Origin of the sequence: Planktothricoides sp. SR001 (genome assembly GCF_001276715.1) — a bacterium.
GTDB lineage: Bacteria > Cyanobacteriota > Cyanobacteriia > Cyanobacteriales > Laspinemataceae > Planktothricoides > Planktothricoides raciborskii.
This window is the reverse complement of record NZ_LIUQ01000010.1, coordinates 1-57,671: the sequence shown is the minus strand read 5'-3', so window position 1 is coordinate 57,671 and position 57,671 is coordinate 1. Positions and strand designations below refer to the sequence as shown.

63 protein-coding genes and 1 pseudogene (1 of these 64 running past the window's edge) are annotated in these 57,671 nt (G+C 43.8%); 36 read left to right on the top strand and 28 right to left on the bottom strand.

Going from position 1 to position 57,671, the window contains the following annotated elements:
• Positions 1-28, bottom strand: partial view of a type II toxin-antitoxin system VapB family antitoxin gene (locus AM228_RS08270; protein ID WP_017303248.1) — the 5' end (the start) only. It extends 185 nt beyond the left edge of the window; 28 of the gene's 213 nt are visible here — the first part of the coding sequence; its start codon is at positions 26-28; its stop codon lies beyond the left edge, outside the window.
• A 52-nt stretch (positions 29-80) separates the two neighbouring features.
• The gene (locus tag AM228_RS32130; RefSeq protein ID WP_156331629.1) at positions 81-305 is read right to left on the bottom strand and encodes a hypothetical protein; all 225 of its coding nucleotides are present in this window, start codon (positions 303-305) and stop codon (positions 81-83) included.
• Between AM228_RS32130 and AM228_RS37120 the strand changes: the two genes are divergently transcribed.
• From AM228_RS37120 to AM228_RS08215, 14 genes are all read left to right on the top strand, one after another.
• Complete coding sequence (locus AM228_RS37120; protein WP_375339731.1) at positions 223-396, top strand: hypothetical protein; 174 nt, start codon at positions 223-225, stop codon at positions 394-396. The genes AM228_RS32130 and AM228_RS37120 overlap by 83 nt on opposite strands.
• 86 nt (positions 397-482) lie before the next feature.
• On the top strand, positions 483-674 hold the full coding sequence (locus tag AM228_RS08265; protein WP_054465657.1) for a hypothetical protein: 192 nt from the start codon (positions 483-485) through the stop codon (positions 672-674).
• Positions 667-1,008, top strand: coding sequence for a type II toxin-antitoxin system PemK/MazF family toxin (locus AM228_RS08260; RefSeq protein WP_054465656.1), 342 nt, complete (start codon positions 667-669; stop codon positions 1,006-1,008). Before AM228_RS08265 ends, AM228_RS08260 begins: the two co-directional genes overlap by 8 nt.
• Before the next feature lie 98 nt (positions 1,009-1,106).
• Positions 1,107-1,298 carry a hypothetical protein gene (locus AM228_RS08255; protein WP_231636705.1) on the top strand — a complete coding sequence of 64 codons (192 nt, stop codon included), beginning with the start codon at positions 1,107-1,109 and terminating at the stop codon, positions 1,296-1,298.
• Between the two features lie 222 nt (positions 1,299-1,520).
• The gene (locus tag AM228_RS08250; protein ID WP_231636704.1) at positions 1,521-1,817 is read left to right on the top strand and encodes a chromate transporter; all 297 of its coding nucleotides are present in this window, start codon (positions 1,521-1,523) and stop codon (positions 1,815-1,817) included.
• A gap of 110 nt (positions 1,818-1,927) precedes the next feature.
• Positions 1,928-2,167: a hypothetical protein gene (locus AM228_RS35030; RefSeq protein ID WP_231636703.1), complete on the top strand. Its 240-nt coding sequence runs from the start codon at positions 1,928-1,930 to the stop codon at positions 2,165-2,167.
• Between the two features lie 141 nt (positions 2,168-2,308).
• Entirely contained in the window at positions 2,309-3,139 is an 831-nt protein-coding gene (locus AM228_RS08245; RefSeq protein WP_054465654.1) for a tetratricopeptide repeat protein, read from the top strand.
• 95 nt (positions 3,140-3,234) lie between these two features.
• Positions 3,235-3,474, top strand: a complete 240-nt coding sequence (locus AM228_RS08240; RefSeq protein WP_054465653.1) for a hypothetical protein — start codon at positions 3,235-3,237, stop codon at positions 3,472-3,474.
• Positions 3,475-3,568: 94 nt separating this feature from the next.
• Complete coding sequence (locus AM228_RS30780) at positions 3,569-4,021, top strand: DUF2281 domain-containing protein (RefSeq protein WP_054465652.1); 453 nt, start codon at positions 3,569-3,571, stop codon at positions 4,019-4,021.
• Positions 4,022-4,101: 80 nt separating this feature from the next.
• Positions 4,102-4,410: a type II toxin-antitoxin system VapC family toxin gene (locus AM228_RS08230; protein WP_369817695.1), complete on the top strand. Its 309-nt coding sequence runs from the start codon at positions 4,102-4,104 to the stop codon at positions 4,408-4,410.
• A gap of 151 nt (positions 4,411-4,561) precedes the next feature.
• Positions 4,562-7,222: an AAA family ATPase gene (locus tag AM228_RS08225; RefSeq protein WP_054465651.1), complete on the top strand. Its 2,661-nt coding sequence runs from the start codon at positions 4,562-4,564 to the stop codon at positions 7,220-7,222.
• A 275-nt stretch (positions 7,223-7,497) separates the two neighbouring features.
• The gene (locus tag AM228_RS08220; protein WP_313890572.1) at positions 7,498-8,208 is read left to right on the top strand and encodes a hypothetical protein; all 711 of its coding nucleotides are present in this window, start codon (positions 7,498-7,500) and stop codon (positions 8,206-8,208) included.
• A gap of 64 nt (positions 8,209-8,272) precedes the next feature.
• Positions 8,273-8,575 carry a hypothetical protein gene (locus tag AM228_RS36695; protein WP_313890571.1) on the top strand — a complete coding sequence of 101 codons (303 nt, stop codon included), beginning with the start codon at positions 8,273-8,275 and terminating at the stop codon, positions 8,573-8,575.
• A 155-nt stretch (positions 8,576-8,730) separates the two neighbouring features.
• Complete coding sequence (locus AM228_RS08215; RefSeq protein ID WP_054465650.1) at positions 8,731-9,951, top strand: DNA cytosine methyltransferase; 1,221 nt, start codon at positions 8,731-8,733, stop codon at positions 9,949-9,951.
• Between the two features lie 22 nt (positions 9,952-9,973).
• On the opposite strand, the gene AM228_RS08210 is transcribed toward AM228_RS08215, so the two are convergent.
• Positions 9,974-10,516, bottom strand: coding sequence for a hypothetical protein (locus AM228_RS08210; protein WP_054465649.1), 543 nt, complete (start codon positions 10,514-10,516; stop codon positions 9,974-9,976).
• 235 nt (positions 10,517-10,751) lie between these two features.
• Complete coding sequence (locus AM228_RS32125) at positions 10,752-10,910, bottom strand: hypothetical protein (RefSeq protein ID WP_156331628.1); 159 nt, start codon at positions 10,908-10,910, stop codon at positions 10,752-10,754.
• Between the two features lie 142 nt (positions 10,911-11,052).
• On the opposite strand from AM228_RS32125, the gene AM228_RS08205 reads away from it, so the two are divergent.
• Positions 11,053-13,251, top strand: a complete 2,199-nt coding sequence (locus AM228_RS08205; RefSeq protein WP_054465648.1) for a DEAD/DEAH box helicase — start codon at positions 11,053-11,055, stop codon at positions 13,249-13,251.
• A gap of 117 nt (positions 13,252-13,368) precedes the next feature.
• Positions 13,369-13,713, top strand: coding sequence for a hypothetical protein (locus AM228_RS08200; protein WP_054465647.1), 345 nt, complete (start codon positions 13,369-13,371; stop codon positions 13,711-13,713).
• Positions 13,714-14,097: 384 nt separating this feature from the next.
• Here AM228_RS08200 and yhdJ read toward each other — a convergent pair whose 3' ends face one another.
• The 3 genes from yhdJ to AM228_RS08185 form a co-directional block, all read right to left on the bottom strand.
• Positions 14,098-14,886 (bottom strand): adenine-specific DNA-methyltransferase, encoded by a 789-nt coding sequence (gene yhdJ / locus AM228_RS08195; protein ID WP_054465646.1) that lies wholly within the window; start codon positions 14,884-14,886, stop codon positions 14,098-14,100.
• 125 nt (positions 14,887-15,011) lie between these two features.
• The gene (locus tag AM228_RS08190; protein ID WP_054465645.1) at positions 15,012-15,203 is read right to left on the bottom strand and encodes a chlorophyll a/b-binding protein; all 192 of its coding nucleotides are present in this window, start codon (positions 15,201-15,203) and stop codon (positions 15,012-15,014) included.
• A gap of 28 nt (positions 15,204-15,231) precedes the next feature.
• Positions 15,232-16,275 (bottom strand): succinate dehydrogenase/fumarate reductase iron-sulfur subunit, encoded by a 1,044-nt coding sequence (locus tag AM228_RS08185; RefSeq protein ID WP_054465644.1) that lies wholly within the window; start codon positions 16,273-16,275, stop codon positions 15,232-15,234.
• A 379-nt stretch (positions 16,276-16,654) separates the two neighbouring features.
• Between AM228_RS08185 and AM228_RS08180 the strand changes: the two genes are divergently transcribed.
• Positions 16,655-17,233 carry an RDD family protein gene (locus AM228_RS08180; protein ID WP_054465643.1) on the top strand — a complete coding sequence of 193 codons (579 nt, stop codon included), beginning with the start codon at positions 16,655-16,657 and terminating at the stop codon, positions 17,231-17,233.
• 272 nt (positions 17,234-17,505) lie between these two features.
• Here the strand turns inward: AM228_RS08180 and AM228_RS08170 are convergent, their stop codons facing one another.
• From AM228_RS08170 to AM228_RS08160, 3 genes are all read right to left on the bottom strand, one after another.
• Positions 17,506-17,865 (bottom strand): carbon dioxide-concentrating mechanism protein CcmK, encoded by a 360-nt coding sequence (locus AM228_RS08170; protein ID WP_054465641.1) that lies wholly within the window; start codon positions 17,863-17,865, stop codon positions 17,506-17,508.
• A gap of 172 nt (positions 17,866-18,037) precedes the next feature.
• Positions 18,038-18,343, bottom strand: a complete 306-nt coding sequence (locus tag AM228_RS08165; protein ID WP_054465640.1) for a carbon dioxide-concentrating mechanism protein CcmK — start codon at positions 18,341-18,343, stop codon at positions 18,038-18,040.
• A gap of 271 nt (positions 18,344-18,614) precedes the next feature.
• A complete protein-coding gene (locus AM228_RS08160; RefSeq protein WP_054465639.1) occupies positions 18,615-18,935 on the bottom strand; it encodes an RNA-binding protein in 321 nt (106 codons plus the stop codon).
• Between the two features lie 789 nt (positions 18,936-19,724).
• Here AM228_RS08160 and AM228_RS35025 point away from each other — a divergent pair.
• From AM228_RS35025 to AM228_RS08130, 8 genes and pseudogenes are all read left to right on the top strand, one after another.
• Positions 19,725-20,747 (top strand): annotated as a pseudogene (locus tag AM228_RS35025) (ABC transporter ATP-binding protein); the annotation flags it as partial.
• Between the two features lie 780 nt (positions 20,748-21,527).
• A complete protein-coding gene (locus AM228_RS08150) occupies positions 21,528-22,385 on the top strand; it encodes an ABC transporter permease (RefSeq protein WP_054465638.1) in 858 nt (285 codons plus the stop codon).
• Positions 22,386-22,420: 35 nt separating this feature from the next.
• Positions 22,421-24,280 (top strand): Gldg family protein, encoded by a 1,860-nt coding sequence (locus AM228_RS08145; RefSeq protein ID WP_054465637.1) that lies wholly within the window; start codon positions 22,421-22,423, stop codon positions 24,278-24,280.
• A gap of 180 nt (positions 24,281-24,460) precedes the next feature.
• Positions 24,461-24,595, top strand: a complete 135-nt coding sequence (locus tag AM228_RS36080) for a hypothetical protein (RefSeq protein WP_255353167.1) — start codon at positions 24,461-24,463, stop codon at positions 24,593-24,595.
• Between the two features lie 342 nt (positions 24,596-24,937).
• Positions 24,938-25,282, top strand: coding sequence for a recombinase family protein (locus AM228_RS34100; protein WP_197285246.1), 345 nt, complete (start codon positions 24,938-24,940; stop codon positions 25,280-25,282).
• Positions 25,283-25,787: 505 nt separating this feature from the next.
• A complete protein-coding gene (locus AM228_RS35020; RefSeq protein WP_231636701.1) occupies positions 25,788-26,255 on the top strand; it encodes a hypothetical protein in 468 nt (155 codons plus the stop codon).
• Positions 26,256-26,387: 132 nt separating this feature from the next.
• Positions 26,388-26,537: a hypothetical protein gene (locus AM228_RS35015; protein ID WP_231636700.1), complete on the top strand. Its 150-nt coding sequence runs from the start codon at positions 26,388-26,390 to the stop codon at positions 26,535-26,537.
• A 269-nt stretch (positions 26,538-26,806) separates the two neighbouring features.
• Positions 26,807-28,807 carry a bifunctional serine/threonine-protein kinase/formylglycine-generating enzyme family protein gene (locus tag AM228_RS08130; protein WP_231636699.1) on the top strand — a complete coding sequence of 667 codons (2,001 nt, stop codon included), beginning with the start codon at positions 26,807-26,809 and terminating at the stop codon, positions 28,805-28,807.
• A 7-nt stretch (positions 28,808-28,814) separates the two neighbouring features.
• Here the strand turns inward: AM228_RS08130 and AM228_RS08125 are convergent, their stop codons facing one another.
• Entirely contained in the window at positions 28,815-29,240 is a 426-nt protein-coding gene (locus tag AM228_RS08125; protein ID WP_054465635.1) for a hypothetical protein, read from the bottom strand.
• On the opposite strand from AM228_RS08125, the gene AM228_RS08120 reads away from it, so the two are divergent.
• The 7 genes from AM228_RS08120 (at position 29,227) to AM228_RS08095 (ending at position 35,219) form a co-directional block, all read left to right on the top strand.
• Positions 29,227-29,472, top strand: coding sequence for a UPF0175 family protein (locus AM228_RS08120; RefSeq protein ID WP_054465634.1), 246 nt, complete (start codon positions 29,227-29,229; stop codon positions 29,470-29,472). The two genes, AM228_RS08125 and AM228_RS08120, sit on opposite strands and share 14 nt — an antisense overlap.
• Positions 29,469-29,969: a DUF3368 domain-containing protein gene (locus tag AM228_RS08115; RefSeq protein ID WP_054465633.1), complete on the top strand. Its 501-nt coding sequence runs from the start codon at positions 29,469-29,471 to the stop codon at positions 29,967-29,969. Before AM228_RS08120 ends, AM228_RS08115 begins: the two co-directional genes overlap by 4 nt.
• Positions 29,970-30,761: 792 nt before the next feature.
• The gene (locus AM228_RS08110; RefSeq protein WP_054465632.1) at positions 30,762-32,654 is read left to right on the top strand and encodes a bifunctional serine/threonine-protein kinase/formylglycine-generating enzyme family protein; all 1,893 of its coding nucleotides are present in this window, start codon (positions 30,762-30,764) and stop codon (positions 32,652-32,654) included.
• A gap of 532 nt (positions 32,655-33,186) precedes the next feature.
• Positions 33,187-33,489, top strand: coding sequence for a hypothetical protein (locus tag AM228_RS08105; protein ID WP_190877048.1), 303 nt, complete (start codon positions 33,187-33,189; stop codon positions 33,487-33,489).
• Between the two features lie 251 nt (positions 33,490-33,740).
• A complete protein-coding gene (locus tag AM228_RS32115) occupies positions 33,741-33,914 on the top strand; it encodes a hypothetical protein (protein ID WP_156331627.1) in 174 nt (57 codons plus the stop codon).
• Positions 33,915-33,917: 3 nt separating this feature from the next.
• Positions 33,918-34,211, top strand: coding sequence for a histidine kinase dimerization/phospho-acceptor domain-containing protein (locus AM228_RS08100; RefSeq protein ID WP_054465631.1), 294 nt, complete (start codon positions 33,918-33,920; stop codon positions 34,209-34,211).
• A gap of 27 nt (positions 34,212-34,238) precedes the next feature.
• Positions 34,239-35,219 (top strand): D-glycerate dehydrogenase, encoded by a 981-nt coding sequence (locus AM228_RS08095; protein ID WP_054465630.1) that lies wholly within the window; start codon positions 34,239-34,241, stop codon positions 35,217-35,219.
• A gap of 253 nt (positions 35,220-35,472) precedes the next feature.
• Here the strand turns inward: AM228_RS08095 and AM228_RS08090 are convergent, their stop codons facing one another.
• The 16 genes from AM228_RS08090 to AM228_RS32105 all read right to left on the bottom strand — a co-directional run bounded on the left by AM228_RS08090 (position 35,473) and on the right by AM228_RS32105 (position 50,385).
• Positions 35,473-36,237: a proteasome-type protease gene (locus tag AM228_RS08090; RefSeq protein WP_054465629.1), complete on the bottom strand. Its 765-nt coding sequence runs from the start codon at positions 36,235-36,237 to the stop codon at positions 35,473-35,475.
• A 342-nt stretch (positions 36,238-36,579) separates the two neighbouring features.
• Entirely contained in the window at positions 36,580-37,617 is a 1,038-nt protein-coding gene (locus tag AM228_RS08085; protein WP_054465628.1) for a threo-3-hydroxy-L-aspartate ammonia-lyase, read from the bottom strand.
• A gap of 211 nt (positions 37,618-37,828) precedes the next feature.
• Positions 37,829-38,179 (bottom strand): hypothetical protein, encoded by a 351-nt coding sequence (locus AM228_RS08080; protein ID WP_156331626.1) that lies wholly within the window; start codon positions 38,177-38,179, stop codon positions 37,829-37,831.
• An 830-nt stretch (positions 38,180-39,009) separates the two neighbouring features.
• Entirely contained in the window at positions 39,010-39,267 is a 258-nt protein-coding gene (locus AM228_RS08075) for a PleD family two-component system response regulator (protein ID WP_054465626.1), read from the bottom strand.
• A gap of 260 nt (positions 39,268-39,527) precedes the next feature.
• Positions 39,528-39,776, bottom strand: a complete 249-nt coding sequence (locus tag AM228_RS08070) for an ATP-binding protein (protein ID WP_054465625.1) — start codon at positions 39,774-39,776, stop codon at positions 39,528-39,530.
• Positions 39,767-39,889, bottom strand: coding sequence for a hypothetical protein (locus AM228_RS36075; RefSeq protein ID WP_255353166.1), 123 nt, complete (start codon positions 39,887-39,889; stop codon positions 39,767-39,769). The genes AM228_RS08070 and AM228_RS36075 overlap by 10 nt, the downstream gene beginning before the upstream one ends.
• An 89-nt stretch (positions 39,890-39,978) precedes the next feature.
• Positions 39,979-40,137, bottom strand: coding sequence for a histidine kinase dimerization/phospho-acceptor domain-containing protein (locus AM228_RS36690; RefSeq protein WP_369817694.1), 159 nt, complete (start codon positions 40,135-40,137; stop codon positions 39,979-39,981).
• 12 nt (positions 40,138-40,149) lie between these two features.
• Positions 40,150-40,302 carry a hypothetical protein gene (locus AM228_RS32110; protein WP_156331625.1) on the bottom strand — a complete coding sequence of 51 codons (153 nt, stop codon included), beginning with the start codon at positions 40,300-40,302 and terminating at the stop codon, positions 40,150-40,152.
• 68 nt (positions 40,303-40,370) lie between these two features.
• The gene (locus AM228_RS08065) at positions 40,371-41,783 is read right to left on the bottom strand and encodes an FAD/NAD(P)-binding protein (RefSeq protein ID WP_072160716.1); all 1,413 of its coding nucleotides are present in this window, start codon (positions 41,781-41,783) and stop codon (positions 40,371-40,373) included.
• A 238-nt stretch (positions 41,784-42,021) separates the two neighbouring features.
• Complete coding sequence (locus tag AM228_RS08060; RefSeq protein WP_054465624.1) at positions 42,022-43,899, bottom strand: family 2A encapsulin nanocompartment cargo protein cysteine desulfurase; 1,878 nt, start codon at positions 43,897-43,899, stop codon at positions 42,022-42,024.
• Positions 43,899-44,822 carry a family 2A encapsulin nanocompartment shell protein gene (locus AM228_RS08055; protein WP_054465623.1) on the bottom strand — a complete coding sequence of 308 codons (924 nt, stop codon included), beginning with the start codon at positions 44,820-44,822 and terminating at the stop codon, positions 43,899-43,901. Before AM228_RS08055 ends, AM228_RS08060 begins: the two co-directional genes overlap by 1 nt.
• A 378-nt stretch (positions 44,823-45,200) precedes the next feature.
• Complete coding sequence (gene epsC / locus AM228_RS08050; RefSeq protein ID WP_054465622.1) at positions 45,201-46,160, bottom strand: serine O-acetyltransferase EpsC; 960 nt, start codon at positions 46,158-46,160, stop codon at positions 45,201-45,203.
• A gap of 51 nt (positions 46,161-46,211) precedes the next feature.
• Positions 46,212-47,189 (bottom strand): cysteine synthase A, encoded by a 978-nt coding sequence (cysK, locus tag AM228_RS08045; RefSeq protein ID WP_054465621.1) that lies wholly within the window; start codon positions 47,187-47,189, stop codon positions 46,212-46,214.
• A gap of 530 nt (positions 47,190-47,719) precedes the next feature.
• On the bottom strand, positions 47,720-48,322 hold the full coding sequence (locus AM228_RS08040; RefSeq protein ID WP_054465620.1) for a Crp/Fnr family transcriptional regulator: 603 nt from the start codon (positions 48,320-48,322) through the stop codon (positions 47,720-47,722).
• A gap of 578 nt (positions 48,323-48,900) precedes the next feature.
• Positions 48,901-49,851, bottom strand: coding sequence for a sulfurtransferase (locus tag AM228_RS08035; RefSeq protein ID WP_054465619.1), 951 nt, complete (start codon positions 49,849-49,851; stop codon positions 48,901-48,903).
• Positions 49,852-50,193: 342 nt separating this feature from the next.
• Complete coding sequence (locus tag AM228_RS32105; RefSeq protein WP_156331624.1) at positions 50,194-50,385, bottom strand: hypothetical protein; 192 nt, start codon at positions 50,383-50,385, stop codon at positions 50,194-50,196.
• Between the two features lie 351 nt (positions 50,386-50,736).
• On the opposite strand from AM228_RS32105, the gene AM228_RS08030 reads away from it, so the two are divergent.
• The gene (locus AM228_RS08030; RefSeq protein ID WP_054465618.1) at positions 50,737-54,360 is read left to right on the top strand and encodes a response regulator; all 3,624 of its coding nucleotides are present in this window, start codon (positions 50,737-50,739) and stop codon (positions 54,358-54,360) included.
• A 360-nt stretch (positions 54,361-54,720) separates the two neighbouring features.
• Here AM228_RS08030 and AM228_RS08025 read toward each other — a convergent pair whose 3' ends face one another.
• The gene (locus AM228_RS08025; protein WP_054465617.1) at positions 54,721-56,169 is read right to left on the bottom strand and encodes a carotenoid oxygenase family protein; all 1,449 of its coding nucleotides are present in this window, start codon (positions 56,167-56,169) and stop codon (positions 54,721-54,723) included.
• Positions 56,170-56,339: 170 nt separating this feature from the next.
• Between AM228_RS08025 and AM228_RS08020 the strand changes: the two genes are divergently transcribed.
• The 3 genes from AM228_RS08020 (at position 56,340) to AM228_RS08015 (ending at position 57,538) form a co-directional block, all read left to right on the top strand.
• The gene (locus tag AM228_RS08020) at positions 56,340-56,843 is read left to right on the top strand and encodes a hypothetical protein (protein ID WP_054465616.1); all 504 of its coding nucleotides are present in this window, start codon (positions 56,340-56,342) and stop codon (positions 56,841-56,843) included.
• A gap of 35 nt (positions 56,844-56,878) precedes the next feature.
• Positions 56,879-57,091 (top strand): hypothetical protein, encoded by a 213-nt coding sequence (locus tag AM228_RS32100; RefSeq protein ID WP_156331623.1) that lies wholly within the window; start codon positions 56,879-56,881, stop codon positions 57,089-57,091.
• 252 nt (positions 57,092-57,343) lie between these two features.
• On the top strand, positions 57,344-57,538 hold the full coding sequence (locus AM228_RS08015) for a hypothetical protein (RefSeq protein WP_054465615.1): 195 nt from the start codon (positions 57,344-57,346) through the stop codon (positions 57,536-57,538).
• Positions 57,539-57,671: the final 133 nt, after the last annotated feature.

Below are 57,671 nucleotides of genomic sequence, written 5' to 3'. Positions count from 1 at the left end.
CTTCATTGAGTTCGATGGACTTTTTCATCGCTAGTGGTTGATTTTATGTTCAGATTTATTGTCGTACAGATTTACTTATATTAACATTTTTCTGACTCAATGTCCCCCTGATTTGGGAAATCACTTGTCCCGAGGAAGACCCCGCCGAAATGCGATCGCCACCTCAAAACCCTAAAACGCGCCCCACCTCCTCCCCCACGGTGCCATCCTCTTCGGGGGCGAATTTCCACCCCTACCAAACCCACCCCAGAAGCGATCGCCTTTTGCCAAAAACTGACCGGGGTAATCGCTGTAGCCTTCCTCACGGACGCACCCCTAGAAGCCCCGTTAAAAGGCTTTCCGCCGAATCAACCTAATCTGATATCGGCGATCGAAACCTGGTTAGAGGAGATTTAAGTAACTGGGGTTCTCCCTGAAACTTAGGATAAAATTGGAATTGACCTTAAAACCTGATTTTGGGTAACGAAGCGGACTGAACTGTTATGAATACCCTAGCTCAAGAAATTCTCAAAAACTTTGATGATTTGCCGACTACAGAACAACAGGCGATCGCAGCAGAAATACTCAAGCGCGTTATCAATTTTGACGTTCCCCCTTTGACCGATGAGGATTTAGTCCTCAATGCAGAAGAACTGTTTTTAGCCTTAGATGAGCAAGAGGCAGATCATGGGTAGTCCTAACCGGGGAGAAGTCTGGCTTGTGGATTTAGGTTACACCGCCAAGGTTAGGCCCTGTCTTGTGGTGAGTATTCCTGCCCTCATGCAGGATAGAGCATTAACAACATTGATTCCGCACACCACCAGTCCTAGAGGTTCACGTTTTGAAGTTGAGATGAAAACCCGGTTTCTCAAGCCCGGAGTTTTCGACGTACAAAACCTGATTACCATTCCTCATGCAAAACTTCTGAAAAAATTAGGTGAATTAGATCCAGAGCAGTTGTCACAAATTGAAACAATTTTACGCTTATGGTTAGGCTTAGAAAGCACGGATACTGAACCCAAAACATAGCCTCTCTCGCAGAGGAAAACCCCCCGGAACCCGCCACCCCGCCGGAAATGCGATCGCCACCTCAAAACCCTAAAACGCGCCCCACCTCCTCCCCCACCGTGCCATCCTCTTCGGGGGCGAATTTCCACCCCGACCCAACCCACCCCAGAAGCGATCGCGAAGCGTTGACCCAGGAGAATCGCCTTTTGCCAAAAACTGGGGTAACTAGCCTAGAAGCCTCGTTAAAAGGTTTTCCGCCGAATCAATCTAATCTATTATCTGCCATTGAAACTTGGTTAGAGGAGATTTGAGGATTCAAGAAACCGAGTTTCTGCCAGAGTTTCTGCTACAAATCAGAGATTTTGCTAGAAACCCGGTTTCTGAACCCCACGCCAAGTCCCAAACTTGAAATAAAATTAGAATTGACCTTAAAACCTGATTTTTGGTAATGAATACTCTAGCTGAAAAACTTCTCAAAAAGATGATTTGCCGACTACAGAACAACAGGCGATCGCCCTTGAAATAAGAATCAAATGAACCTCTCTAAACTCTTAGAACTCGCACAAGTATTTCTCAAACTCGGCATTATTGGATTTGGCGGCCCAGCGGCACATATTGCCATGATGGAAGATGAAGTAGTTCATCGACGGCAATGGTTAACCCAAGAACAATTTCTGGATCTGGTAGGTGCCACCAACTTAATTCCTGGATCAAATTCGACAGAAATGGCGATTCATGTTGGCTATATATATGCCGGTGGTTTAGGATTAATTGTCGCCGGAACTTGTTTTGTGTTCCCGGCTGTATTAATCATGGCAGTTTTGGCATAGGGATATGTCAAATTTGGCGCCTTACCCGCAGTTTATCAGTTTTTATATGGCATCAAATCGGCAGTTTTAGCGGTGATTTTTACCGCATTGTGGCGCTTGGGGAAAAAGCAGTGAAGTATCGGGAACTGTTGATCATTGCGATCGCCAATGGCGGTACGGGAGGAACTACTGTTGCCACCACCCAAACAAATTTAGGTTTAGCGACTACTGAAAATAGCGATTTCACTTACTACCCAGGTTGGATGCCTTATAATCAATCATCGCCTGTGAAAATATTTAAATATAGAAGATTAATTAATATCACTGGGTTAGTTACTAAAACATTATCGGCAACCAATAATAATCAGTAATAATATTTTAACGTTACCATCTAGTTGCTATCCACAAAATAACATCATGGCATATAGGGTATTATAATAACAAATATCAGCTTTTAGCAGTTTATAATCTTCCCAATGGAAAAATATATATTTCTGCTCTAATTTTAAGTTATGCCGTACCTTCGATTATTGCTTGGGTTCAACTTAATTTTACTTATTTTACAGCAGGTTGAACCGCTTCTTGCAGTTTGTTTAGGCGATCGCTATCATAGAAGTCTAGAAGTGCAAACAGGAGGTAAAGGGATGAAACGGATATGGGAGAATGTGGCAATTTTCAGCCTCACCACGGCTTTTATGGGGATGCCCGCAGTGGTTTTAGCCCAATCTACGCCACAAATTATTGCCCAAATTATTGCTCAAAGAAACGAGGCAGATTTTGTCAACCGAGGTTTACAACGATATCGTCAAGGAGATGTACGCGGGGCAATTGAAGATTTTAGCCAAGCCCTACAGTTGAATCCTAATTATGTGCAAGGGTATCAAGCGAGGGCTAATCTGTTGTCAGCCCAAGGAAATCAGCAAGCCGCGATCGCCGATTATAGCCAAGCGTTACGCCTCGATGCTGGCTTTGTTCCCGCTTATATTGGTCGGGCAAGTGCTCAGTCAGCCCAAGGAAATCACGAAGCGGCGATCGATGATTACAGCCGTGCTTTGAAACTGAATAATAACTATGTCCAAGCTTATATTGGTCGCAGCGCAGCTTATGCCGCATTAAAAGATTTTAATCGGGCTTTGAATGATTTAAATCAAGCTTTAGGCCGTGACCCTAGTAATGGTGCGGCTTATTATAATCGAGGCAGTGTTTTCGCATTACAGGGCGATCGCGCCAATGCGATGCGAGATTTCCAACAAGCGGCGGAAATCTTTAGGCAACAGCAAAATCCTGAACTTTATCAACGAGCAATGACTCGAATACAATTGCTACAAATGCAAAGAAATTAACGGATAATTAACCGAAGTGGAGACGCGATATTATAATCTGGCGTCTCTACAGATAATAGAAAATCAAAAATTATTTGTCAATAGGTGTTAAATAAATGGTCGTCCAAATTGTTTTGTTGATTGCAGCTTTATTGGTTTCTTGGTTAGTCTTTACTTTACTGATCAATATTGTCAAAACTACGGTAAAAACGGCGATTCTGATTGCGGCGATCGTGCTGGTGTTGCAGTTAGGTTTTGGCATCGGGCCACAAGTTTTGGTGGATCAGATTAAGGGATTGCCCCAAGTTGTTTGGGTTTTTATCCAAGAGCAACTGGGTAATAATCAAAGCCAGTGAAATGCAGCAATTATTATGTTTATGAGGATTTCCTGTTATTCCTGCATTAATCACTTAATGTAAAAAAATAATCCCTAGCTTAGAGGTGAAAAATATGTTACTAATCGAGATAAATGAAGCGCTAAATCAGTTAAATCACTTGGTAGCAGTGGTTAGTAAAGATGAAGAAGAAGTGGTGATGACACATGATAATCAGCCTCTGCTAAAACTGGTGCGGATACTACCAAATAGTTTACATAATTCTGTCGGTTATTTTCAGTTTGATAATGCTAAAGGTATCGTTTTGCTACCCGTTTTTTTTATTGAGAATAACGGTGATAACTTTATGAATCCGCTAACTCACTTATTCGCTCAGGCGATCGCTGGCGAAGAAGTGTTGATAATTTTACCAGAAACTTTAGTTTTAAATAATGAATTTGCTGTAATCAAAATAGTGTCTATGTTACCCAAGGAGCCTCGTCGGTCTAAAGCGGGTAGTGCCAAAGGTATGGTGACATTATCTGATGATTTTGATGAACAGATCGCAGATTTTCAGGAGTATATGTAATGAGATTTTTATTAGATACTCATACCTTTATTTGGTTTGTTATTGATAACCCAAAACTTAGTCACAGGTAAAAAAAATTAATTGAAGATGATCAAAACGAAAAGCTACTCAGTATAGCTATTATCTGGGAAATGGGGATTAAGCATAGTACCGGAAAACTGAGTTTTAATCTGCCATTTGAGATATTTATATTATGGCAAATAAGTATCAACGATTTTGAAATTTTGGATATTCAACTACGCCATAGTTTTGTGGTAGCTACTCTCCCTTTTCATCATCGTGACCCGTTCGATCGCATACTGATTGCCCAGGCAATGGTTGAGGAAATCCCTATTCTGAGTGCTGATTCTGCTTTTGATGCTTATTCTAACGATTATGGTAAAATATAAATTAATGTGCGATTCTACATAATAGTGACTGTTGACTATGTTAGGGTCTATTAGGCATTCAAAATTTATCGGATATCCACGAAATTTGAACGTGATCCGTAACGCAACGTATTGATTATTTACATCTCACCTAGAAACAATATATAGAATAATGACTGTTGCCAGAGTTACATCAGGATTAAACTTAAAAGCAGGCGATCGCTTCTTAGTGCTTTACGGAACCAACACTAGCGACACATTCTGCAATGCAAAGCTTTTGTTACAAGATATTGAGCAAGTTATCCATCAATATCTTAAAAGCCAAAATTATCAGCGTATCCTATTTTATTCTGGGGTAAAAAAGCTTTATTTTCTCGATGCGGAATCCCGCGATCGCACTCGCATCCCATCTTCCCCCAATCAAAAATCTACCCCTACCGAAAACCCAGAAAAAACCATGCAAGTCACCCCAGGACCCCTGGGCAAAAAACGCCGTCTTTTAGGCAAAAAAAATGAAGGTAGGGGCGTTGCATTTGGGCAAACCATCTCTGATTCAAAACCAATAATTGACGCCCCGAATGCAGCGCCGCCCTCCCCAGGAAATACCGTAACCCATAACTCCCCCCTTTTTAAGGGGAGTACGGGGGGAGCATCACGCCTCCAAGATACCCAAATTATCTCCTATTTGGAAAGCGTTATTCAAGACACAAAACAACCTTCAGCGATTATCTTTTCTAATGCGGAAGACTTAGCCCACTTTGACAACCGTCGCGAACTATTTGGTCGCTTCGTTGAATGGTCTCGTTTACCCCCCAATAATCGCAATATTTGTATCTTAATTTTTCATCACGAAACCCGCAGCAAATTACAGTATTTTTGTCAACAAATAGGCTTGACATTTTTGGCAAATTATGCTGAAAATAGAAACCAAACCGGCAGCCAGGTATTTAATATTGTCCGGTTGGCTGCCCCCAATGCCACCGAAATTCGGGCATTACAAGATTATTTTCGCCTCAAATACCGCAAGGCAGTTAACTGGGGCGATCGCGCCCAATTACCTATTTGGATTGCGGCGGAAAATCGCCCGTTAAATTATTGGTACGATCGCTTCTCGGACTGTGAAGAAATTTCCCTAGAAACTGCTAAAAAACACCATTGGTTAAGTGCGGATGTGAGCGATCGCCCTGCCTTAGAACGGTTAGAAGCAATGGTGGGTTTGCCTGGAGTTAAATCAGCCATTCAACGCAGAATGCGATCGCTACAAATTCAGCAACAACGCCGCCAACAAGGGCAAATCTCCGAACCCTTACGCTTGCATCTAATTTTTAAAGGTAATCCCGGAACGGGGAAAACCACCGTTGCCCGATTAATTGGGGAAATTTATCGCGATTTAGGATTATTACAACGGGGTCATGTGATAGAAATTGGGGGACGAGATTTAGTCGCAGGATATGTGGGACAAACCAATATTCAAACCAATGAAATCATCGATCGCGCAATGGATGGAGTATTATTTATTGATGAAGCTTATGCCCTCTCCCAAGGGGGAAACAATGACTTTGGGCAAGAAGCCATTGATACCCTGGTCAAACGCATGGAAGATGACCGCGATCGCCTTGCGGTAATTGTAGCGGGATATCCGCAAGAAATGGATGAATTTTTGAACTCTAATCCTGGTTTAAGGCGACGGTTAGCCACAGAAATTATCTTTGAAGATTACACCCCCCAGGAGTTGTTAGAAATTTTCCGCCAACGGGTCAACCGGGTGCAAGTTTCTCTCGCTTCAGAGTTAGAAAATGCTCTGAATAATCTATTTACCCAACTTTACCTTGATCGCGATCGCAGTTTTGGCAATGCGGGCTTAGTAGAAAATCTCTTTCATCAAATAGATGAACGGCGGTCTGTCCGAGTCATCAGCCAAAACCTTGACCCCTTAACTGAACCATTTAAACCCATAGATTTACCGGAAAATTATCAACAAATCGCCAGCCAAGGACAAAAAAATCAAGATAGCATTGAGGAATTATTACAAGAACTTGACCGACTCACCGGATTATACTCTGTTAAAGCAGTAATTCGGGAAATTGTCGAAACCGAATTAGCCAATCAAAGGCTAAGAGAAGCAGGTTTAACCGTTGATGATGAACCGGAAACTAGACACTTATTATTTACCGGCAATCCGGGGACGGGAAAAACTACCGTTGCCCGATTATTGGGGCGAATTTTTAAAGCTTTGGGCATCTTACGCAAAGGACAATTTGTGGAAGTCACTCGCGCTGATTTAGTCGCAGGTTATGTGGGACAAACTGCCCAAAAAACCACAGAGGCGATCGCAAAAGCTTTAGATGGAGTGTTATTTATTGATGAAGCTTATGCCCTTTCTCGCTGTGATTCTGGCAATGATTTTGGTCGAGAAGCCATTGATACTTTAGTACCAATGATGGAAAATCAGCGCGATCGCCTCGTCGTCATTCTCGCAGGATACTCTCGCGAAATGGCGCAATTTTTAAAAGCCAATTCTGGTCTAGAATCTCGTTTGGCTGATCAAATCAAATTCCCTGATTATAATGGCGAAGAACTGCATCAAATCTTTCTCGGTTTCTGCGAAAATGCCCAGCGCATTTGTCCCCCAGAAGTCTCCCAAGCCCTGCAAAAAATATTTATGGAAATGTATCAAAATCGAGGCCATAATTTTGGCAATGGTCGAGATGTCCGCAACTTCTATGAAAAAATGGTAAAACGGCAAAAAAGCCGAATGTTGCGAGAACATCTCACCGGCGAAGCTATGATGACTTTTGGCTTAGAAGATATTCCAGTTGGTAGGGTGCGTTAACGCAGCGAAGCGGAGTGTAACGAACCAAAGCCCAGAGACAATTTATACAATTTAACAACTATTTTATAAAATAGCAATGCTGCAAGGACACGGCAATGCCGTGTCCCTACGGTGGCTTTGTATAATTTTTTTAAAATTTTACAAAAAACCGAAAAAATTTGTGATTTTGTAATTATATTTTAATCAAAAAATTAAATAAAAATACTATTGTATTTACCCGAAACAGATTCAATATATTATAAAATATATCAAAGACAATTTTCGATTTAATATTTATGAATAATTCTCTGGCAACGGCGGAATATGATAGTCCTTGGAAAGAAGCGTTGGACTTATACTTTGAACAATTCATTGCCTTCTTTTTTCCTCAAGCTTACGCAGACATTGATTGGGACAAAGGCTATGAATTTCTGGACAAAGAATTTCAACAAATAGTCCGTGATGCGGAACTAGGAAAACGTCTGGCAGATCAACTGGTAAAAGTTTGGCTGCGAGACGGCAAAGAAACCTTAATCTTGGTGCATATTGAAATCCAAAGTCAATATGAATCGGACTTTGCCGAAAGAATGTTCATCTACAATTATCGGATTTTTGACCGCTATCGGCTGCCGGTTGCTACCTTAGTCATCTTAGCAGACGAGCGCCCTTCTTGGCGACCCAATACCTATCAGTATAAAATCTGGGATAGTCAAATGGGCTTACAGTTTCCGGTAGTGAAATTGTTAGATTATGAATCGCAGTGGTCAATGCTAGAGTCGAGTACCAATCCCTTTGCGGTGATGGTGATGGCACATTTAAAAACTCAAGCGACTCACCGAAATCCAGAAGGGCGTTTACAATGGAAACTGACGGTAGCAAAAAGCCTTTATCAAAGAGGTTATAGCCGTCAAGATATCCTAGAACTATTTCGCCTAATTAACTGGATGATGACTAAAGAAACCGGGTTTTTTAATAGATGCTCATGCCGAAACAGACTAGCTGGATAAAAACCCGGTTTCTGTGGAGCAATCTTTCACCTTAGAAATGACAAATTATGAGGAGGATACGAAAATGCCTTACATTACTCCCCTGGAACGCTTTGCGATCGCAAAAGGACGCCAAGAAGGATTGGCCGAAGGACGGCAAGAAGGAATTCTAGAAAAGGGTCGAGAATCTGTAATAGAAATTCTGGAAACTCGATTTGATTCGGTGCCAGAGTCTTTGGTAGAGACGATTAATCAAATCAACAATGAGGGAGTGCTAAAAATTCTGCATAAGCGGGCAATTACGATCGCCTCTTTAGGAGAATTTCAAGAGTTTATGCATCAGCAGCTATCTGAATTAGCCGCAGAAAATCCTGAACAAACTAATTAATTGTGCGCTAGAAACCCGGTAACTCCTACGAAACCGGGTTTCTTTTTTTAGGCATATCGAATAAATATAGATAATCTTATGACATAAATTGAAAAAAAATCGCCGGAAAGCTAAAATAAAATGTAATCACGAATTAACCTATATCGCTGAAACTAATGGCAATTAACCAGACTTGTCGCTACCGAATCATTGACCTATTTTCCGGGGCAGGAGGCTTTACCCTGGGGTTCACTCACAACCCTAATTTAAGGGATAAGTTTCAACCTGTTTGGGCAAATGACAATAATAAAAGTGCCGTTGCTACCTATAACGCTAACTTTGGCAACCATTGTGTCTTAGGTGATATCGTTGATATCTTGAATCATTCAAAAATGCAGATTCCCAAAGCCGATGTAGTGATCTGTGGCCCTCCTTGCCAAGGATTTAGCTTGCTCAATAAAAAGCGCAAAACTGACGAAAGAAAAGAACTATGGCGACCATTTATGGAAGTGGTCGAGCGGGCAAATGCTGACACATTTCTCATGGAAAATGTGCCGGAATTATTGGGGTCTTGGGAACACGAACAAATAATGCGTGAGGCAAATGATAGGGGATTTAAACTTGCTTGGCAAAAATTATGTGCCGCAGATTTTGGAGTGCCGCAGTTGCGATATAGAGCTTTTATTATTGGTTGTCGTTTTACAGATCCAGCGCATTTTTTTCCGCCACTAAAAACTCACTATAATCCAGCAGAAAGAGTTTTATTTTCCCTGTTTGATTGCGATAATGGCTATGTGAGTAAACCGAAATATTGGCAAACGGTCAGGGATGCGATCGCTGATTTACCTGCCCCAGAAAGCACAGAAATTAACAAATTTCCCCCACCATTAAATTTGCACTTTGGCCGAAACCCAACTCCCTTGAGTTTAGCCCGTTACCAAGCCATTCCTAAAGAAGGAATGAACCGCTTTGACTTACAACGTCTTGCCCCAGAATTAACCCCAGAATGTTGGTTGAGAAAAAAATCCGGTGGGACTGATTTATTTGGTCGTTTGTGGTGGGATAAACCGAGCGTCACTATCAGAACTGAATTCTTTAAACCTGAAAAAGGACGTTACTTACATCCAGAACAACATCGACCGATCACCCATCGTGAAGCAGCGAGATTACAATCATTTCCAGACCACTTTGTATTTTGCGGTAGCAAAATAGAAATTGCCAAACAAATTGGCAATGCAGTCCCGCCTTTATTAGCGGCAAAAATTGCCGATTGTGTGTATAGTTTATTGGTGGGGATAAATGCTCCGTTAGAAAATAATCGTTTTCCAGAGGAGTTGAAGGTCAAGGAATTTAGCGCGATCGCCCACGCTGGGAAAAAAGAAACCCGGTTTCTTTAAGAAACCGGGTTTCTGGTATGAATTAAGTCTGATTTGCGCGATCGCCATTCCGGTCTGGGTTATCTTTTAATGGGTTATCTTTTAATGGGTTATCTTTTAATGGGTTATCTTTTAATAAATCTGACGGTAACGGCACCGTAATTTGCAGATTAATGCCGATTGTTATTTGATTGTTCTCATCAATTCTCATATTAGTGATATTAACCACGGTATTTTCTGGAGCCGAAGCACTCACAGAAAACGGAGGGGACAATTCGCTGCGATATCCCGCTTGTTCCAGCCAGTCGGTGACACTTCTCCAACTTTCCAACTTGGAATCAGATTTATCCAGCAGGCTTTTCACATACTTATAGAGGGTAGCGCAGAGGTCAGTTTGCACCCCCTTCGCATCCTTATCCAACTTTTCCGCAATTTCCGCCGGACTATGACCACAAAGCAACCCCCGCAGATGTAATTTCTCTACGGGGGTCAAACGCTTACCCTTGACTGATGCCAGGTCTGCGTATAGCGTTTCCAGATCCCAGTGCTTCGCTGCCTCAGCAAATGGCTCCTGCTTGGATCCCATCGGTAGCTGCCCTCCTAAAATTCCTGATGTAATCCTAACACAATTCCTGATTGGTTTTAGGAAAATTTAGTAACTAATTAGTATAAACTATGTAAAGTTGCCTTTTAACACTAATATGTGACAGACACTATGGGGCTAACAGTCTGGTTGGCACTGAAATGACTCCTAATCATGGGCTGATGTGGGCGACGTAAGCTTACCTTTTGGGTTGATCTTCAAAGGCGATCAAACCCACTCAGATCGCGATCGCACAAAAATCAGTCATAAAGGAGTGAGTATTATTCCCATCAGAAAAAGCTTTGTAGATATAAAATATCTGGAAAACAAACAAGCAAGCAGACCAGAAAACAATCCCACTGTCATTTGTCATGTTCGTATCAGGCACCGAATCCACAAACTTTCTACCTCACCTTGATAAAAACCTTTAAATTAGCTGATTTGCAGTTTTATTCAAATTGATTGGTAAGAAGGTTTAATTGGATATCCCTCCCTCAGATTATGAGAAATTCTCTAGAGTACAACAGGAATAAACTATTATGCCAGTTAATGACAAAAAATCAAAAAAGTTTATCAACACTGAACCGATTCGAGAAAGTGCTAAAAATTGCGAGGAAAAGGTTTGGGATGCAGTAAAAACTGCTTTTGCCGATCGCGAATGTATTGGATACTGGCGCTATCCTCTGTTCGCGAAAGTGGGGGAAGTGCGTAAAGAGCCAGATATTCTCATTGGCGACCAAGAAATTGGGGTGATTATTATTGAAATCGCTTGCGTGAGTATCGATCAAATTGTGGCGGTTAATGGCGAACAGTGGGAATTGACCAACAGGGATTCGATCGCGGGAAGTTCAGCGGAACGAGGAAATCGTCAGTTACAAGCCTTGTTAGGATACTGCGATCGCGAATCGGTATTATTTCGCAAAGTTACTGGACTAGCGATCGTTGCCTTGCCGTTGATTACTCAAGAACAGTGGCAGCAGAAAGGGTTCGATCAATTACCAGGATGTCCGCCGATTCTCTTCCAAAATCAGTTAGGAAAATCCACCCTTCTCGAACGTATTAAACAGGCAACTCCCTTGGTTGCCGGAGAAGACCTCGATGAGGAAAAGTGGCAAACTCTTAAAGCCGTTATTGGTGGTACTCCAGTGCTGCGTAAGCCTCCTCGACCAATCGTTTCTAGCAACGGCAAAACGCGATCGAGTATTGTGGCAACCTTGCAAGAACGGCTCTATGAATTAGATTTGCAACAAGAAGAAATCGGCAAACAAATTCCCCCAGGGGTGCAACGAATTCGTGGCATTGCTGGATCGGGAAAAACTGTACTTTTGTGTCAAAAAGCTGCTCATATGCACTTGAAACATCCCGATTGGGATATTGCCCTAGTCTTTTTCACTCGTGCGCTATACGACCAAATCGAAGACTTAGTAAATCGATGGTTGCGCCGTTTTAGCAATGGCGATGTTTCTTACGATGCCACGGTACAAAAAAAACTAAAAGTGCTTCATGCTTGGGGTGCTAGAGACCGTGCCGGTCTTTATCGAACAATTTGTCAAGCAAATGGAATCACACCCCTTGGGGTTAGAGACAGCAATCGCGGCAATCCTAATGAAAAACTCGCAGATATTTGTGGACAATTGTTGAACGATCAAGAAATTCAACCCATGTTTGATGCCATCCTCATTGATGAAGGGCAAGATTTAGTCACTGAAGAGGATCTGAAATATCAAGAAGATGGGGAATATAAGCAGGCGATTTACTGGATGGCTTACCAGGCTTTGCGCCCCATCGATCCGGAAAAGCCTGACGAGGAACAAAGACGTTTAATTTGGGCTTACGATGAGGCGCAAAGTTTAGATAGTCTGAAAATTCCCACGGCTAAGGAACTGTTTGGAGATAATCTGACTAAGCTGGTGACAGGAAGATATAAAGGAGATATTAAAAAAAGCGAAGTGATGAAACGCTGCTACCGAACGCCTGGGCCAATTCTTACCGCTGCCCACGCAATTGGGATGGGGTTGCTTCGGCCTCAAGGAATGCTGGCAGGACTTACCAATAAAGAAAGTTGGCAGGCGATCGGCTATGAAATTAAACAAGGTAGCTTTAATCCAGTTGGCCAAAAAGTTACGCTTAATCGCCCTCCAGAAAATTCACCCAATCCTATTCCCAAACTTTGGGAAGAACCAGTTTTAGAGTTTGAAACTTACGATTCTCGTGCCGAAGAATTAGAAGCATTAGCTGCCAAAATCAAGCATAACCTCAGTTATGACGGATTGAAGCCTAGCCGGGATATTTTAGTGGTTGTTTTAGGCTCTGTTTTTGAAGCAATGGATTTAGAAACTCAGGTAGCTAGTTTTTTAATGGATGAAGACATAAACATCTATATTCCCACAGCTATCAAACTTAACCAACTCAAGCCACAGTATCCTCAAAATGACCCCGATCGCTTTTGGCAAGAAGGAGGAGTTACCATTTCTCGGATTCACCGAGCCAAAGGTAATGAAGCGAATATGGTGTATGTGGTTGGCTTAGATAATGTGGCCAAAAATGAACAGGATCCAAATTTACGCAATCAGTTGTTTGTTGGTTTAACCCGATCGCGGGGTTGGGCTTGTTTGAGCGGTATTGGCAATTACGATCTTTACGACGAAATGCGAAAAGTTATCACGAGTGGAGATACTTTTACCTTTACCTACAAAGGAAAGCTCAAAATAAATCGGGGTGAGGAGGACGAAAATTAGCCCCCGATGATTTTCTAGGGATGCGGTGTTTTTGTTTTTTTCTGTAAAGCATCTATTCCCTAGATATCGCTGATTATAAATTGGAATGTCAACTTAAAATAAATAGGAACACGAACCATGAGTTATCCGCACTGGAACTATTTTTTTGCGATCGAACGTGAATTATGGGAAACTACAAGATATGTAGAGTTGTCTCAACAAAACTATTCCACTTACTCGATTGAATTTGCGAAAATTTTGATGACTAGCTGCGCGGAAATAGATAGTGTGGCTAAATTAATTTGTACTTATTTAGCTGAAAATAATCTTCTCCCAACAGGCTCTCATTCAATTCCGAAGCGCCCAAGTATTAATGATTATTATCAAATAATAGTGCCAAAGTATCCCCTGTTTAAACAGGTTGAGATTGAAATTACACAATATTCATTAAATTTAAAACCTTGGGAAAATTGGCAAAAATAAAGCATAGAACCTAAAATTCCAGCAGTAGACTGGTGGGATGCTTACAATGATGTTAAGCATAATCTGGATAAGAACTTCGCTAAAGCTAACTTAAGACATACTTTAAAGGCTGTAGCGGGTTTAATGGTGATGACTCTGTATTATCACAACAAAGTACACGGCTTAACTTACTTTGATATCACGCAAAGCCCAAAAATTATGTTTCCCAAGTGGTATGGAACCGACGAAGGAGGCTCATTACCGTGGAGATTCTCTTTACCGGAATAACTCACATTGGCTTGTGTGAATTTGTCAATAAATAACTGGATCGGCGCGACCCCTTTCTATCTCCTGAAATTGAAAAAGAAACCGGTTTCTTCAAAAAACCGGGTTTCTGTAATTCCTTCAAAAAACCGGGGTTGTATCTACCTCGAAAACCCGTCTTAAACCAATCTTTAAATATTCCTCCTGAGACTCGATACTAATCGAACGGCGTCCTAAACGCTTCCCTACAGCAGCAGTGGTAAAAGTCCCGGCAAAGGGATCGAGAATCAAATCCCCTTCATTGCTGCTGGCTAAAATAATTCTTTCTAGTAAAGATTCTGGCTTTTGGGATGGGTGATTTTCATACTCAGCCATGCGATAGCGGACGCGAGGAAAATTCCACACATTGCCCGGAACTTTTTCGCTATTATAAGGAGTGGGAATCGCTTTTCTATAGTCAATTAACTTGCGTTTTGCCCCGGTTTTTGCTTCTACCTTAATCGCATCCCCATTAAAAACATAGTCCTGCTTATTTTTCACGCAATGCAGGATGGGTTCATACATAGAACCAAAATATTTTTTGGCCTGAACTCCCGAACTATCATAATGCCAAACGATGCGACTGAGAATGGTTAATTTTTTTCTCAAATAAAGGTCAAAATAGGGCATGGCTTGGGTACTTGCCATCAGATATAAAGTGCCGTTCGGCTTTAAGACCCGAATGGATTGATCAAGCCACTGATAAGCCCATTCTAAATAATCTGCTTCCGATGCCCATTTGTCAGCAAAATTAGCAAATTGTTTGCCGATATTATAAGGAGGATCGATAAAAATTAGGTCAATAGATTCTGAGGGAATTTCTTGTGCTAATATCTGGGTAGCCTCACCATGATATATGATCTGCCCGCTGGATTCATATCGTTGAAACATGATTGTAATCTGAAGCAATTTATAACCGATTACCAGATAAAATATTCAGAAACCCGGTTTATTAAAGAAACCGGGTTTTTTGAAGTTTCTTGAAGAAATCGGGTTTCTGGGTGTTTTCTGCGGAATTAGCGCAACCCAACCCAGGTAAAGAAATCCTGGTGAGTGAAGAATTCTAAGACCAATAGTGCGACAAACCCAATCATGGCAAATCGGCCATTGATGCGTTCGGCATAGAGATTCCAACCAAAGGCAGGATCTGGTTCGATCGCCGACTCTTCAGTTTCGATCGCTGGTTTAGAGGGTTTTTCTGAACTCATAATGTTTCCTAATGTTTCCTAATGCGTCCTAAACTTTTGGATCGGATTTTGATTCTAATTCTTGGACTGATGAAATCAGCGATCGCACTTCTTCGGTGCCTGCGGACGGTTCAAAAGTCAAGGGAAACTTCCGGTTTGTCACCATGCGTAACCCCACGGGTCCCAGACTCAGTAAACCTTTCACATCCCGGAAATAGTTACCAATCACCATCACCGCAAACTTCCGTTCATCCACCCAACCCCCTTGCTTCACCAGTTCTAACAACACTTTGCGGTGACGCACGGGCCGACTGGCGCTGGCATCCTTGCGAGCCAGAATTTCCCCTTTAATTTTGCTAATTTGATCCAGGGGAGACACTTCCATTGGACAAGCAGAATTGCAATTAAAGCAACGGGTGCAAGCCCAAATCCCGCTTTCTAAATTATCATAAGTTTCTAAGCGCTCTTCGGTCTTGGCATCCCGGTTATCCGCCACCATTCGGTAAGCTTTCGCCAAAGCATGGGGCCCAACAAAATTGGGATTCACCTCTCTGGCATTGCAGTCAGAATAACAAGCACCACAAAGAATACAGTTACCCATATCATTGAGGCGATCGCGTTCTTCGGGAGTTTGGAGGAACTCCCGTTCTGGCACCAGACGCGCCTTCGTACTCACATAAGGCTCCACCGCTTCGAGATTATTCCAGAAACTGGTCATATCCACCACCAGATCCTTAATCACGGGCATATTGCCCATTGGTGTGATCGTAATTTCTGGAATACTGGGGGAACTCACAGATGTTCCATTTTCCCTGGCACTTTGCTCGGCAATGGCAATATTTTGCAGTCTTTCCAGTTCAGCGCCAATATTTTCTTTACAAGCAAGGGCAGGACGACCATTAATCCTCATGCCACAACTGCCGCAAATCGTATTGCGACAATTCTTTCGGAACGCCAGGGTGCCATCTTGCTCCCATTTGATCCGATTAAGACAGTCGAGAATGGTATTGCCCGGTTGCACGTCGAGAGTGTAACTCTGAACTCTGGGGGCGGAGTTTTGATTTTGCCGAATGACCTTAAACAGGACTAGCATGGCTTTCTATGTATTGAAATCAATGGATCGGGCGAAACCTCAACCAGTCTATTTTTTCCTTCGCCGAGGGGCGCAATCTCGATTCCCTTTCAGAAGCCGCTTCTTAGAATCGCGCCACCTCACGAATTCCTGGAAAAGATCTAGCCTTCACCACTTCTTAGTGTAAAACCGATTTCCGTCCAAAACAAAAAATCATCAGCCGCCGCCCATAAATCGGCGAAGGTAAACAAATTTAAAATTAAAATATAGTCAAATATAGCGGTTGCTTCATCAGAATCCCTGTCATACAATAGGAATTTGAGTCGCGGACTTCAGTTCAAAAATTTTTTGGGGTTCCCAGCGACTAGCAATCGCCCTTCACCGGATCAGCGGATATTTTATGGATAATGACCGAGCGATCGCCCGTTTGCCAAAAGTTCAGATATGGCGGCGAGGGGCTGCCTTATTCATTGACTACTGGGCGGTGTCCCTAGTCAGTTCCCTCGCCACCTCCAGCAGTGAACCGGGAGTCGGTATTGATGAAGCCTTATTATTTTTGCTCCTCTGGCTAGGAATGCGAATCATTCTAGTCACCATGAATCAAGGCCAAAGCTTAGGTCGCTGGGCTTTGGACATGAAAGTAGTCGATACTCGTTTTGGCCGAGTCCCAGAACTGGTGGACTTATTTAAACGAGAAGGCTTAATGGGCATCGAAGTGCTTCTAGTCTATATCGGTTTAGAATACATTCGCCCCGGATCCGGAATTGGATTATTCCTCTTATTACCCCTAGCGATCGACTGTAGCCTAGTCAACACCGATCCCTTTGCCAAGCAAGCATTCCACGATCGCATTGCCGGGACTTTCGTCTGCGCCACTCGTCGTGGTTACTCCTTGGATCTGAAAGTAAAACGATGGTATCGCCTAGGTCAAAGGTGGCTAGAACAAATTTCCCAGAGTCGCTCAAATCGCAACGACTAACTGGCAAAAAAATATCGGTTAACTTTGTCGGCAAAGATGCCAAGATCCCGCCCTGGGGATCGATATCCCAAAATTCTCTGGGAGCAGAGGCGAAGCATTCGCGTAGACAAATGCAAGGTTTGTAGTGGAGATAGATCCGCGAATGCTTCGCCCCTACGGGTATCTTGATATAATCGCAATGCTCCCAATGCCATGAATCTGCAAAGAAAGCTAATTGTTTCTATTACTGGCACCCCAGTCTAACTCAGTTAAAGTAATCTCAATCAATTAAACTAAGGCCGATTACTGGGTCTTCCTGGAATTGTGATGCCTTCCACCGCATCCCGGAACACTTGCACATCCGCACTAAAGTCGATCGGTAAAACTGCCACCACGTTTTCATGGGGACGGGGAATAATCACCCAACTTTCCAAGGCGGAACCAAAAGTATTTTCTGCGGCGGCAATTCCCGCATCCATAGCCGTTTTCACTTCGGAGACATCTCCTCGGATCACCACCATAAAACGAGCGGAACCGCAACGCAGATAACCGACCAGGGTTACACGCCCTGCTTTTACCATTGCGTCGGCTGCCGCTAAAACACCGGGAAACCCTTTCGTTTCAAGGGAGCCAACTGCTTGTTGTGGGGACATTTTTAAATCTCCTGACTCAATGAACTTGTTGCCAACGAATAATTGTACGAACTAATCGCTGCTTTTTTTATCAAAACATGAAGTAGCAATCGCACGGATAAAAATTTTCTAGGAAATCACCGATGAGGATGATGAGGATGATGAGGACGATCGCGATCGTAATTTTGCCCCATCATCGGAATGGTTCACTCTTAGGCGTATAGTCAATCGGCAAAACCGACACGATATTTTCTGGGGGATTGGGAACAATATAATGAGTCAGTACCTTGTCAGGACCAACCTTATTCCCGGCTTCAATTCCAGCGTCCATCGCCACCTTCACTTCGGAAACAGGGCCGCGAATTGCCACCAGAAACTGGGCTTTTTCCGCTAGGCCATAATACACTAAGGTGACTCGCCCGGCTTTAACCATCGCATCGGCGGCGGCCAAAACAGGGGGAAACCCATCGGTTTGAATCACTCCAACGGCAATTGGCATCCAGTAGCCTCCTAATATTCATGCAATATATTCATGCAATCCGCCAAGTTAATTGTACGAGGCAATGTGAATTTTCCAGATCAAGCTGAGAAAAAATCTTATATTTATTGGTTGTTGGTTATTGGTTAGGGGAACGGGCAACGGGAAGGGTACGGGCCACACCAATGACCAATAAGATTAAAAGGGCTCAACCATGACGGATTGAACCCTTTTGAATATTAATTGACAATCAGTAATTTTCTTGTTTTAAAGATTTGATCAATTGAAGTATTTAGTTGCGACGAGAGAAATTGTCTTTGCGGCGACCACCGCCACCACCGCCACGACTACCGCCATAAGATCCTCCGGTTTCAGGAGGTTTGGCTTTGTTCACTTTCATCTGACGACCCATCCACTCGGCGCCATCGAGGGCATCGATCGCGGCTGCTTCTTGGGCGTCTGACTCCATTTCTACGAAGCCAAAACCGCGCATACGTCGGGTTTCACGGTCTGTGGGCAGGTGAACTCGTGTCACCTTTCCATATTCGGCAAATACGGCAGTTAAATCCTCTGAGGTTACTTTGTAGGATAAGTTGCCGACATAAATTGACATCTGTTATCTCCAAAAATCAAGGTTTTGTAGATGGAGATTTCGGAGATCAGCCTGTTGAGACGATTAGCGAAAAGCTTGTCACTGAAAACAAAATCTGGCACCGAAATCGATAAACCACCGATGATTATAGCATAATTGTGGATACACCAAACACAATGTAAAAGAGATTTAACAAAAGTTAACGGATGCCTGGAGCGGGCGATCGCCTTTGAGTTCGACCCTAAACAAACAAAAGGTGATGGTTTGACCATCCAAAATCTGTGTTTTCTAAGTAACTGGTTTAAATATCAATGTTGTCAATGTTATCAATGCTATCTATCTGAGGTGCGATCGGTAATTGCGGGAGGGTTGATTTGAGTTAAATCGGTTTTTGACATATCTAAAGTCGGGAAAATTTCTGGCAGTCAGGTGATAACTATCAACGATTAGATGGCACTGAGGAGCAATTCTCAAACACTGTTTTCACCGATGAATCAAGTAGAATCTTTTGAGTGTAATCCATAGACTTCGCGATCGCAGTTTTCCGCAGATTTGTAAGTCCCAAACCGACTCACGCCATAGAAGCGATAAAAAATTATGCAGGACAAGAATATGCAGGACAAGTCGCAACTAAATATCAGATCGGTCATCTAAGCGATCAAGTCACGACTAATTGGTCTATACTTTGAAGAAAAAATGATCGGAGAGTGGGAGAACCCTGGATTTCAGGGAGATTTCCATTTTCGCTGGTGACACTTTCCGCTGGTTATACTGGCAACCGATCGATCAACCATAAACCAGATTTCGCCCATGATTTCAGTTGAGCATCTGAGTAAAACTTATGGATCGACCACCGCAATTCAGGATGTCTCCTTTGCGGTGGAACCAGGAGAAATTCTGGGGTTTCTCGGCCCCAATGGGGCGGGGAAAACGACAACTATGCGAATTTTAACGGGCTATTTGCCAGCAACTACGGGAACGGCCAGAATTGCCGGTTATGACGTGCATGAGAATTCAATGGCCGTGCGGCAAAAAATCGGTTATTTGCCGGAAATACCGCCGTTATATCCAGAGATGACCGTGGAGGGATATTTGAATTTTGTGGCGCGGTTAAAGCGGGTTTCCGCTGGCGATCGCCCCACCCAGGTGAACCAGGCGATCGCCCGCTGTGGCTTAGAGGAAAAGCGCCAAGTCACGATTCGTAAACTTTCCAAAGGTTTTCGTCAACGGGTCGGTATTGCTCAAGCGATCGTCCACAACCCACCTGTGATTATCCTGGATGAACCCACCGTCGGACTCGATCCCCGACAAATTATCGAAGTCCGCAACTTGATTAAAAGCCTTGCGGGAGATCACACGATTATTTTATCCACCCATATTTTGCCAGAGGTCAGCATGACCTGCTCCCAAGTGGCGATTATTAATCGCGGGATTGTGGTGGCCAGTGATTCTCTGGAAAATCTGATGGAGCAAACCCAGGCGAAATCCGCATATGAAGTGGAATTAGAAGCCAAAAATCCCCAGCTAATTAAACAGGTAATTCAAGATGTCTCTGGGGTCACGGCGGTGGAGTTGCTGTCTAATGAACATATGCCAGCCAATCGCTATCGCTGGCGCGTGACGACGGCACCAGACGTGGAAATCGCCCCAGAAATTGCCAACATTTTGTCTTTGGTGGAGGTGAAATTGTATGAAATGCGACGTCTGGGCACCAGTTTAGAAGATGTATTTTTACGCTTGACCTCAGCAGATATGCCTGCCAATAATGTCCAGGATGAAAAAGTTTCCGTTTTACCCTCTTCTCAAGAGTGGTGGGATGAACCGATCGCGGAGAACCCAGTCACTCCGATAGATTTCTCTCAGGTGAATTCACAGGCAGTTGAGGAAAAATATCCCCCGTTGCCTTCTTCTCTGGGATGGTGGGATGATGCGCCGGTAGAAACAGAATCTTCTCCGAAAAAAAGACCAAATCCTCTGGCGTTTTTGTGGAACTGGTTTAAAAAAGGCGATCGCCAACCAGTTGATAAACAACCTGTGGCAAAAGGGAAACAACTACCGGAGAAAAAATCTCAGAAAACGTCTCATAAAAATTCCCCCAAAACTCAGATTCAGTCAGAAAAATCTGAGGCGATCGCCCCGGAAAAACCAGAGATATCCGCTGAGTCAGAATCATATGTCAAGGATCAAATTTTAACCCCCATAACCGAAAAAACAGAGGAAAAATTAGAGACACAAACCATCAGCGAAACTAGCGAAAATGCGGATAAAAAGTTAGAAATAATCGGGGAAAAATCAGATGAAAAATTACCAAAAATTCGCGAATATTTTGAGGAAAATAAAGTAGAACAAAGCAGCGAAAACTCTGATACTAAGTTAGAGACAAGCAGCGAAAACTCTGATACTAAGTTAGAGACAAGCAGCGAAAACTCTGATACTAAGTTAGAAGTTATTACCGAAATAACCGCTGAAAGTTCGGAAAATATTGCGGCAACATCAGAAATATCCGAAACATCGAAAACAGCGGAAACATCGAAAACAGCGGAAACATCCGAAACAGCGGAAACATCAGAGAGTAATTTGGTCGAACGACCCAAGGAATTAGGAGAAGAATAGATGCGGATTTTTATTGGCAGTCTTGGGGCAATTTATCGCCGCGAGTTACAGAGCTATTTTGTCTCTCCTTTAGCGTATGCGATCGCTGGAGTCTTTTGGTTATTAACTGGGCTATTATTTTGGTTAATCCTTTTCGGCCCCACGGGAGCGATCGCCCAAGCCGCACAGATTGATGCTTGTGGGGCTCAATGTCGCGAACAATACGCCCAAATGGGGCTATCGGTTCCCAATTCTATCGATGTCCCTTATGAATTTCTGCAAATTTTTTTGCAGGTTATTTCATCCCTTTCGTTATTTATTTTACCCATTCTTTCAATGGGGCTTTATGCCGAAGAACGCAAGCGCGGCACCTTAGAACTGTTAGCCACTTCACCGATTACTAACTGGGGAGTTGCCCTGGGAAAACTCCTCGGAGTTTTTACCTTTTATACCGTCATGGTGGCACCGCTATTATTGTGCGAAATCATCGCTTTTAATGCCGCACAGCCGCCAATAGCTCCAGCCGTGCCGATCTTAGCTCATTTTGCCTTACTTCTGCTCGCTGCCAGTATTCTTTCTTTGGGAATGTTTATCTCTTGCTTGAGTGAGAGTACAATTTTTGCCGCCATTCTCACCTTTGCTTTAGTCCTATTATTGGCTTCCCTGGAATCTCTGGGAAATTGGTTAACTACTTTAGATTTATCTATTTTATCGAGAGTAGGAGAAGTCCTCGCTTATTTATCGGTGCAAAAACATTACGCCAATCTGATTCGAGGGGTCTGGGACACCAGTAGTGTAATGATGTTAGTGAGTTATATTATTTTAGGAGTATTTCTCACTGCTCAATATATTGAAGCCCTGAGATTTGGCCGTTCTTAATCATTCGCTACCGTGGGAGAAAATCTGTAAACATTATGAAGGGTAAAACCTTGGCAAAATATTTGAAATATACATTATTATTTGCTGCCCCGTGCTTGATGATTATTGGTCTATCTTCTGGGTATGTTTTACTCGATTGGGGACCAATTCCAGTTGGCTTTATTATTGCGGGGATTGTTTGTTTTTTGTTATGGCTAATCTTTCAGGATAAGTCGGGAGAGGGATTTTGGGGAAAACGCTCTACGGAGGCGGGTGCCAATGCTTTTATTTCCACGATCGCGATTTTAATTATCTTGGGATTAATTAACTTTTTTGGGCTGCGGTATTCTTATCAGATTGACTTAACGGAAAATCGACAGTTTAGTCTAGCGCCAAAAACCGAACAAGTTGTCCAAAATTTGCCTTCACAGGTAAAGGTTTTGGTGTTTACGCAAACACCGGATGCCCAAACCAGAGAATTATTAGGCAAATATAGCCGAATTTCTAATGATAAGTTATTGGTTGAGTTTGTCAATCCTTATGAACAACCCACTTTAGCAAATAAGTTTGAAGTCAGAAATGTCGGCGATGTTTATGTGGCTTCCAGTGATGGAGAATTGCGGGAGTTTGTCCAGTCGGTGAATCAACGAACTCCACTGGTGGAAGAACAGCTAACCAATGGTTTGCTTAGGTTAACAGGCGATCGCCGCAAAGTTTATTTTCTCCAAGGTCATGGGGAACGGTCTTTAGACCCTAGGGGGGGCAGTATTTCTCAGGCGATTAATAGCTTACAAGCCCAAAATATTGCCAATGCACCAATTAATTTAATCGAAAGCAAAACTGTACCCGAAGATGCCACTTTACTGGCAATCATCGGGCCAAAACGCGCCCTGGCTCCCGGAGAAGTCCAGGAGATTAAAGCCTATCTCAATCGCGGTGGTCATCTGTTACTCGCGATCGATCCAAAAACCGATCCTGGACTCAATTCTCTATTAGAAGAATGGGGCGTGATCTTAGACCAAGCATTGGCGATCGATGACACGGGAAATGGTCAGGCTTTTGGCTTAAGGCAAGCGGCTCCTTTAATTACCAATTATGGCAACCATCCGATTACTAGAGACTTTGGCAATGGTTTTTCTTTTTACCCTTTAGCTCGACCGATTCAATTTAAAGAAATCGAAGGCATTGAAGCCACCCCATTTCTGATTACTAATCAACCAAGTTGGGCGGAAAGTGAACCGGATAACCCGAATTTATCCTTCGATCCCCAGAAAGATCGTCCAGGACCACTCTATTTAGGGGTAGCTTTGGTTAGAGGCGATTCGCAGCAGCGATCCGCTTCGCGGAATCGCACCATTGCCACGGCAACTCCCGAAACCGCAACTCCCGAAACGGAAACCGAAACTCCTGCGGAAACGGAAACCGCAACTCCTGCGGAAACGGAAACCGAAACTCCTGCGGAAACCGAAACCGAAACTCCTGCGGAAACCGAGACCGAAACTCCTGCGGAAACCGCAACTCCCGAAACGGAAACGGAAACTGCCGAAACTCCTGCGGAAACGGAAACTACCGAAACCGAAACGGAAACTCCTGCGGAAACAGAAACTCAGCCAACCAATCAACAACCAAATACTACCAATCAAACCCTACCCGAAGCCAGAATGGTTGTATTGGGAAATTCCGAATTTATGATCAATGGCTTATTTGAATTGCAGTTAAATGGAGATGTGTTTCTCAATTCGGTAAACTGGTTAACTGGACAACAAGAAGAATTACTTTCCATTCGTCCCCAAACCATTACCAACCGACGGATTGTAATGGCGCCCATTGAACGGCGATTTGTCGAGTTAAGCTTAATTCTCTTGCCGATCTTTGGATTTGGTGCAGCTTTCAGTTTATGGCTGCAACGTCGTTGATATTGTTGATATCGTTGATATTGTTTTGTTTTGCTAGTGGGCGATCGCCCACTAGCAAAATTTTTTATAAAATATAGTCATTTTAAATGTGCGATTCGTTAGAGCGAAAAGTGGAGAATAATATTCAAAACGTGCGCGGGGTCTTTCTTTCAGCGGTCTGAAAGAAGGATAACTCTTGAGATGTGTGGGACAGTCCCACAGACAAAGACTTCTGTGGAGCAATCCACTTTTGTCATCGACATCGACATCAGCCCCACGGAGCGGAATACCTATCAATCTTGTGAAGCGAGCTCTCCCGAAGCCGATAAGACCTAAGCAGATGGTCAAAAAAGTCGGCATCTGAGTCAATTGCTCATGGATAGCGTTATGGGAACCATCGTCTTGAACCCTCCTAATAACTAAGTGGCGAAACTGCTTGACACGCCACGCACAAAAAGTGACTGGAGAAATCCTAGGAATTCACTAGGAAAAAGATGGAGAAATATTTGATTCATCCGTTACGAAGTCCCAAAAGTATCCGGATAGATGGACAGCCTAAAAGCAAAATAACCTTCTCTTGGGGACGAAGTAACCCCACGTTGGCTCTCCAGCAATGGAGTATTGTAAAGTTTTAATAAAAATATAGTCAGATATAGTCATGTATGGTAATATATAGACATGAAACTATCAGACTATGCCAAAAAATCAGGAATCAGTTATCGAACTGCCTGGAGGTGGTGGAAACAAGGAAATTTGATAGGTCATCAATTGCCGTCTGGTACGATTATTATAACTTCGGAGGCGATTTCGGACAACTTGAAACCTGACTTGATAGCTTGTATTTATGCCAGAGTCTCCAGTGGCCAAAACAAAGATAATCTAGATCGACAAGCGGAGCGGTTAAAAGATTATGCAATTGCCAGAGGCTACAAAATTTATAAAATTGTCAAAGAGATTGAAAGTGGTTTAAATTACAATCGAAAACAATTGGCAAAAATCTTGACCAAAACTACAATATTTTGATTGTATAACATAAAGATAGTCTAGCTAGTTTTGGAACTAATTATATAGAGATTCTCCTAAAAGAATTAGATAAAAAAGTTGAGATTGTTAATCAAAGGGAGGATAAACAAGATGAATTGATGGAAGACTTAATCGCCATTATTACTTCCTTTTGTTCAAGAATTTATGGATTAACAAGGTCGAAACGAAAAACCGAAAAGATTATAGCCGAGTTAAAATCAAACGGACAATAATGTTACTAGCGGAAAGACATATTATCAAAAAAGGACATCGTTTTTGGCCTGAGTGAGATAGATCCCTTGTCTTAGCAGTCTAAAAATCTTTACAACTCAGCTAACTATCTAATTCGTCAAAACTTTATTTATGGTCATGGGTATCTAAATTATAATCTTATGGCTTCTCTGATGAAAGAAACAGAGCAATACAAAGCCTTACCCGCGAATCGCAGCAAGTTTTAAAAGGATTAGAGCGAAACAGGAAATTTTTTTTCGCGGCGAATTCTGAGTTGAAAAAGCATCCCGATAAATTTTTAGGGAGGCCGAAAGTCCCTGGATATAAAGATCCGAAAAAAGGAAGAAATCCCTTGGTTTACACGATTCAAGCCATAAGCAAAGTAGCTTGTAGAAAAGGATTAGTCAAGCTATCAGAAACTAGGATTTCGTTGACAAGTCAGGTGGCTAACCGGATAGCAGAAGTGAGAATCGTTCCGAAATGTGATTGTTATGTAATCGAGGTGATTTATGAAGAAGCGGTGCGACCCCGCGCCGTCTCACGGCGCCAGGGAACGCGCACCAAGACAAAAGAACAGTTATTAACCCCAAATGACCATATAGCAGCGATAGATTTAGGCATAGATAATTTGATGGCTGTAACTTCAAATCAACCGGAGTTTACTCCTTTGTTGATTAATGGCAGACCGTTAAAAAGCCTAAATCAATTTTATAACCAAGAGCTAAGTTACAATCTCTGTTAAAAAATCATCAGCAAAGTTATCACCGAATTCGCCGTTTAACCCGTTGCCGTAATCAGAAAATAGATAATTATCTTCACGCCCGCTAGTCGTTATTTAGTCAATTTTTTAGTTGACAAACAAATCGCCACTTTAGTGATTGGGAAAAATGACGGTTGGAAACAAGAAGTGAACTTAGGAAAAGTCAAGAATCAAAAATTTGTCACCCTTCCTCATGCTCGATTAATTGACCTGATTATGTATAAATGTCAATTAGTAGGAATTAAGATATTTTTTCAAGAATAATCCTATACTTCAGCTTCTAATTTTTTGAATTTAGACCCTCTCACAGTTTATGGAAATATCACTGAAAAACCCGTTTTTTTAGGAAAAAGAGTTAAACGAGGTTTATATCGTACAGATCGGGGGCTTCTTATTCAATCTGATGTTATAGGTTCCTACAATATTTTACGAAAAGCATTCCCAAATGCGTTTAACCGCTATGGGATAGAGAGGTGCGTAGTTCACCCAAGGAGAATTAATCTCTCAAAGTAAAAGCGAAGGGAATTTCTGCAATGAAATTCATTCTGTCTATATTTGACTATACTTTTACCAACTATTACTCGTGGATTTATACTGTTCTCAGGAACATAGCGAGAAACGTCGAACCGATGAGTCAATGTTTTAACCCCAATTGTTTGCACCGCAACCCCGCAAGTCCCAAGTTTTGCCAAAAATGTGGCAATAAACTGCTGCTGGGCGATCGCTATCGGGCAATTAATTATATCGGTGAGGGTGGGTTTGGTCGCACTTTTCGGGCGATCGATGAAAAACGGCTGGATACTCCCTGTGTGATTAAGCAATTTTTGCCCCAACAACAAGGAAGCCCAGCCTTGAATAAAGCTGAGGAATTATTTAAACAGGAAGCGGTGAGACTGCGGGACTTGGGGAACCATCCGCAAATTCCCGATTTATTATCCTTTGAAGAACAAGATGCACGTTTCTATTTAGTGCAGCAGTTCATCGACGGGCAAGATTTATTCAAAGAATTGCAGCAACGAGGCAAATTTAACGAGGCGCAAATTCGGCAACTGCTGAATGACCTGCTGCCGGTGTTGGATTTTTGCCATCAGCGACAAGTGATTCACCGGGATATTAAACCGGATAATATTATTCGCGATCGAAACGGCAAGCTAGTGCTGATTGACTTTGGGGTGTCCAAGCAATTAACCGCCTCGGTACTCAGTCGTATCGGTACGGTGACAGGTTCTCCCGGTTATGCGGCGCCGGAACAAATGCAGGGGCAAGTCTTTCCTGCCAGCGATCTATATAGTTTGGCGGTTACTTGTATTCGATTGTTAACCGGATGTTTGCTCACCGAAAGCAATGGCATGATTACTGATGAGTTATTTAACCCCATGCAAATGGAATGGGTCTGGCGTCAGAAAGCCACGGTTAGCAATGAGTTAGCACAGGTTTTGGATAAAATGCTTTCGTTCCGAGTGGGCGATCGCTATCAATCTGCTACCGCTGTTCTCCAAGCCCTCAGCCCATCCGTTGCCACCCCATCCGTTGCCAAACCGACCCAACCATCAGTTCCATCAACGGTTATTTCAGCAACCCCCACCATACTATCCGTTGCTCCCTCCCCTGCCCCAGCAAACCACCCATCCGCTGCCAAAACATTCCATTATGAAGTGGTTAAACTGGACCGCAACGGCAACATCAGCAGCCGAGAAAAAGGCAGCAATCGAGGCTACACAGAACGAATCGGCAACATCGAATTTGAAATGGTCAATATTCCTGCGGGCAAATTTGCCATGGGTTCTCCGACCAGAGAAGCGGAACGCCAAGACAACGAAAGTCCCCAACACTGGGTTGACGTTCCAGAGTTTTTCATGGGACGGACTCAAGTTACCCAAGAACTATGGTGGGAAGTCTCCAAATTGCCGAAAATTGTCCAGGATCTTCCGCCTGACCCATCATATTTTAAAGGTAAAAACCACCCCGTAGAACAGGTCAGTTGGTACGACTGCATCGAGTTCTGTGCCCGGTTAAGCCAAAAGACTGGGAAAAATTACCGCCTACCCAGTGAAGCGGAATGGGAATATGCCTGTCGTGCTGGCACTACTACCCCCTTTCACTTTGGGGAAACTATTTCTCCAGAGGTGGCTAACTACCACGGCAATTATGTTTACGGTAGCGGCAAGAAAGGAGAATATCGCGGTCAAACTATTCCCGTAGGTAGCCTCAAGGCTGCTAATGCCTGGGGCTTGTACGATATGCATGGCAATCTCTGGGAGTGGTGTTTAGATGATTGGCACGACAGCTATACTGGCGCCCCGACTAATGGGTTGGCGTGGCTGAATGATTATGATAATGATTATCGTTTTGAGCGTAATTGGATCCCTTGGCTGAAAAAAATTTTCACCCATAAAAATAATAAGCTGTTGCGTGGCGGAAGCTGGTGCAACTATCCCAGGTATTGCCGTTCGGCGCATCGTAACTACGCCGATCCTGGCGTTCGGTTCTACGCTATTGGCTTCCGTTTTGGGATCTCCCTGCCGAGAACTTAATTTCCCTTTACTCTTTTTCCCTCTTTCCCTTTTCTCGGCGCTTCGAGTCAGAAACCAGAAACCGGGTTTCTTTTGTGGCTATCAAAGTTAACTGAGGAAAGCGAACAAGAAACCCGGTTTCTTTTCGCCGAACCCAGAGTTTAGAAACCGGGTTTCTTTTCGGCGTATCGGTTAGGAATAAGAAACCCGGTTTCTGAGGTGGATTATAGAGATAGCTGTGGTATCCCCGAAAAGAAACCGGGTTTCTGGGTGGGCGATCGCACAACATTTTCGATGAGGGAAAAGAAACCCGGTTTCTGAGGTGGATTATAGAGATAGCTGTGGGATTTCCGAAAAGAAACCGGGTTTCTGGGTGGGCGATCGCAATTTGGGAAATCTCTGCGATAATGAAATCACTGTTGGCAATTCGTGAGTCACTTATGAGTGTAGTCATTCCTGACGATATCCTCAAAGCCAGTCAAATGACAGAGGATGAATTAAAACTAGAACTTGCGCTGCTGCTTTATAAGCAAAAAAAAATTAGCAGTGGAAAAGTCCGTGCATGGACAGGTTTAACTGTCATTGAATTTCAGCATGAACTGGCGAAGCGGGATATCTTTCTCAACTACGATGTTGAGGATTTTCAATCAGACATCAAAACGTTGCGATCGCTCGGGTTATTGTGATTATTATTAGCGATACATCACCGATTACTAACCTAGCGGCGATCGGTCAACTAGACCTCCTGCGTCGCTTGTATAATGTTGTAATTATTCCTGTTGCCGTACACAACGAAATGGTCGGGATCGGGAAAATTGTGCCGGGAACAGAAGAAGTCCAAACTTTATCTTGGATTCAAACTCAGGCTGTTGCAGATATGCAGCAGGTTGTCATGCTTCAGTCAAGTCGAGAAAATATTGATTTAGGTGAAGCAGAAGCGATCGCATTGGCATTAGAAATCAAGGCTGATTTACTGCTAATGGATGAACGGCGAGGACGAGCATTCGCTCAAGAATTGGGGTTAAATGTCGTTGGTTTACTAGGTATTCTGCTGCAAGCTAAGAATCAAAATTTAATTGCGGCAGTGAAACCATTGATAGATCGGTTAATTCAAGAAGCTGACTTCCGTGTTAGTCCTCAATTGTATCGGTCGATACTACAAATTGCTGATGAGGAAATTTGAAATCTATAAAAGTCAGCGAAATCATCTCTTCAGGACTTTCTGAACCAAAAAATAAAAACTAAATATTACAAGAGCGATCGCCCCGGTTAGTAGGAATTCCGAAACCTGGGGCGATCGCTTCCCACCCCCAGAAACCGGGTTTCTTTTTCGCTGAAAACAGATAACTGGGGATATCCACCACAGAAACCCGGTTTCTTTTATCTCAAGCTAGGGCTTTCGCATTCGGGTCATAAATTATCCGTTTTTCCCCAGAATTAATCGCTCGGTAAGCGAAGCTATGCCGTCAGGCTTTATGCTTTGCCCCTACAGGTTTTTATCGCGATCGCTTCCCACCCCCAGAAACCGGGTTTCTTTTTCGCTGAAAACAGATAACTGGGGATATCCACCACAGAAACCCGGTTTCTTTTATCTCAAGCTAGGGCTTTCGCATGATTGGGAATAAATTATCCGTTTTTCCCCGAAATCCATCGCCCGGTAAGCGAAGCTATGCCGTCAGGCTTTATGCTTCGCCCCTACAGGTTTTTATCGCGATCGCTGCTTCTTGCCCCAGAAAACCCCATAAACCGGGTTTATGTAAGTAGGTGAACATAATTAATTGCACTTTTCGTTCCCCGCCGATAGGCTGTGGATTCCCGCCTTCGCGGGAATGACAGTTTTTTTCTGATATGGTATGTGGTGCATTTATTTCTGCCTGTCTACTTATGTGGCGATCGCCGTTAACATAGGAAAGTGAACCAGAAACCCGGTTTCTTGTGTTGCGTTTAACCCTCTCAAGGTTAAGAGATTTTACCGATGAGTCAATGTTTTAACCCGAATTGTTTACACTCCAATCCAGCTAATAGCAAGTTTTGCCAAAAATGTGGCAGTAAACTTTTAATTGGCGATCGCTATCGGGCGATTAATTATATTGGTCAGGGTGGTTTTGGTCGGACTTTCAAAGCGATCGATGAAAAGCGGCTGGATACCGTTTGTGTAATCAAACAATTTTTACCGCAACAACAAAACAATTCGGCGATTAAAAAAGCCGAGAAATTATTCAAACAAGAAGCTGAGAGATTGCGGGATTTGGGTTCCCATCCCCAAATCCCCGAACTATTGTCTTTTGAACAACAAGATGGACGTTTTTATCTCGTTCAGCAGTTTATTGACGGCCAAGATTTGCTCAAAGAATTGCAACAAAAAGGCAAGTTTAGCGAGAAAAAAATTAAACAATTACTTAATGATTTACTGCCGGTATTAGACTTTTGCCACGGACAAAATGTGATTCACCGGGATATTAAACCGGAGAATATTATTCGGGCTAAAAACGGCACTTTAGTGCTAATTGATTTTGGCGTATCCAAGCAATTAACCGCTACGATTGTCAATCGCTTGGGTACGGTGACAGGTTCTCCGGGCTATGCCGCCCCAGAACAAATGCAGGGAAAAGTGTTTCCTGCCAGCGATTTGTATAGTTTGGCGGTTACTTGTATTCGACTATTAACGGGTTGTTTGCCCGTGAGAAGTCCGATTTCTCAGATTACTCTCGGATCGCAAGAAATCCCCCCCAATCTGTTAGTTTCTGGAAATACTGACGAGTTATTTAATCCGATGCAAATGGAATGGGTTTGGCGGGAGAAAGTCACCGTTAGCGATGAGTTAGCCAATGTTTTGGATCGAATGCTTTCTTATCGAGTAGGCGATCGCTATCAATCCGCTACCGAAGTTCTCCAAGCCCTCAAACCATCCGTTGCCCCATTCGTTGTCCCATCCGTTGCCAAATCCGCTGCCAAATCCGTTGCCAAATCCGCTGCCGAAACCTTTTATTACAAAGTTGTCGATCTCGATCGCCACGGCAATATCAGCAGCCGCAACAGTGCCAGCAATCGAGGTTATATTGAACCTATTAATGGCATAGAATTGCCAATGGTGAACATTCCTTCGGGGAGTTTTCTGATGGGTTCCCCAGACAACGAACCGGAACATTCTAAATATGAAAAGCCCCAACATTTTGTCAGCGTTCCAGAGTTTTTCATGGGACGAACCCAAGTCACCCAGGCCCAATGGCGGGCAGTAGCCATGTTGCCGAAAATCACCCTCAATCTCGACCCCGAACCGTCACAATTCAAAGGCGATCGCCGCCCAGTAGAACGAGTCAGTTGGTATGAATGCATCGAATTTTGTGCCCGGTTAAGCGAAAAAACCGGGAAACATTACCGTCTCCCTAGTGAAGCGGAATGGGAATATGCTTGTCGGGCTGGAACTACTACCCCGTTCCATTTTGGTGAAACTATTTCTTCAGAATTGGCTAATTATGACGGCAATTATATTTACGGTCAAGGAAAAACCGGAGTTTATCGCGGAGAAACTACGGCGGTGGGCAGTTTAAATGTGGCAAATTCCTGGGGTTTATACGATATGCACGGAAATGTCTGGGAATGGTGCCTAGATGACTGGCATGATAGCTACAATGGTGCCCCAAATGATGGCCGACCGTGGCTAAATGACGGCGATAATTACAATTCAGCTAATGGTTGGTTAGCTTGGCTGAAAAAAATTCTGACACATAAGAATTCTAAGGTATTGCGCGGTGGATTTTGGTACAGTTCTCCCGGATATTGTCGCTCTGCACTACGACTTTATCTCAGTCCGGGCTATCGCAGCCCGGTTAGAGGTTTCCGCATTGCGGTTTCTCGTTTTAGTTAGTTTTAATAGTAGTCGTAACGCACCGATAATGGGTTAATGGATGTGGCAACGGATGGGGCAACGGATGGGTTAATGGATGGGCAACGGATGGGTTAATGGATGGGCAGCGGATGGGGCAACGGATCGGTTAATGGATGGGCAATTGATATTTTTTGTAGGGGCGTTGCATTCCGGTAATAGGTTTTTGCTTTTCACCATAAGTAACTGCCGGAATGCAACGCCGCCCCTACATAGATATCTCTGGTTCTGGCAACGTCTCCAGCAAAGTTTCTCCCGGAGGCAAAACTAAAAAGAAACCTCAAACACCTGGGTAATTCCTTGACAAATAAGCAATAGACGGTTTATTATTGTTTATAGGTTAGTTATAGATTAAATTAGTTGGCTAATTAGTTGGTTAATTATCTAGGGCTATTTAATATATATTTAAATATATTTAATTGATAATATTTAATTGATCAATATTAATCAATATATATAAATAAATATATATAAAATACATAAACCCAATATTCTAATAGGTGAGAGGTGAAACATGGCTCAAAGGCTAAAAAGTTGGGAGTCTCCTCGCTATCAAGGGAGAAACTCCAAAGGTAAAGGCGGTAGTGCCCGGCAGCGGCAACTGAAAAAACAACGGCAAATGCTTCGGAAAAAGTTGCAGGGGGAAACCCCCCAATCAAAATCAAGCTCAAAATCCAGAGAAGAGAACTTATGTTCTCTTCTCTTTTTGTTTATGTCTACGGATCTGAGTTTATTGCGAATGCCTGGGGGCGCATCCCGATTTTGCCATTATGCCTGTGATATCAATCACAAGATTTCGTCTGCTGCCCTCACTTAGTGGGTTGCTACCCCGTCACCCTGAAGATCGATCGCATCCCTGATGGGTATAGCTGCCTCCAGGAGGTTATCTCCTGAATCTAAAAGCTGATTTTTCCCGACACAGTTTGCCATCCTCACCCCTCTACAACCTAGACCATAGAAGAATTTGGGACTATATCATCCCGAAGATGACCATGCTGGGGATGCTGCCGTTGGGAGTTTACCCAGTCTATTTAATCGAGTGTTCCGTACAAATACCTGGGTGAAACCGTGACATCAGTCACAGAATTTAGTCCGGTTACCTCACCCAATCGCTTGCCACCCCGTCACCCTGAAGATCGATCATATTCACGATTCCGCAAGACGAACCTCACTGCTTTATCCAGAGGAGTCTCTTACGATCGAAGTGAGGATGATGAAGGAACTTTCAGTAAGGAACTTTAGGTTATGTGCAGCGGTAAAAATAGTCAGTGTGGAAACCAGCAATTCCAAGATATTCAGGCACTGCAAAAGCGCTTTATGTCTCAGGTATCCCATGAGTTACGCACCCCGTTAACTAAAATTCTGTCTTGTGCGGAGTTGATGGAGTTGTCATATCAACAATGGTCTGATGAGAAAAAGCTTAAATATTTAGGAGTGATTCAAAAAGCTGCGTTAGAATTGAGGGAAATTTTAAATCATAACGATTTTCAGGAAAATCTGAAAGATTTTACTGAGGAGAATTTCCCGAATAATCCCTAAGAATCCCTTGATGAGTCTTGACTAACTATGCCAAAATTCAAAGTTTTTGTGACTCGCCGCATTCCTAAAGTTGCTCTCCCCCCATTGGAGGCGATCGCTGATTTGGAGGTTTGGCCAGAAACTCTGCCTCCTTCTTATTCGGTGTTACAAGCCAAAATTCCCCAAGTTGATGGGCTTCTATGTTTGCTGACCGATCGCATCGATCAACCCCTGATCGATGCCGGTCTTATGCTAAAAGTGATTAGTCTCATGGCAGTGGGTTACGACAATATCCATATTCCCACCGCGACGGCGCGAAAAATTCCCGTGGGCTATACCCCAGGGGTGTTGACCGATGCCACCGCTGATTTTGCTTGGGCGTTATTGATGGCCGCTGCCCGAAGAGTGGTGGAGGGCGATCGCTTTACTCGGTCGGGGGGTTGGCAAACTTGGGAACCTCAGTTATTACTTGGCCCTGATGTCTCTGGGGCGACCTTGGGGATTATTGGTTTAGGACGCATTGGTCAAGCAATGGCGCGGCGAGCCAAGGGCTTTGAGATGCGAATTTTGTATTCTAGTCGCCATCGCCAAGACCCAGAGTTGGAGCGATCTCTCGGGGTGGAATTTGTGGAGTTAGAAGACTTGTTGCAAGCTTCAGATTTTGTCAGCTTGCATACTTCTTTGTCTGACCAAACTTATCATTTATTGAGCGATCGCCAATTTCAATTAATGAAATCATCGGCAATTTTAATTAATACTGCTCGCGGGCAGATTGTCGATTCTGATGCTCTTTATCGCGCCTTGGTTCAGGGGACAATTGCTGGGGCGGCGATCGATGTGACGGAACCAGAGCCGATTCCGAACGATAGTCCATTATTAACTTTGGATAATTTAATTATTACGCCCCATATTGGCAGTGCATCCCGTCCCACCAGAGAGAAAATGGCGATGATGGCCGCTGCAAATTTAATCGCCGGACTCCAAGGCGATCGCTTGCCCAATTGTGTCAATCCTCAAGTTTATGATTGATTAGGCGGACTGGATATTGAACATATTCAACCCCAAGCAAAAATAAACCTAAAAGCCCTAAAAAAATTCTTAGGTGATTCTATCTGATGATTCAGGAGTATTTTGCCGTAATTGATATTAGTTATAAAAAAATTAGGATGGGTAATGCCCTGCTTTGAAGTATGAGATCCCATTAACCGATGGTTGGTGGTGGGCAATGCCCACCCTGAATAAAAGCGATCGCCTCTGCCTAATTATTTCCGCTTTAGCAAGTTTAATCTATCAAAATATTTTCGTCACTCTCCCGTTTATATTGCCATTCAATATCGGGCATCCGATCGAAGGCTTCTTTGACCGAGTTTTCCCATAACTTGCGAATTTTAGCTAAATAGGGATCTCCTAATGCTAATCGTAACTGATGTTTAATCACAAATGAATCCGTTTGATACATGATTAAATCAATGGGCGGCCCCACAGAAATATTAGATTTCATCGTAGAATCAATGGACAATAAGGCACATTTGGCTGCCGCTGCTAAATCCGTCTCAAAGGTCAGGGTGCGATCGAGAATCGGTTTGCCGTATTTTGTTTCCCCAATTTGCAGAAATGTCGTATCTCGCGTGGCGTGAATACAATTCCCTTGACTATAAATTAAATAGAGTTCTGGTGGTTGTCCTTTAATTTGCCCCCCTAATAAGAGCGAGCAACTAAAATCAATTCGATCTTTTTCTAACCAAGGGCGGTCTTCATTTTGAATTTCTCTCAATTTACTGCCAATATATCGAGCCACTTCGTACATCGTGGGAATATTGTGGAGATTGTTCGCCTCGTTTCCCTGAATGTCTTTTTCCAAAATCGTGATGATCCCCTGAGTAATCGACAGATTCCCGGAAGAACACAAAATCAATACTCGTTCCCCAGGGACAGAAAAATCAAACAATTTCTGATAAGTAGAAATATAGTCTACTCCCGCATTGGTGCGAGAGTCAGACGCGATGACCAATCCAGCACGAGTGATGATACCTAAGCAATAAGTCATAAAAACTAAACTAATTGACAAACCATTCAAAGTTTATAGCCATATCTACCGAGATGGTACAGAAACCGGGTTTCTGGAGAAAATCTTGGCCGCCGAAGCCAAAAGAATCGCCGCAACCCGGTTTTTTGTTTGGGTTTTGTCTATCTTAGTTTAGTTGGGGACAAGTGAGGGGTTAGACCCCTCATGTGTAATTGCCCTCTAGCAAAAAAATCAAATATCAAAGAGAATAAAAGTAGACTGAAAGTGTTTGACATCTTCTAGCCCCGATCCCTCCATTCATCCCCTGGAGGGATTTTATTTTTTCGGCTATGTGAGGCTGCTAAGTAATTTTTGAGAAGTTTTTTAGATGAAATCGCCCAGGAAAGGATCTGGTTCATCGATCAGTTGACGGTATGACTGAATTTTGGCTAAGTCCACATTGCCGCCACTGATAATCACCCCAATGCGTTCTTCAGGGGAAGAAATCATTCCCTCTAATAAAGCCGCAGTGGCGATCGCCCCGGTAGGTTCTACCACTAACTTCATCCGTTCCCAGAGGAAAAACATTGCCCGGGCGATCGCGGATTCAGAAACCGTAATCATTTCATCGACATAATGCTGAACCAAGGGAAACGTCAGCTTGCCCAAAGAGGGAGTCCGGGCGCCATCGGCTATCGTCTCTGGGTTGCGTACCGTCTGCAATGTTTTGCTATAAAACGACCGGGTAGCATCATCAGCTTTTGCCGGTTCTACGCCAATCACTCGGCAAGAAGGGGAGAGGGTATGGGCGGCGATCGCGCAGCCGGAAAGTAGCCCCCCACCGCCACAGCACACTAATAAAATATCTAACTGACCGACTTGTTCGATCAACTCTTTGGCCACCGTCCCCTGACCCGCAATCACCGCTTTATCATCATAAGGAGGAATAATCGTCAAACCTCGGGCTTCGGCAATTTCTTGGGCAAACTCTTCGCGAGTCGTTTTCTGTGGATTATAGAAAATCACCTCAGCCCCATATCCTTGGGTAGCCATTTTTTTCACATCTGGGGCATCCTCTGGCATCACAATCACGGGGCGAATGCCTAACAACTGCCCTGCCAAAGCCAACGCTTGGGCATGATTCCCCGAAGAATAGGTCAACACTCCCCGATGCTTTTGCTCATAAGATAGCTGCACTAGGGCATTATAAGCGCCGCGAAACTTAAACGATCCAGTCCGTTGGAAGTTTTCACACTTAAAAAACACCTCACTTTGAGTCATCTTATTGACCGTGCGTGAGATCATTACCGGAGTGTGCTTTGCTTGCACCATTAAATAACGGGCGGCGTCTTGCACATCTCCATAAGAAACAGGCAAGTTCGGGGCTTCAATGGTGGCCGAGTGGCGATACAAATTGATCATGGTTCTGTGGGTTCCTTCTCTTTTGGGGGCTTAGTCGGCAGTCAAAGACAGTTTATTTGGAGGGATTTGGCGGGTTCCATGATGGTTTCATTAGTGCTTTAGGCTGCATTTTATGGCATATAAATTTCATCACGATGAATCGCCGTCATAGTCGCGCATTTTTGCTCACAAGTGTAGTAATTTCTAGTTTACCAGATATTTTAAGCTGTGCCTAAACCGTAAGGTTTTGTATCGATCGCACCTCCTGATATTTTGTCTGATAATTCATCTTACCCTTTTCCCGCTTGATGGCGATCGCCGTATCGGGTTTTATCCTGGCAAATATTTTGGCAAATATTTTGGCAAAATTTACGGATGATATTTGAGTATCTGCCACTCGATCGCCATAGCCACAGCTAATCCCACCACATAAGCCACCAAGTCCCAGAGTTCGAGCGGGCGACCCCAAGGCAATTTGGGCGATCCAATGCTGATTTTGCGGAGTTAGCCCAAATAATTGGGCGAATTCGATCAACAGTGCGATCGGGCGAAAGCTCAGGCGAGGGGAGGGAATCGCGCCCACAATCGTCCCTCGGAGAACCATTGATCCGCCCCAAAAAAACCCTCAGCAGAAAAAATAAAAACATCACCGCCACCACATCCCCCAGATAAAACCGAAAAAACTGCCAGCCCGGGTCGGATATTTCGGTATAAATCAGAATCGACACACCGGCCTAAAATGTTGCCACCGATAAAATTAAAAAACGTTGCTCAACTCGCGTATTGTTGCATCTTGATTTTTTTTCTATGGTTTTAATTACCGATATTTTGCCGATATGCTTTGGCAAAAAAAGAGCAAAAAATATTTTAAAATCTATATTATTAACTGCTAAAGTAGAAGCAAAAATATATACTATTCGTTATTTAAATTAAAATTAATACAATTATATAGGGGCGTTAAAGCGAACAGCCCCTACTACCAGAAATTAAATGTATTATCTTGCGTTAAAATTACTATTTTTATATTTTCATAAAAGTTTTTTTAATTATTTTTACTTGAGCTTATTTAAATTTTTATGCAAGTTTTATGCAGTTATTTTCAGGCAATTTTAGCGTTTTTTTGCTAATTTATTGGCTAAATTATTTATTTTTTTTTATGATTTTTGGCTAAATATTATAAATTAGACACAAAAACTTTAGCTTTAATATCTCGTTTCTTTTGATTACGGCAGAGTTATGGCCAAAAAAATTTCCCATACTTTTGATAGTTTCGAGTAATTCTGAAACATCCATTCAAGGTTTTTCGGTAGCATATGAAGATTCACTTAATACATAATTAACCGGCGATTACCCGGTTTCTTCGTCGCTGGCTTCGGGAATAAATTCAGCATAATTATCCGACTGCCAAAATATCTAAAAATTTAGGATTAATTGCTCAATGCTGACGGGTTGGCGAATCAACCCATAAGTTTTTTGGTCGATTAATAATTCATCTGGTTGAGTATAATACTCAGTGATAAAAATAATCGGAATATGCTGACATCCGGGATAATTTCTTATCACCCCTGCAACTTCTAGCCCGTTCATGTCTGGCATCCACAGGTCTAATAAAATTAGATCCGGAGGGTTTAAGTTAACTTGATGAATAGCTTCTTGGCCATTGGTGACCAAAATAAGTTAATGTTTAGTGTCCCTAAAATATCTGGCAATTGATTTTAGATTAGACTGGCTATCATCGAGGACTAAAACTTTTGCTTTGTGAAACGGATCTAACGGATCTAACCGATCTAAATCTGGCTTAATTTATGGCTTGATTACTGGCTTGATTACTGGCTTGATTACTGGCTTGATTACTTTAACTGGCAAGATATCCCGTGAATTACTCAACACGGTGACTTGGGGAAAACAGAAAGAAAATGTGCTGCCTTTGCCTAATTCACTGGTGAGGTGAATGCTGCCCTGTCGCCTAATAGATGGGTCAGGGGTTTGGTAATGGCTAAACCTAAGCCTGTGCCGCCATATTTTCGGGTGCTTTGACCATCACTTTGAATGAAAGCTTCAAAAATTCGCTCTTGCTGATCTAGGGCGATACCAATTCCCGTATCTGCTATCTGGATTTCTAAAGTAATTTGATTCAGATAATTACCCGGATTTACCAGGTTTTTAGCGTTTACTCGCATAGCGATCGCCCGTCAGTAAATTTCAACCCATTACCTACTACATTAAACAGAATTTGCCGCAGCCGCACTTCATCAAATAAAATACCTAGAGGAACTGACTCGGCAATCTCCACATAAAAACGTTTTTTTGTTCAGCGATGGGTTTAAATATCTGCTGAATTTCTTGGATTAATTGGCGGATATCCAAGAATTATGGCTAAATTTATAGTTGATTTGCTTCAATTTTGACCAAGTCTAGAATATCATTAATTAACGCCAGCAACATTTTGCCGCGGCTAGTAATACTGTTTAAATAATTGCGATATTCTGATCCGGTTATTTTTCTTTGCAGTAAGTCCGTAAATCCCAGAATAGCATTCAGAGGAGTGCGAATTTAGTCACTGATATTGGCCAAAAATTCACTTTTTGCCCGGTTAGCACTTTCGGCGGCTTCTTTCGCTTCTTTTAAGGCAATTTCTGCTTGTTTAAGAGCGCTGATATCTGTGGAAATTGACCCCACGGATTCGATAATTGTGCAACGCCGCAATTAAATCAAGTTAATTTACTGGTATTTTTTTTCTGATTAGATGTAGATAAATTCGCGCCAATCCGCATCTATAAAGGTAGAGAATTTAATATAGTTGTTGCTAATAATTGGGCTTGTTGCCGTATTTCCCTGATAGCTGTAGTTTCCCATAAATCTCCTTTCCGGGGAGGTCCAAGGGTATAAAGTAAACTAGAACCTTGACCTTGGGCATCTAATATAGCCCCATTAGGTAAAGTATATAGTCCCCCCAGAGGATTAGGACAGATTAATCCTTGACTTCTTAAATGAGCAATCAAGGGTTGTTTTGCGGCTGAATAATCTACTTGTATTCCTGTACAATTAATTAATCTTTTAACCTCTATGATTGACTTATGCTGTTGCCGAGAAATAGTCACATATATACCGTTAATTGTCTCGCGACAATCACAAATTTTTCCAGTTTTTAAAATTAGTTTTTTTTTCGTAATTAAATTTTCAATAATTTCGCCAATTTCCGAAGAAAATCGATGGCGATGAATATCCCAGTAACGGGTGACATGACGCAAAAATCTTTGCTTTTCAACGGTTGGTAATTGTTGCCACAATTCCTGAGTCACCGGACGAAGCGAATCGATGACAGAGTGCCAATTATAACCTATTTCTGTGGCTGTTTTAATCTCAGAACGAATACACTTTAATAAACCCCTAATTGTTTTGGGTGCCGTATTTCTAGTTAAAAAAGTCGGGTAGGGTTGGCTAGGCTGATGAGACAAAGGCAATAAACCATGACGGGAAACGGCATAAATTTTACTTTGGTGATGGCGATCGCGCAGAGACATCACCATATCCACCATTGTTAATCCTGTACCAATCAATAATACAGAATCATCCACCTCTAGCCCGGTTAACGCATCCTTTGACCAAGCATTGCGTATATAGGGTGGTTGTAGTGAAATATTGGTTGCATCAGGCTGAAACTTACCTAAAGAAAAAGGACGAGGAGTTGCCCCATTACCGATCGCTAAAACTATTTTATCAGCGGCAAAATTATCTTGATTTTTGAGGTAAACAATTGCTCCCCTATTTTGAGGCTGTATCCCGACAACTTCATCAATAATCCGTTCGAGTTTGACATAACTTGAGGCGGTGGCTTCGGCTTCTTCTAAAACCGACTGAATATATAGTCCATAAACTCGACGAGGAATAAAAAGACTCGGATTCGGTGGAGTTGGCAGCGAATCTTTTAGGGTATGATAATTAAACTTGAGCCAACGGAGTAGATGACTTGAATCATCAGGAAAAGCACTCATTCCTGCTGCCGGAACATTGAGTAAATGGCTATTGCTTGTGGTACTATAAGCAACTCCTTTGCCAATATCGTTAGAATCTATTAGCTTTATTGTCAGAGGTCTATCAGTATTTTTTAACAAGTGGACAGCCACCATTGTTCCACTAAATCCCGCGCCGACAATAGCCACGGTAAGAGAAGCATCTGAAATCATATTGATCCCCCTGTTTAAAGCAAATTATTTTCTGATATCAAGTCCCTGCGATCGGTTATAAAAACAATCCTATCTCGTTAAGATGGATTCCCGCTTTCGCGGGAATGACAGCGCTGTGTGGATCATCAAAAAATCCACGGACTTGATGTAATTTAAGCAGCTTCAAAAAAACCGGAGAAAAGAAACCAGGTTTCTATCAAAAAAATTGACTAATGAAGAAACCTGGGATCTTTGCTAATTAGCCTAATTGTTTTTGTCGGATTCGTTCCAAAGCATGAACCAGCGCATCTACCTCAGATTTAGTATTATAAAAAGCCAAGGACGGACGCACAGTTGCCTCTAAACCAAACCGTCGCAAAATTGGTTGGGCGCAATGATGACCCGCACGCACCGCGATGCCTTCTTGGTTGAGTGCTTGTCCTACAGTTTCGGCAGAGAACCCATCCAAAACAAAGGAAAGGACAGCAGCTTTTTCTGGGGCAGTACCAATTAAATGCAGACCGGGAATAGTATTTAAACCCGTGGTCGCATATTCGAGCAATTCATGCTCATAACGGGCAATATTTGGTAAACCAATCTGTTGAACATAATCAAGGGCTGTGGCTAATCCCACCGCATCAGCAATATTCCCCGTCCCAGCTTCAAATCGGGCTGGACTATTTTGATAAACAGTGCGCTCGAAAGTGACATCAACAATCATGTTGCCGCCACTCTGCCAGGGGGGACTGGCGTTTAATAAGTCTTCGTGACCATAAACCACCCCAATGCCAGTGGGTCCGAAGATTTTATGACCGGAAAAAACAAACCAGTCGCAACCGAGTTGTTGCACGTCAATGGGAATATGAGAGACGGACTGAGCGCCATCTAATAACACTTTGGCACCAACTTGGTGAGCCAGGGCAATCATTTTTGCCGCCGGAGTAATGGTTCCCAAAGCATTAGAAACTTGGGAAAAAGCTACCAATTTTGTGCGAGGATTGAGCAGTTGTTGATACTCTTCCAACAAAATTTGTCCGCGATCGTCTACGGGTGCAATACGCAACTTGGCTCCGGTCCGAGTTGCTAACTGTTGCCAAGGCACAATATTAGCATGGTGTTCTAAATGACTTAGAACAATTTCATCCCCAGCTTTGATGTTTTGTTCTCCCCAACTTTTCGCCACCAAGTTTATGGCTTCTGTGGTTCCTCGTACAAAGATAATTTCGTTGACCGAGGAGGCATTGATAAAATGGCGCACTGTCTCCCTAGAGGCTTCGTAGGCATCTGTTGACCGGGCTGCTAATTCATGGGCGGCGCGGTGAATGTTGGAGTTTTCATGGGAGTAATAATGAACTAGGCGATCGATGACGACTTGAGGTTTTTGAGTCGTTGCCGCATTATCAAACCAGATCAGGGGTTTACCGTTGACTTTTTCTTGCAAAATGGGAAAATCACGGCGGATGGTTTCGACATCGAAAATATCCTGTTTTGTCACCGCCGCCAGAGGCACAAAAAATGGGTCAATCGGTGAATTTTGCCGGTAATTCTGTGGGGAATAATCCTCAACAGTTTTAGGGATGTTCTGATCCGGTTTTTGTCTTTCTACCCCTTGACTTAAATGTTCTAAAAAATAGAAGTTGGGGGTGACAGTTGGGATAGATGGTGTGGGAACCGATGCTAAGGATAGATTCGGAACTGTAGGAGTTGCGGGAGTTGCGATCGCCTGGGGAATTTTTTTGGGAATATGGGATGCAGCAGCGCGTACTTCCTCTACGGAATGGGGGGGGTGGGGCAGATCAACACCGGGATCGCTAAAATAGAATTGCGGCTCCCCAACAGGTAAGTGAGGTGTGGATACTGACGGTAATTTCCCATCGAGATTTTGTTGATGAATATTGGAGCCCAGACCACTAACATCCTGAACCGATTGAGGGATATTTAGGGCGTCGGGTAATTGCACATCAATGCCGCTGCGCTTCACTTCTTGAATAAAAGCATTCGCCAGTTGCTCAAAAGTGTCCGCTTTAAATAAGGGGTTGATGCCATCTCCCCCAACATTAGCGACAGAAGGACTAGGGTTGGGTTTCGCAGGCCCTTCTGTCAGGGAATTTTCCGGGTAAAGATTGGGGGTAGTCATTAGTAGGTGTGGTACTGGTTGACATCAACGTTCTGAAGAACGGCAGCCGCATCGTCGGTCAGGACGGCTAAAGAGCAGTACAGGGAGACGAGATAAGAGGCGATCGCTTTGCGGCTAATTCCCATAAAGCGCACGGACAGTCCGGGTCCCTGTTGACCGGGCAAATTCGGTTGATACAAGCCAACCACTCCTTGACGACTTTCGCCGACCCGCAGCAGTAAAATATTGGTTTTGCCCTCATTATTCACCGCGAGTTTATCGGAAGGAATTAAGGGCACTCCGCGCCAGGTGATGAATTGAGAACCAAATAAAGAAACGGTAGCGGGGGGAACGCCACGGCGGGTAGCTTCCCGACCAAAGGCAGCGATCGCTTTAGGATGAGCCAGGAAAAAGGCGGGTTCTTTCCACACTTTCACCAATAACTCATCAAGATCGTCTGGAGTAGGGGCTAGACCTCGGGGCTGTACTTTTTGACTGTCAACAATGTTATTGAGCAACCCGTATTCAGCATTATTAATCAGTTCATTTTCTTGACGTTCTTTCAAAATTTCAATCGTCAAGCGCAACTGTTCATGGATCTGATCGTGGGGACTGCTATAAAGGTTAGAAACACGAGTGTGAACATCGACAACCGTATTAACAGCGCTGAGAAAATATTCTCGCGGCTGTTCTTGATAATTCACAAAGGTTTCAGGCAACTCTCGCTCATCTCGTTCTGAGCAAGCCACTTCGACTTGAGAAGGATTTTTGACTTTGTTCAGACGATAGATCCCGGCTTCAACAGGAGTCCAGTGCAGCAGACGCACAAACCAACGGGGACTAATTGTGTCTAATTGAGGAACTGTTTTTGTGGCATTAGCCAACTGACGCGCTGCGACATCATTAACCGCTAATTGCAGTTCAGGGTTATTGGTGCTAGTCATCGATTGTAACTCCGATTGATTAAATGAATGAGGTTAAATCTCTCGCTCAAATCACTCTCTAGAAACCGGGTTTCTGCTGTCGATATCACAGTGCATCTGTGGGAAGCAACAAAGAAACCAGGTTTCTTCTGGTTATTTCGGGTCTAAATAAAAACCTGAAGATTTCGCAGGGTTTTGCAGTGATTTCACGAGGGTTTATAGGCGGGGATATCTTATTTCCTCTTTATAGATTTCCTCTTTATAGCTATATAGCAATTGTCATACTTATGAAGTACAAAAAAACCTGTCATTCCCGCGCAGGCGGGAATCCAGAAAACCTCTGTACTTCCGAAGGGACAATAACCGCTATATGATTTGGCGGGTAACTTGAGAGGGGAGTTAAATGCCTGCCCCTGCCGCAAAAATTTCCTCCCGTAATTGAGCTTGGGAGACAAACGCTCCGGCTGGTACACTACGGGTTAGCCAAACATTGCCGCCTATGGTTGCTCCTTGACCTATGGTGACTCGACCGAGAATTGTTGCCCCGGAATAAATCACTACATCGTCTTCGATAATTGGATGACGGGGATTGCCTTTGATTAAACTGCCAGATTCGTCGCGAGGAAAACTTTTTGCCCCCAAAGTAACGGCTTGATAAATCCTGACGCGATCGCCAATTATAGTCGTTTCACCAATTACTACTCCTGTACCGTGATCGATAAAGAAACTATTGCCAATAGTAGCCCCAGGATGAATATCTATTCCCGTTTCTGAATGACCTATTTCAGCAATAATTCTCGCTAATAAAGGCGATTCAAGACGATACAAAGCATGAGCGATTCTATGATAAGTAATTGCCGTAATCCCAGGATAGCAAAACAGCACTTCGTCTAAATTTTTCGCCGCTGGATCGCCATCATAAGCAGCAACAACATCAGTTTCTAACAGTGTTTTTATTTCTGTTATTTGCTCGGCAAAAGCCTGAACTATTGACCTAGCTTTGACCCGAATTTTAGATTCTTCTACCTGATTTTCTGAAGCAATTAACCACTGCTCGCGGTGGATTTGATGTTCGAGTAATTGCAAAGCTTCATTGAGAGTATGACCGATAAAATAACGAATAGAAGTTTCTCGGAGATCGGGATTGCCAAAGTGGAAGGGAAATAAAGCCGCCCTGAGTTTATCGACCATCCGAAATAAGATTTTTCGGGATGGCAAAGGAACGTAATTTCGCTCTTGTGAACAAGTCTGAAAAGCCTGCTTTCGAGGCTGGGATAAGGCTGTAATCACCGGATCAATATCCCATGCGGTTTTGCTAATGGGGCTATAAGTTAGGGCAATATAGCTATCATTGGTCATTGTTTCTTCTCAGCGACGACTGGGGTAAATCTTGGGATATCTGAAAGCAAATCAGACTGCTAAACCTTCCTCGTTAAATACTCCTTGGAACAGGGGGGTACTGAGATAACGTTCACCAGAGTCAGGCAAAATAACCACAATAGTTTTGTCCTGATTTTCTGGTCTTTTAGCAAGTCTGGCTGCCACTGCTGTCGCTGCTCCGCAGGAAATACCTGATAAAATTCCTTCTTCTCTAGCTAACCGTTGAGCGTAGAGAATTGCTTCTTCATTCGTCACAGTTTCTACGGCATCAATTATTGATAAATCCAGCACTTCTGGGACAAAACCTGCACCAATGCCCTGGATTTTATGCGGGCCTGGTTTAACTGGAATTCCGGCAAGGGTTTGGGATATAACTGGGCTGGCTTCGGGTTCTACTGCTACGGATAATATGGGCTTACCTTGAGTGTGTTTAATATATCGGGATACGCCGGTAATTGTTCCCCCTGTACCTACTCCTGAAACCAGAATATCGATCGCTCCTGCGGTTTCTTCCCAGATTTCTGGCCCCGTGGTCTGCTCATGGATCCGGGGATTTGCTGGGTTACGAAACTGTTGCAATAAAACATAGCGATCGGGATTAGAAGCGGCAATTTCCTCAGCTTTTTCTACTGCCCCCACCATGCCTTTTGAGCCTTCGGTTAAAATTAGATTTGCTCCATAAGCTCGCAGCAATTTCCGTCGTTCCAAACTCATCGTTTCAGGCATTGTTAAGGTAATGGGAATTTTTTTAGCCGCAGCCACAAAAGCTAAGGCAATTCCTGTATTACCACTGGTGGGTTCAACTATTTCTTTACCTGGTCCTAATAAGCCTCGTCGTTCTGCATCCCAAATCATCGACGCACCAATGCGGCATTTAACCGAATAGGCTGGGTTACGGCCTTCAATTTTAGCCAGAACAGTCGCCCTACTATCACCGATTACACGGTTTAAAAGGACTAGGGGAGTTCTACCGATGGCGAGACTGTTGTCTAAAAACCATTTCACCATATTCAAGACTCCTGATTATGGATTTCGGGACTGATGTTGCGCCAGGTCTAAAATTAGGGCGACAACGTGCTTTTCAATCTGTAAATGTACTATACACGAATTAAAAAACATTTGCAATACATTCATGTTTTTTTTAGTATTTTGTGTTTTTCGAGTTGTGTAACCGCTATATTCTTTGCTATACAAGGGTTTCAGCTACTCGCTGCTGTGGAAAGTCAACCTCTGTCAAGGAAAATACCTCCCTCTCCGAGAATTTGTCGGGCCGGTGACACCAAAAACGCTTCTTCCTGACCCAAAAGCGCTCCGCTCAAATATTCAACAAAACCAGAACTTACGCAAAACGCTATTGGTAGGGTGTTGTTCCGAGCGGTAACGCACCAATACCCCAGATATAGATTCGTTGCGTAAGTCCTAAAAACTTGAGGTTATAGCGGTTATTGTCGGAATTACAGAGGTTTTCTGGATTCCCGCGAAGGCGGGAATGACAGGTTTTTTTGTACTTCATAACTATGACAATTGCTATATACCAATCAAATTTGATAGTACCAAGTGCTGTAGTCCTCTTTGAGGACAATTCTTTTAGAATTTCTAGAAATTAATCCTTCCGATTCAAATTGTTTGAGTAAACGAGTAACTGTCACTCGAGTCATTCCGCATAATTCGGCTAAATCTTGATGGGTCAACGACACATCAATTAAATATCCCTCACTGACACGATGTGCAAAACGCTGAGATAACCAGTTGAGAACATTCAGCAAAATAAACCAAGCGCTGTGATTGCCACGAGCCATAAGTAAATCCTCAGTATTTTGCCAGTAGTTTAAAATTAATTCAGATGAAGGTTGCCAATAAATTTTCGGAATTGGCATCATTTGAACTGGAGTTAATGCTTCTATTAAATAGGGAGAAATTCGCGATAAAGGTTTACCAACAATATCATCAACCAGCCAAATACCTGTGCAGACAACTGTATTGTCATCTGCATAACTTATAGTACGAACAACTCCTTTTTGGATTAACCAAAAAAAGTTGTTATCTTCATACAAAAACTCTCTTCTGGTTAAAAATCTAGGCGGTCTTTTGGGAATTTTTCTAATTTCTTCTTCGTTAATTTTGTATGGTGAATTAATCATGTTTTTCTGTATTAGAATAACTACTTACTATAGCAATCCTATATAAGTTGTGGAATTGACCCTCACCCCCAACCGACGCCTGCCCAAAATGGAAGAGGGGAGCAGCTTCATAAATCCTGCACGGACTGCTATATAGATGGTTTGGAGGAGTGAAGATTTACGGGCGAATTTGTCGAGTTTTTCTAAACCAAAATCGGCGTTTTTTTGTAAAATTTTGCCTATTTGATTTTGCTTTGCTCTTCTGGGGTAAGAGGGTTCTGCTGTTGTTCCAGGGAAGTGAGAAAGGCTTAGATGATATCTTCGTTATTCATTTTTTTTGGAAGCGGAACAGAGATATGGCATTCAATGGGGAGCGGGTAGGTGATTTTCAGGTTTCAACGTCAAACACGGTATCCACTTAGCGAACTGTTGAATAACCCTTGACATCACCCAGACCTCACTTACCCGATTGGCGGATTGACTGGCAAAACTTGTTAGCCAGATCCTCAAAAGTCCTTTCCCTCTGGGAGAGATGTTGGGGGTGAGGGCGATAGACTTTTGTCAGTCAACCAGCCTACCCCCTCTAAGGTCTAGCTGGCCTAGACGTTAGGATCGCGTCCGGTGGCCACGGGCAGATCGGGCTGGGACGAATACTCTGTCCATGAGCCTTCATACAGTCGCACGTTGGGATAACCCAGCACGTGCTTGAGCACCACATATTGCAGAGAAGCTTCCCGCCCGGTGCTGCACGTCATAATGATCGTGTCGTTGGGGGTAACATTGCGGCGGGCGAGCAGGGCGCGGATTTCATCCAGGGTCTTGATTTGGTGGAAGTTGTCTTCACCCAAGGTGAAGGTAGGCCAGGGGATATTCTTCGCGCCAGGGATGTGGCCATTGCGGATGAACAGATTCTCTTCTCCGGCAAACAGGGCGGCAGGACGAGGATCAATGAAGGTGACTTGGGCGCTACGGTTATTCACAATCGATCGCACTTCGTCTAGGGAAACCCGGATGGCGGAGTTGTCGCGTAGGGTAAAGTTGCCTCGCTGGTACTGCGGGAACTCTTTGGTCACGGGTAGGTTGGCATCTCGGTAGGCTTTGAATCCGCCATTCAAGATAGAGACCTGACCGGAATGACCAACCCGCTCCAGCAGGTAGGCCACCTGGGTGCTGCCCAGGATGCTGTTGCCGTCGGAATAAATCACCAGATGGCTGTTGTTGTTCACCCCGGCATCTTGGAACAGGGATTCAATCTTCTGCTGTTCCCAAAACTGCACCGGCAGGCGACCGTTGGGGCCACGGAAGGTATTGTCGGCAATGTTCACCGCCCCCGGAACGTGGGCATTGATGTATTCCAGTGGATTAATCCGCACATCCAAAATCCGCAGGTTGGCATCCTGGGAATGCTCCGCCACCCACTGGGGAGTAACAAAATCAATCGTCGTGGCCGCCTGACTGGGATGCACCAGTCCGGGCAGCGTCACCACGGCCAGCGCCGCGACAATAAAGGAAACGATCTGTATTTTCCAGATCCGCAGTTGCTTAAACATTGTCTTGAGACTCCTGTGTTTGTCTACTGGTGTGTATCTACTGAATTTCAACTTTTCTTTTCACTTCTAATTGCCTACCCGCCACTCCCTACCTCTTCACCAGCTTCGATGTACAGGGAATCTTGCTGCGATCGCCGCATATTCGCCACCGAAATCACCTCCAGCAGCCGCCCCTTGCTCAGGGTGATGGCCTCCAGTTTCTAGACAGTACATTGGGGCGACAAGGTGCTTGTCAATCTGTAAATCGAACTATACATGAATTTAAAAACATTTGCAATACGTCTGTAAATGTTTTTTGTATTTTATTGGTTTCGCTGAGTTGTGTAAATGCTGGATTCTTCGCTAGACAAGGGTTTCAGCTACTCGCTGCCGAGGGGAGTCAACCTCTGTCAAGGAAAATACCTCTTTGCCGGATTTGCCATAATTCCCCGAAGCCGAGTCATCCCCCCGCTCCCCCGCCCCCAGAAACATCCTCTGATTCATCATTGCATGACAGCAACAAGCGGTTTTAACCATGATTGGCTTCCAGGGCATTATGATAATGAACAGTATCGGCAAACAAGACTTTTCAGCTTGCTCAAGGCTGTATAACCAAGGCATTGCCCAGGCTAAACAGTAAATCAAGGACTGAAAAGCGATCGCGGATCAAAGATCCTAAACAAAGGGTGCGCCGAAAGGCTTCGTAGATTAGCCTGCCGATGTATTGTAACTATCGACTGACCTTTGATTAACCTTGATGAACCTTGATGTGTTAGGGCTAAAATATCCAGCGGTAAACAGCAGACGACTAATCACAAAAATCTACAATTGCCGAATTAATTGTGACTGGCAGCTAAATAACTGGTTACCCGGAGTCAAACTCCCCTTGCAGCAGGAGAGCGGTGCATGAGTGCGAAAGCTAAAAATAAGCCGAAAATTTTGCTTGTGGATGATGAAGCCTCAAATCTCGAGCTACTTTATCGCACGTTATATCGAGATTATGAGGTATTTCAAGCGAGTAATGGTCTGCAAGCTTTAGAGATTTTAGCCCAAGATCAGGAGATTGCCGTCATTGTCTCCGATCAGCGGATGCCGTTAATGAGTGGAACCGAACTCCTCAGCGTGACAGCGACCCAGTACCCGGATATTATTCGGATTATTTTGACTGCTTATACGGACGTAGAAGATTTGGTGGATGCGATTAACTCTGGCAAGGTGTTTAAATATGTCACCAAACCTTGGAAAACCGACGAACTGCGAACCTTGGTCAGCCAAGCGGTGGATACTCACAATGTGCTGAAAGCTCGCACTACCGAACTCTGCCGCACGTTGCGCCAAGAGTCCCTGTTGAATGCGGTGATTAACACCATTCGATCCCGCACCAGTGAAGCGGAAATCCTTCAGACCATTGTGGAAACCGTGGGTCAAATTTTTGACGTGAGTTACTGCATTTTGCGGCCATTGCACGATGGACGGTTGGCGGATGAATGGTTTCTCTATCAAAACAAAAAAGATAGACCCATAGAGGTGAGAGGGAAGAGGAAAGAGGAAAAAGCCAGAGAAACTGAACCTATTTCACCTCAGTCACCTCAGTCACCTCAGTCCTCCCACTGGGAAATTTCCGACAGTCTGCTGGCTCAAACTTTATGGGAAACCACGGATATACTGGTGATTAATGACGTAGAAACCGACGAGCGCTTTCAAGAAAACACCCCAGAAATCGCTCAACGGCGACAAACCTACGCCGCTGCCAATATTCGTTCTAGTTTGATTGTGCCTTTAATGTTCCGCCTGGATCTGCTGGCGGTTTTAGCCTTGCATCAATGCGGTCAGCCTCGGGTCTGGAAAGATGATGAAGTGCAACTGGGGTTTATGGTCGCGGATCAAGCTTCTCTCTCGTTGTCCCAAGTGCGAGCTTATGAACAAGTCCAAGCTTTAGCTAAACGCGAAGCTCTGATTAACACGATTACCACATCCATTCGCTCTAGTCTCAACCCGAAAGATATTTTTGCGGCGATTACCCAGCAACTGGGAGAAGCGTTGCAGGTGGATGGTTGTGCCTTGTCTCTTTGGACGGAAAATGATGAGTATGTCCAATGTGTGGGCTTGTACGAAAAAGGCGGTTCTTCGGTGGTCCGAGGAGAAGGGGATCATCCCCCGAATGCCATTCTCGACCAGGGAGAAATCCCTCGTATGGATTCAACGGCGATCGGGCGATCGCTGCCCCGGTCTGTAGTGCCGATATCGGGAAATCCGGTGCATCAGCAACTCCTCGCCACCCAAGAACCTGTGGTGATTAAGGATCTACAGGATATGCCCGAACTGGAAATGCTGGATATTCCTGTAGGCATGGATCACACCCAAGAGCAATTTCTCTCCCCGTCTAGAGCTCTGTTGGTGGTGCCATTGCTTTCTGATGGCAAAATTATCGGCAGCATTTCCCTGCGCCATCATCACACCCCTCGTCGCTGGCTGCCTTCCGAGATTGATTTGGCTCAAGCAGTGGCCGCCCAAGCCGCGATCGCGGTGCAGCAGTCTCGGCTTTATCAAACCACCCGACAACAAGCGGAAAGACTTCTGGAACTTGATCGCCTCAAAACCGAATTTTTTCAGAATATTTCCCATGAATTTAGAACCCCCTTAACCCTCACCATTGGGCCATTAGAGTCCGCCGTTCAACATCAGAAAGATTTACCCTTAGAACAGGCAGAAATTGCCCTGAGAAATTGTCGCCGCTTACTGCGATTAGTCAATCAACTGCTCAACTTACAGCGCCTCGATGCCGGTCGGATGCAGCCGACGTTTCGCCCCTGTAATTTCATTGAATTTGTTGAACAAACTGTGGATACTTTTCGCCATTACTGTGAGCGAAAAGGACTTTATTTAGAAACTAGAATTAGTTATTGTCCACCCCTTTATTTGGACTTAGAAAAGTTTGATAAAGTTTTGTATAACTTGCTCTCCAATGCCATGAAATTTACCACTCCACCGGGTAGCATTACCGTTTCCGTGGAACAAAGTGGCAATTATTGTATGTTACGGATTAAAGATACGGGGATTGGGATTAGAAATGACCAAATCCCCCATTTATTTGAACGCTTTCGCCAAGCAGAAGGTTCGGTCAGTCGGTCTTATGAAGGCAGTGGATTAGGATTAGCATTAGCCAAAGAATTAGTCCAACTTCATGGAGGTCAAATTACCGTTGAATCCGTGTATGAAAAAGGCAGTACCTTTACGGTTTGGCTGCCTATTGGTTGCTCTCATTTGCCCCCAGAGCAAATTATTGAAGTGCCTACGGGAGTGATGCCCAGTCGAGTGGATGTGGAATTAGCAGATTTAGAAGTGGAAACAGAAATCGACAATTCCGAAGAAGATTTAAGAAGATTAGCCGCAGAAATTATTAGCGCCGAAGCCGCTAATAACGCATCCGCAAATCTGAGGAATGGGGAAACCAAACTCTTGACTGATTCACTGGTAAAACCTCATCCTTTGATTTTAATGGTGGATGATAATTCAGACTTGCGGCATTATGTGGCAGGAATTCTCAAAGAACAACAGTATCTCACTATTTTAGCTCGCAATGGCGCCGAAGGATTTCAAATGGCGCAAAAATATCAACCAGATTTAATTGTGGCGGATTTAATGATGCCTTTAGTATCGGGATTGGATCTGATTAGAATGGTGCGCGATTCCGAAAATTTAAAGGGAATTCCGGTGATTTTATTAACGGCTAAAGTGAATGAAGATACTCGGGTCGAAGGGGTAGAACAAGGGGCAGATGCTTATTTGGGCAAGCCATTTAATGACCGAGAATTGTTGGCATTGGTGCGGAATCTTTTGGCGTTGAAAGAAAATGAACGACGAGTAAAAGAGTTGAATAGTTATTTAACTGAGTCGGTGTTAAAACGGTTTTTACCTCCAGGGATGGTACAAAAAGCCGCGAGGGGAGAATTGCAGTTAGATTTAACGCCAGAACCTCGGTTAATTACGATTTTGTTTAGTGATATTGTCGGCTTTACTCAAATGTCGAATAATTTGCGATCGCGCCGAGTGGCGGAAATATTAAATGAATATTTAGATGCCATGACTCAGGCAGTTTTTGAGCATTCGGGAACTGTGGATAAATTCGTGGGGGATGCGATTATTGCGATTTTTGGCGCACCAGAAGAATGCACCCCCAATGAACAAGTGACCAATGCTTTAGCCGCTGCTAGAAAAATGCAGCGATCGCTGATTCAACTTAATAAAAAATGGCAAGCCCAAGGACTCCCAGAGGTCAAGTTTCGCTGTGGCATTCATCAAGGAACGGCGGTGGTGGGAATGTTTGGTAATGCGGAACGGTCTGACTATACGGCGATCGGGCCGAGTGTGAATATTGCCGCCCGACTCCAAGAAGCCTCTGAACCGAATCGAATTTTAGTTTCTGCCGCTGTCGCGGACTATTTGAATGATGATGAAATTATCAAGTATCAGCCCTTAAAACTCAAAGGGATTGATGAAACGGTTTTAACATTTTTGGTGAAGAATTGATTAGATTTATTGTAGGGGCGTGATCTTTCTCGCAGGAGAAACCGGGTTTCTGGGTTCCTACCGGGGCGATCGCGCAGCGTGCCGGAGGCATATCGTTTAGCAGCCTACAAGAAACCCGGTTTCTGAAGCGGAGGGACTTTCGGGGCTTACGGAGCAGGGGGCAGGGGGGTCCGCCGTCGGATGAGGGGATGAGATGTAGGGGCGCTACGTCCAAGCGCCCTTATGCTTCCCCGCTCCGGAAGCTCCTCTGCTCCGGGGCAACCACCGCCACGGAAAAGCCCCTACCTCTGTCCTCCTCTGCACCCCCGCTCCTCCGCCCCCCCGCTCCCCCGCACCCCCGCCCCCCCGCACCCCCGCTAATTAAACTTCTGGGTGCCAGGTGCCATGAAATCCCATCGGCACTATTTCTGGTAGGGCTAAACGACAGACTGGGTTTTCATCCAGGCGATCGCTGTCAAAAATCCAGACCTCACTTTTGCCATCATCGTTGCCATCATCATTGCCATCAAAGACGACGGCGATCAGCCAGCCCTGTTGCGGATTTTCGGGATTAGATATATACAGTGGTTCTGTGGGATAGCGATTAGCCCCTAAGTCCGCTGCGGTGAGGGTTTGGGTCTGATGGTCATAGCGGGCGATCGCGCCTAAAAGTTCCTCCCCAATATTCACATCTTCTCGATGCAAGGATAAATAGGTAAACCGGGCCGGTTGTCCCACCGCTGCCGGTGCCACCGAGGGAAATTCGCAACCCCTTTCTACCAGAGGTTCTTGGTCTTGCACCACCGCAGTTTTTGGGTCTAAATAAATCCGCCAGAGGGTGCCTTTGGCTATCGTTTGCGCCTGACCCGTGGCAACTTCTTTGAGATATTGATTGGTGGAAAAGTCTGCATATTTGACCAAATCCACGATTAAATTCCCCTGTTCATCCTGATATCCATTGCTAAAATGCCATTGAAACCAAGGATCGGTTTCATTGCCGCTGACCACTTCCAAGGTATCCCGGTTGATGATTAAAATTTGGGTTCCCAATTCAGGTCGCCACATTAGGGAATCACTAAAGCTTTTTAAGTGAAACAGGGCGGAGAATAGTTGCAACCGGACTGGGGAAATGAAAAAGACCAAATATTCACCCGCGAGTACAAAGTCGTGAATTAAGGGCACTCCATCGATTTCCACGGTGGAATGTTTTTGGATTTTGCCAGCGCGATCGCATACATAAAGATGTAATAGGGAATTTTTGCCCGGTGTCACCCCAAAATTATAAATATTTCCCGTCAAGGGATCGCGCTTCGGGTGCGCGGAAAAAGTCCAACCGTTTTTTAGCCCTTCTAAGTTATCCGTTCCCCAGGTTTCCAGGGTTTGTAAATCCAAAGCGTAGGGATATCCTCCTTCCCAGAGGGCTAACAATTTATCCGGCAGGGCTAAAACCGAGGTATTGGCGGCATTTTTGACACTCTTGGTAAAGCGATCCCAGATAGAACCGGGCGGCATCATGCCATAACCAGCAAACAAAAACTCTCCAGCGGCTTCTTCTTCCTGATAACCGGCAGTTTGCACATATCGGTAAGAGGCGATCGCGCCAGCATCGGTAAAATGTACCGCCAACACCGCTCCATCCCCATCAAACCAATGGCCTACTTTCACCCCGTTTCGTTCTAAACGGGCTGGCCCATTTCTATACAAAGACCCGCGTAACCCAGGGGGCAACTCCCCAAAAATCACTGGCAACGTCACCGCCGTAAATTCCGTGGCGGGTCGTTCCAGGGCTTTTGACCAGCTTTTTAATGTCGGCAACGGATTCAACCTCACAATTTCCTGACAACTTAATTATTTAATTGTTATCATGCCATTCGGTCAGTTAACCAAGGGAGTCCACTGGTTTCAGATTAGATATAGAGTTCTTTTCTCCGCTCACTGGTTTTTGCCAAAATAACTTTGCTAAAATAACAGTCGTTGTATTACTTAGATTCATTTAGTCTTTGACTCAATCCATAGAAATATCCAGTATAGATACTCTTGCACAAGAGCTTGCAGCGATCCAACAAACTGGATCTAAACGAATTGCTATCTTAGGATCGCGTCATGTGCCGATTACTCATCAAAACTTAATTGAGTTAATGAGTTATGCCCTAGTTTTGGGCGGAAATCGGGTGATGACATCGGGATCCACTGGCACCAATGCAGCGGCGATCAAAGGAGCCATGCGAGCCGATCCCAATATGCTGACGGTTATTTTACCGCAAACCCTGGAGCGGCAACCCCGTGAATCCCGCGAACAGCTTTCCCGCGTGATCCATTTGGTGGAAAATTCCAGCAACGATCACTTATCTCTGGGGGAAGCAAGCACGTTATGTAATCGACAGATTATTTCTCGCTGTCAGCAACTCATCTGCTTTGCTTTTCACGACAGCCAAACCCTGCTGCAAACTTGCCAAGAAGCTGAGGAACAACGCCGTCTGGTTACGTTGTTTTATTTTGATTAAGACCGGGTTCTCGAACCTTGTGCTTTCTTTGCTATTTGAAATTAAGGCAAAGAATTTCCCTCAATTTCCATGACCGCTTCTATGACAGCACCGAAGTAGTGAGGCATTTTCTATTTTCTCACTGGGCTAAGTATTCAGAGATCGTCCCATTGAAGGCGATCGCCGATCCATTGGCTGATCGCGTTCTGGCAAATAATTTGCGATCGCTGAATTCTTATCCCATAAAAACATGGTTCCCACCTACATAGGAGAAAATTTCTAATTCATATCATTTCACTTCATGCCCACTACCAATCAAATACCCCCTGGCTGGAGAAAGTCCGTTTTCTCTATTCCCAGGGGGTATTTGTTATTTATAGTTATTTCAATTCTGCTTGATCTAATGCTGTAGGGGCGAATGGCCATTCGCCCCTACATACAGAAATTAAATCTCTTATTTAAATTAAAATTAATATAATTATATCGCTTTTAATTTATTGGATTTTTTCGCATCTAAGTAGGTGGACAGAAATAACCACAGACCATATCAGAAGAAAAGAGGAAAGAGGAAAGAGGAAAGAGGAAAGAGGAAAGAGGAAAGAGGAAAGAGGAAAGAGGAAAGAGGAAAGAGGAAAGAGGAAAGAGGAAAGAGGAAAGAGGAAAGAGGAAAGAGGAAAGAGGAAAGAGGAAAGAGGAAAGTGAAAAGTGAAAAGTGAAAATAAATATCACTATTCACTATTCACTATTCACTCTTTTCTCTCTTCTCTATTCTCTCTCCTTCCTATATGCGGGAATCCAAAGCCTATCGGCGGGGAACGAAAAGTGCAATTAATTATGTTCACCTACTTA

Coding starts and splice junctions, on each gene's coding strand:
- AM228_RS08265 (WP_054465657.1), top strand. CDS start 483: ATGAATACCCTAGCTCAAGAAATTCTCAAAAACTTTGATGATTTGCCG.
- AM228_RS08260 (WP_054465656.1), top strand. CDS start 667: ATGGGTAGTCCTAACCGGGGAGAAGTCTGGCTTGTGGATTTAGGTTAC.
- AM228_RS08250 (WP_231636704.1), top strand. CDS start 1,521: ATGAACCTCTCTAAACTCTTAGAACTCGCACAAGTATTTCTCAAACTC.
- AM228_RS08245 (WP_054465654.1), top strand. CDS start 2,309: ATGCCGTACCTTCGATTATTGCTTGGGTTCAACTTAATTTTACTTATT.
- AM228_RS08240 (WP_054465653.1), top strand. CDS start 3,235: ATGGTCGTCCAAATTGTTTTGTTGATTGCAGCTTTATTGGTTTCTTGG.
- AM228_RS30780 (WP_054465652.1), top strand. CDS start 3,569: ATGTTACTAATCGAGATAAATGAAGCGCTAAATCAGTTAAATCACTTG.
- AM228_RS08225 (WP_054465651.1), top strand. CDS start 4,562: ATGACTGTTGCCAGAGTTACATCAGGATTAAACTTAAAAGCAGGCGAT.
- AM228_RS08220 (WP_313890572.1), top strand. CDS start 7,498: ATGAATAATTCTCTGGCAACGGCGGAATATGATAGTCCTTGGAAAGAA.
- AM228_RS36695 (WP_313890571.1), top strand. CDS start 8,273: ATGCCTTACATTACTCCCCTGGAACGCTTTGCGATCGCAAAAGGACGC.
- AM228_RS08215 (WP_054465650.1), top strand. CDS start 8,731: ATGGCAATTAACCAGACTTGTCGCTACCGAATCATTGACCTATTTTCC.
- AM228_RS08210 (WP_054465649.1), bottom strand. CDS start 10,516: ATGGGATCCAAGCAGGAGCCATTTGCTGAGGCAGCGAAGCACTGGGAT.
- AM228_RS08205 (WP_054465648.1), top strand. CDS start 11,053: ATGCCAGTTAATGACAAAAAATCAAAAAAGTTTATCAACACTGAACCG.
- AM228_RS08200 (WP_054465647.1), top strand. CDS start 13,369: ATGAGTTATCCGCACTGGAACTATTTTTTTGCGATCGAACGTGAATTA.
- yhdJ (WP_054465646.1), bottom strand. CDS start 14,886: ATGTTTCAACGATATGAATCCAGCGGGCAGATCATATATCATGGTGAG.
- AM228_RS08190 (WP_054465645.1), bottom strand. CDS start 15,203: ATGAGTTCAGAAAAACCCTCTAAACCAGCGATCGAAACTGAAGAGTCG.
- AM228_RS08185 (WP_054465644.1), bottom strand. CDS start 16,275: ATGCTAGTCCTGTTTAAGGTCATTCGGCAAAATCAAAACTCCGCCCCC.
- AM228_RS08180 (WP_054465643.1), top strand. CDS start 16,655: ATGGATAATGACCGAGCGATCGCCCGTTTGCCAAAAGTTCAGATATGG.
- AM228_RS08170 (WP_054465641.1), bottom strand. CDS start 17,865: ATGTCCCCACAACAAGCAGTTGGCTCCCTTGAAACGAAAGGGTTTCCC.
- AM228_RS08165 (WP_054465640.1), bottom strand. CDS start 18,343: ATGCCAATTGCCGTTGGAGTGATTCAAACCGATGGGTTTCCCCCTGTT.
- AM228_RS08160 (WP_054465639.1), bottom strand. CDS start 18,935: ATGTCAATTTATGTCGGCAACTTATCCTACAAAGTAACCTCAGAGGAT.
- AM228_RS08150 (WP_054465638.1), top strand. CDS start 21,528: ATGCGGATTTTTATTGGCAGTCTTGGGGCAATTTATCGCCGCGAGTTA.
- AM228_RS08145 (WP_054465637.1), top strand. CDS start 22,421: ATGAAGGGTAAAACCTTGGCAAAATATTTGAAATATACATTATTATTT.
- AM228_RS36080 (WP_255353167.1), top strand. CDS start 24,461: ATGTGTGGGACAGTCCCACAGACAAAGACTTCTGTGGAGCAATCCACT.
- AM228_RS34100 (WP_197285246.1), top strand. CDS start 24,938: ATGAAACTATCAGACTATGCCAAAAAATCAGGAATCAGTTATCGAACT.
- AM228_RS08130 (WP_231636699.1), top strand. CDS start 26,807: ATGAAATTCATTCTGTCTATATTTGACTATACTTTTACCAACTATTAC.
- AM228_RS08120 (WP_054465634.1), top strand. CDS start 29,227: ATGAGTGTAGTCATTCCTGACGATATCCTCAAAGCCAGTCAAATGACA.
- AM228_RS08125 (WP_054465635.1), bottom strand. CDS start 29,240: ATGACTACACTCATAAGTGACTCACGAATTGCCAACAGTGATTTCATT.
- AM228_RS08110 (WP_054465632.1), top strand. CDS start 30,762: ATGAGTCAATGTTTTAACCCGAATTGTTTACACTCCAATCCAGCTAAT.
- AM228_RS08105 (WP_190877048.1), top strand. CDS start 33,187: ATGGCTCAAAGGCTAAAAAGTTGGGAGTCTCCTCGCTATCAAGGGAGA.
- AM228_RS08100 (WP_054465631.1), top strand. CDS start 33,918: ATGTGCAGCGGTAAAAATAGTCAGTGTGGAAACCAGCAATTCCAAGAT.
- AM228_RS08095 (WP_054465630.1), top strand. CDS start 34,239: ATGCCAAAATTCAAAGTTTTTGTGACTCGCCGCATTCCTAAAGTTGCT.
- AM228_RS08090 (WP_054465629.1), bottom strand. CDS start 36,237: ATGACTTATTGCTTAGGTATCATCACTCGTGCTGGATTGGTCATCGCG.
- AM228_RS08085 (WP_054465628.1), bottom strand. CDS start 37,617: ATGATCAATTTGTATCGCCACTCGGCCACCATTGAAGCCCCGAACTTG.
- AM228_RS08070 (WP_054465625.1), bottom strand. CDS start 39,776: ATGCGAGTAAACGCTAAAAACCTGGTAAATCCGGGTAATTATCTGAAT.
- AM228_RS08065 (WP_072160716.1), bottom strand. CDS start 41,783: ATGATTTCAGATGCTTCTCTTACCGTGGCTATTGTCGGCGCGGGATTT.
- AM228_RS08060 (WP_054465624.1), bottom strand. CDS start 43,899: ATGACTACCCCCAATCTTTACCCGGAAAATTCCCTGACAGAAGGGCCT.
- AM228_RS08055 (WP_054465623.1), bottom strand. CDS start 44,822: ATGACTAGCACCAATAACCCTGAACTGCAATTAGCGGTTAATGATGTC.
- epsC (WP_054465622.1), bottom strand. CDS start 46,160: ATGACCAATGATAGCTATATTGCCCTAACTTATAGCCCCATTAGCAAA.
- cysK (WP_054465621.1), bottom strand. CDS start 47,189: ATGGTGAAATGGTTTTTAGACAACAGTCTCGCCATCGGTAGAACTCCC.
- AM228_RS08040 (WP_054465620.1), bottom strand. CDS start 48,322: ATGATTAATTCACCATACAAAATTAACGAAGAAGAAATTAGAAAAATT.
- AM228_RS08035 (WP_054465619.1), bottom strand. CDS start 49,851: ATGTTTAAGCAACTGCGGATCTGGAAAATACAGATCGTTTCCTTTATT.
- AM228_RS32105 (WP_156331624.1), bottom strand. CDS start 50,385: ATGCCCTGGAAGCCAATCATGGTTAAAACCGCTTGTTGCTGTCATGCA.
- AM228_RS08030 (WP_054465618.1), top strand. CDS start 50,737: ATGAGTGCGAAAGCTAAAAATAAGCCGAAAATTTTGCTTGTGGATGAT.